At 69.9% G+C, this 53,668-nt stretch carries 58 protein-coding genes and 2 pseudogenes (2 of these 60 only partly in view); 37 read left to right on the top strand and 23 right to left on the bottom strand.

The genetic code is table 11. The features are described from left to right. The 12 genes from C1I89_RS08090 to C1I89_RS08035 all read left to right on the top strand — a co-directional run. Positions 1–299 carry the 3' portion of an OsmC family protein gene (locus tag C1I89_RS08090; RefSeq protein ID WP_102772261.1) on the top strand. Its footprint begins 175 nt before the window's first position, so 299 of the gene's 474 nt are visible here — the last part of the coding sequence; its start codon lies off the left edge, out of view; its stop codon occupies positions 297–299. Positions 300–411: 112 nt separating this feature from the next. Then, a complete protein-coding gene (locus C1I89_RS08085; protein ID WP_102772260.1) occupies positions 412–858 on the top strand; it encodes a carboxymuconolactone decarboxylase family protein in 447 nt (148 codons plus the stop codon). Positions 859–870: 12 nt separating this feature from the next. Beyond that, positions 871–1,800, top strand: a complete 930-nt coding sequence (locus C1I89_RS08080) for a sigma-70 family RNA polymerase sigma factor (RefSeq protein ID WP_102772259.1) — start codon at positions 871–873, stop codon at positions 1,798–1,800. A 72-nt stretch (positions 1,801–1,872) separates the two neighbouring features. Further along, on the top strand, positions 1,873–2,109 hold the full coding sequence (locus tag C1I89_RS08075) for a DUF3820 family protein (RefSeq protein WP_102772258.1): 237 nt from the start codon (positions 1,873–1,875) through the stop codon (positions 2,107–2,109). A gap of 139 nt (positions 2,110–2,248) precedes the next feature. Beyond that, positions 2,249–2,581: a hypothetical protein gene (locus tag C1I89_RS08070; RefSeq protein WP_102772257.1), complete on the top strand. Its 333-nt coding sequence runs from the start codon at positions 2,249–2,251 to the stop codon at positions 2,579–2,581. A 110-nt stretch (positions 2,582–2,691) separates the two neighbouring features. Next, on the top strand, positions 2,692–3,555 hold the full coding sequence (locus C1I89_RS08065; protein ID WP_258231366.1) for a helix-turn-helix transcriptional regulator: 864 nt from the start codon (positions 2,692–2,694) through the stop codon (positions 3,553–3,555). A gap of 74 nt (positions 3,556–3,629) precedes the next feature. After that, positions 3,630–5,777: a TonB-dependent siderophore receptor gene (locus tag C1I89_RS08060; protein ID WP_102772256.1), complete on the top strand. Its 2,148-nt coding sequence runs from the start codon at positions 3,630–3,632 to the stop codon at positions 5,775–5,777. A 35-nt stretch (positions 5,778–5,812) separates the two neighbouring features. Continuing rightward, complete coding sequence (locus C1I89_RS08055; protein WP_102772255.1) at positions 5,813–6,232, top strand: cupin domain-containing protein; 420 nt, start codon at positions 5,813–5,815, stop codon at positions 6,230–6,232. Between the two features lie 2 nt (positions 6,233–6,234). Continuing rightward, the gene (locus tag C1I89_RS08050) at positions 6,235–7,440 is read left to right on the top strand and encodes a RhtX/FptX family siderophore transporter (RefSeq protein ID WP_102772254.1); all 1,206 of its coding nucleotides are present in this window, start codon (positions 6,235–6,237) and stop codon (positions 7,438–7,440) included. Positions 7,441–7,490: 50 nt separating this feature from the next. Beyond that, entirely contained in the window at positions 7,491–8,744 is a 1,254-nt protein-coding gene (locus C1I89_RS08045; protein ID WP_102772253.1) for an Hsp70 family protein, read from the top strand. A gap of 80 nt (positions 8,745–8,824) precedes the next feature. Further along, complete coding sequence (locus C1I89_RS08040; protein WP_102772252.1) at positions 8,825–9,409, top strand: NUDIX domain-containing protein; 585 nt, start codon at positions 8,825–8,827, stop codon at positions 9,407–9,409. Positions 9,410–9,421: 12 nt separating this feature from the next. Continuing rightward, the gene (locus tag C1I89_RS08035; RefSeq protein WP_102772251.1) at positions 9,422–9,760 is read left to right on the top strand and encodes a 2Fe-2S iron-sulfur cluster-binding protein; all 339 of its coding nucleotides are present in this window, start codon (positions 9,422–9,424) and stop codon (positions 9,758–9,760) included. Here the strand turns inward: C1I89_RS08035 and C1I89_RS08030 are convergent. From C1I89_RS08030 to C1I89_RS08015, 4 genes are read right to left on the bottom strand one after another with little or no spacing between them, the layout of a single operon-like run. Then, positions 9,757–10,188: a hypothetical protein gene (locus C1I89_RS08030; protein WP_258231365.1), complete on the bottom strand. Its 432-nt coding sequence runs from the start codon at positions 10,186–10,188 to the stop codon at positions 9,757–9,759. The two genes, C1I89_RS08035 and C1I89_RS08030, sit on opposite strands and share 4 nt — an antisense overlap. Beyond that, positions 10,142–10,840, bottom strand: a complete 699-nt coding sequence (locus C1I89_RS08025; RefSeq protein WP_102772249.1) for a DUF899 domain-containing protein — start codon at positions 10,838–10,840, stop codon at positions 10,142–10,144. Before C1I89_RS08025 ends, C1I89_RS08030 begins: the two co-directional genes overlap by 47 nt. A 32-nt stretch (positions 10,841–10,872) precedes the next feature. After that, positions 10,873–11,337 carry an SRPBCC family protein gene (locus C1I89_RS08020; protein WP_146196879.1) on the bottom strand — a complete coding sequence of 155 codons (465 nt, stop codon included), beginning with the start codon at positions 11,335–11,337 and terminating at the stop codon, positions 10,873–10,875. Beyond that, complete coding sequence (locus C1I89_RS08015; protein WP_102772248.1) at positions 11,223–11,675, bottom strand: ArsR/SmtB family transcription factor; 453 nt, start codon at positions 11,673–11,675, stop codon at positions 11,223–11,225. Before C1I89_RS08015 ends, C1I89_RS08020 begins: the two co-directional genes overlap by 115 nt. 205 nt (positions 11,676–11,880) lie before the next feature. Here C1I89_RS08015 and C1I89_RS08010 point away from each other — a divergent pair, with 205 nt between their 5' ends. From C1I89_RS08010 to C1I89_RS07960, 11 genes and pseudogenes are all read left to right on the top strand, one after another. Next, entirely contained in the window at positions 11,881–12,759 is an 879-nt protein-coding gene (locus tag C1I89_RS08010) for a polysaccharide deacetylase family protein (protein ID WP_102772247.1), read from the top strand. A gap of 49 nt (positions 12,760–12,808) precedes the next feature. After that, positions 12,809–14,221, top strand: a complete 1,413-nt coding sequence (locus C1I89_RS08005; protein ID WP_102772246.1) for an MFS transporter — start codon at positions 12,809–12,811, stop codon at positions 14,219–14,221. A 9-nt stretch (positions 14,222–14,230) separates the two neighbouring features. After that, positions 14,231–15,007 carry an SDR family NAD(P)-dependent oxidoreductase gene (locus C1I89_RS08000; RefSeq protein ID WP_102772245.1) on the top strand — a complete coding sequence of 259 codons (777 nt, stop codon included), beginning with the start codon at positions 14,231–14,233 and terminating at the stop codon, positions 15,005–15,007. A gap of 11 nt (positions 15,008–15,018) precedes the next feature. After that, a pseudogene (locus C1I89_RS35840) lies at positions 15,019–15,842 on the top strand (SDR family NAD(P)-dependent oxidoreductase). Positions 15,843–15,854: 12 nt separating this feature from the next. Beyond that, on the top strand, positions 15,855–16,166 hold the full coding sequence (locus C1I89_RS07990; RefSeq protein ID WP_102772242.1) for a hypothetical protein: 312 nt from the start codon (positions 15,855–15,857) through the stop codon (positions 16,164–16,166). A gap of 24 nt (positions 16,167–16,190) precedes the next feature. Then, positions 16,191–16,829 (top strand): annotated as a pseudogene (locus C1I89_RS07985) (SDR family NAD(P)-dependent oxidoreductase); the annotation flags it as partial. 11 nt (positions 16,830–16,840) lie between these two features. After that, positions 16,841–17,599, top strand: coding sequence for an SDR family NAD(P)-dependent oxidoreductase (locus tag C1I89_RS07980; RefSeq protein WP_102772243.1), 759 nt, complete (start codon positions 16,841–16,843; stop codon positions 17,597–17,599). A 12-nt stretch (positions 17,600–17,611) separates the two neighbouring features. Continuing rightward, a complete protein-coding gene (locus tag C1I89_RS07975) occupies positions 17,612–17,923 on the top strand; it encodes a hypothetical protein (RefSeq protein ID WP_102772242.1) in 312 nt (103 codons plus the stop codon). Continuing rightward, positions 17,910–18,959 carry a CobW family GTP-binding protein gene (locus C1I89_RS07970; RefSeq protein ID WP_102772241.1) on the top strand — a complete coding sequence of 350 codons (1,050 nt, stop codon included), beginning with the start codon at positions 17,910–17,912 and terminating at the stop codon, positions 18,957–18,959. The genes C1I89_RS07975 and C1I89_RS07970 overlap by 14 nt, the downstream gene beginning before the upstream one ends. A gap of 7 nt (positions 18,960–18,966) precedes the next feature. Beyond that, positions 18,967–20,175, top strand: a complete 1,209-nt coding sequence (locus tag C1I89_RS07965; protein ID WP_102772240.1) for an ABC transporter substrate-binding protein — start codon at positions 18,967–18,969, stop codon at positions 20,173–20,175. Between the two features lie 36 nt (positions 20,176–20,211). Next, on the top strand, positions 20,212–21,252 hold the full coding sequence (locus tag C1I89_RS07960; RefSeq protein WP_102772239.1) for a GntR family transcriptional regulator: 1,041 nt from the start codon (positions 20,212–20,214) through the stop codon (positions 21,250–21,252). 16 nt (positions 21,253–21,268) lie between these two features. Here the strand turns inward: C1I89_RS07960 and C1I89_RS07955 are convergent, their stop codons facing one another. From C1I89_RS07955 to C1I89_RS07940, 4 genes are all read right to left on the bottom strand, one after another. Beyond that, entirely contained in the window at positions 21,269–22,573 is a 1,305-nt protein-coding gene (locus C1I89_RS07955; RefSeq protein ID WP_102772238.1) for an MFS transporter, read from the bottom strand. Positions 22,574–22,716: 143 nt separating this feature from the next. Further along, entirely contained in the window at positions 22,717–23,817 is a 1,101-nt protein-coding gene (locus C1I89_RS07950) for a hypothetical protein (RefSeq protein WP_247747683.1), read from the bottom strand. Positions 23,818–23,933: 116 nt separating this feature from the next. Continuing rightward, a complete protein-coding gene (locus C1I89_RS07945; protein ID WP_102772236.1) occupies positions 23,934–24,662 on the bottom strand; it encodes a helix-turn-helix domain-containing protein in 729 nt (242 codons plus the stop codon). An 88-nt stretch (positions 24,663–24,750) separates the two neighbouring features. Then, a complete protein-coding gene (locus C1I89_RS07940) occupies positions 24,751–25,194 on the bottom strand; it encodes a gamma-glutamylcyclotransferase family protein (protein WP_102772832.1) in 444 nt (147 codons plus the stop codon). 137 nt (positions 25,195–25,331) lie between these two features. Here C1I89_RS07940 and clpB point away from each other — a divergent pair, with 137 nt between their 5' ends. After that, positions 25,332–27,938, top strand: coding sequence for an ATP-dependent chaperone ClpB (gene clpB, locus C1I89_RS07935; RefSeq protein WP_102772235.1), 2,607 nt, complete (start codon positions 25,332–25,334; stop codon positions 27,936–27,938). A gap of 179 nt (positions 27,939–28,117) precedes the next feature. Here the strand turns inward: clpB and C1I89_RS07930 are convergent, their stop codons facing one another. From C1I89_RS07930 to C1I89_RS07900, 7 genes are read right to left on the bottom strand one after another with little or no spacing between them, the layout of a single operon-like run. Next, complete coding sequence (locus tag C1I89_RS07930) at positions 28,118–28,465, bottom strand: Rieske (2Fe-2S) protein (RefSeq protein ID WP_102772234.1); 348 nt, start codon at positions 28,463–28,465, stop codon at positions 28,118–28,120. Next, on the bottom strand, positions 28,440–29,312 hold the full coding sequence (locus C1I89_RS07925; protein WP_102772233.1) for an intradiol ring-cleavage dioxygenase: 873 nt from the start codon (positions 29,310–29,312) through the stop codon (positions 28,440–28,442). The genes C1I89_RS07930 and C1I89_RS07925 overlap by 26 nt, the downstream gene beginning before the upstream one ends. 20 nt (positions 29,313–29,332) lie before the next feature. Next, a complete protein-coding gene (locus tag C1I89_RS07920; RefSeq protein ID WP_102772232.1) occupies positions 29,333–30,793 on the bottom strand; it encodes an aldehyde dehydrogenase family protein in 1,461 nt (486 codons plus the stop codon). Between the two features lie 33 nt (positions 30,794–30,826). Then, a complete protein-coding gene (locus C1I89_RS07915; protein ID WP_102772231.1) occupies positions 30,827–31,846 on the bottom strand; it encodes a hydroxyquinol 1,2-dioxygenase in 1,020 nt (339 codons plus the stop codon). A gap of 43 nt (positions 31,847–31,889) precedes the next feature. Beyond that, a complete protein-coding gene (locus tag C1I89_RS07910; RefSeq protein WP_102772230.1) occupies positions 31,890–32,384 on the bottom strand; it encodes a hydroxyquinol 1,2-dioxygenase in 495 nt (164 codons plus the stop codon). A gap of 23 nt (positions 32,385–32,407) precedes the next feature. Continuing rightward, entirely contained in the window at positions 32,408–33,376 is a 969-nt protein-coding gene (locus C1I89_RS07905) for a Bug family tripartite tricarboxylate transporter substrate binding protein (RefSeq protein ID WP_102772229.1), read from the bottom strand. A 52-nt stretch (positions 33,377–33,428) separates the two neighbouring features. Beyond that, positions 33,429–35,006: an alkaline phosphatase family protein gene (locus tag C1I89_RS07900; RefSeq protein ID WP_102772228.1), complete on the bottom strand. Its 1,578-nt coding sequence runs from the start codon at positions 35,004–35,006 to the stop codon at positions 33,429–33,431. Between the two features lie 140 nt (positions 35,007–35,146). Here C1I89_RS07900 and C1I89_RS07895 point away from each other — a divergent pair, with 140 nt between their 5' ends. From C1I89_RS07895 to C1I89_RS07870, 6 genes are all read left to right on the top strand, one after another. Continuing rightward, complete coding sequence (locus tag C1I89_RS07895; protein ID WP_108627526.1) at positions 35,147–35,965, top strand: IclR family transcriptional regulator domain-containing protein; 819 nt, start codon at positions 35,147–35,149, stop codon at positions 35,963–35,965. A gap of 107 nt (positions 35,966–36,072) precedes the next feature. Next, on the top strand, positions 36,073–36,948 hold the full coding sequence (locus C1I89_RS07890) for an NAD(P)-dependent oxidoreductase (protein WP_102772227.1): 876 nt from the start codon (positions 36,073–36,075) through the stop codon (positions 36,946–36,948). Positions 36,949–37,001: 53 nt separating this feature from the next. Beyond that, a complete protein-coding gene (locus C1I89_RS07885) occupies positions 37,002–37,967 on the top strand; it encodes a Bug family tripartite tricarboxylate transporter substrate binding protein (protein ID WP_102772226.1) in 966 nt (321 codons plus the stop codon). A gap of 36 nt (positions 37,968–38,003) precedes the next feature. Next, positions 38,004–38,681, top strand: a complete 678-nt coding sequence (locus C1I89_RS07880) for an RraA family protein (protein WP_102772225.1) — start codon at positions 38,004–38,006, stop codon at positions 38,679–38,681. Then, complete coding sequence (locus tag C1I89_RS07875; RefSeq protein WP_102772224.1) at positions 38,678–39,742, top strand: NAD(P)-dependent oxidoreductase; 1,065 nt, start codon at positions 38,678–38,680, stop codon at positions 39,740–39,742. Before C1I89_RS07880 ends, C1I89_RS07875 begins: the two co-directional genes overlap by 4 nt. A 33-nt stretch (positions 39,743–39,775) precedes the next feature. Then, positions 39,776–40,426, top strand: a complete 651-nt coding sequence (locus C1I89_RS07870; RefSeq protein ID WP_102772223.1) for a GntR family transcriptional regulator — start codon at positions 39,776–39,778, stop codon at positions 40,424–40,426. Between the two features lie 5 nt (positions 40,427–40,431). On the opposite strand, the gene C1I89_RS07865 is transcribed toward C1I89_RS07870, so the two are convergent. Then, on the bottom strand, positions 40,432–41,079 hold the full coding sequence (locus tag C1I89_RS07865; RefSeq protein ID WP_102772830.1) for a TetR/AcrR family transcriptional regulator: 648 nt from the start codon (positions 41,077–41,079) through the stop codon (positions 40,432–40,434). 162 nt (positions 41,080–41,241) lie between these two features. On the opposite strand from C1I89_RS07865, the gene C1I89_RS07860 reads away from it, so the two are divergent. Genes C1I89_RS07860 through C1I89_RS07850 form a run of 3 tightly spaced genes read left to right on the top strand, consistent with a single transcriptional unit; the run spans position 41,242 to position 43,782 of the window. Beyond that, positions 41,242–42,453: a Tm-1-like ATP-binding domain-containing protein gene (locus C1I89_RS07860; protein ID WP_102772222.1), complete on the top strand. Its 1,212-nt coding sequence runs from the start codon at positions 41,242–41,244 to the stop codon at positions 42,451–42,453. A gap of 11 nt (positions 42,454–42,464) precedes the next feature. Continuing rightward, on the top strand, positions 42,465–43,295 hold the full coding sequence (locus C1I89_RS07855; protein WP_102772221.1) for a phosphoenolpyruvate hydrolase family protein: 831 nt from the start codon (positions 42,465–42,467) through the stop codon (positions 43,293–43,295). Between the two features lie 40 nt (positions 43,296–43,335). Next, complete coding sequence (locus tag C1I89_RS07850; RefSeq protein WP_102772220.1) at positions 43,336–43,782, top strand: SRPBCC family protein; 447 nt, start codon at positions 43,336–43,338, stop codon at positions 43,780–43,782. A 13-nt stretch (positions 43,783–43,795) separates the two neighbouring features. On the opposite strand, the gene C1I89_RS07845 is transcribed toward C1I89_RS07850, so the two are convergent. Further along, positions 43,796–44,743 (bottom strand): LysR family transcriptional regulator, encoded by a 948-nt coding sequence (locus tag C1I89_RS07845; protein WP_102772219.1) that lies wholly within the window; start codon positions 44,741–44,743, stop codon positions 43,796–43,798. A gap of 93 nt (positions 44,744–44,836) precedes the next feature. Between C1I89_RS07845 and C1I89_RS07840 the strand changes: the two genes are divergently transcribed. Continuing rightward, positions 44,837–46,306: an N-acyl-D-amino-acid deacylase family protein gene (locus tag C1I89_RS07840; RefSeq protein ID WP_102772218.1), complete on the top strand. Its 1,470-nt coding sequence runs from the start codon at positions 44,837–44,839 to the stop codon at positions 46,304–46,306. 34 nt (positions 46,307–46,340) lie between these two features. After that, the gene (locus tag C1I89_RS07835) at positions 46,341–47,300 is read left to right on the top strand and encodes a tripartite tricarboxylate transporter substrate binding protein BugE (RefSeq protein WP_168202099.1); all 960 of its coding nucleotides are present in this window, start codon (positions 46,341–46,343) and stop codon (positions 47,298–47,300) included. A 10-nt stretch (positions 47,301–47,310) separates the two neighbouring features. Here the strand turns inward: C1I89_RS07835 and C1I89_RS07830 are convergent, their stop codons facing one another. Genes C1I89_RS07830 through C1I89_RS07810 form a run of 5 tightly spaced genes read right to left on the bottom strand, consistent with a single transcriptional unit; the run spans position 47,311 to position 51,696 of the window. Continuing rightward, entirely contained in the window at positions 47,311–48,681 is a 1,371-nt protein-coding gene (locus C1I89_RS07830) for a sulfite reductase subunit alpha (RefSeq protein ID WP_102772217.1), read from the bottom strand. A gap of 4 nt (positions 48,682–48,685) precedes the next feature. Then, a complete protein-coding gene (locus C1I89_RS07825) occupies positions 48,686–49,699 on the bottom strand; it encodes an FAD:protein FMN transferase (protein WP_102772216.1) in 1,014 nt (337 codons plus the stop codon). A 14-nt stretch (positions 49,700–49,713) separates the two neighbouring features. After that, complete coding sequence (locus C1I89_RS07820; RefSeq protein WP_102772215.1) at positions 49,714–50,514, bottom strand: DUF4198 domain-containing protein; 801 nt, start codon at positions 50,512–50,514, stop codon at positions 49,714–49,716. A gap of 14 nt (positions 50,515–50,528) precedes the next feature. Next, entirely contained in the window at positions 50,529–51,044 is a 516-nt protein-coding gene (locus C1I89_RS07815) for a DUF2271 domain-containing protein (protein ID WP_102772214.1), read from the bottom strand. A gap of 19 nt (positions 51,045–51,063) precedes the next feature. After that, a complete protein-coding gene (locus C1I89_RS07810) occupies positions 51,064–51,696 on the bottom strand; it encodes a PepSY-associated TM helix domain-containing protein (RefSeq protein ID WP_102772213.1) in 633 nt (210 codons plus the stop codon). Between the two features lie 166 nt (positions 51,697–51,862). On the opposite strand from C1I89_RS07810, the gene C1I89_RS07805 reads away from it, so the two are divergent. Further along, a complete protein-coding gene (locus tag C1I89_RS07805; protein WP_102772212.1) occupies positions 51,863–52,417 on the top strand; it encodes an HdeD family acid-resistance protein in 555 nt (184 codons plus the stop codon). A 4-nt stretch (positions 52,418–52,421) separates the two neighbouring features. Beyond that, positions 52,422–52,814 carry a fluoride efflux transporter CrcB gene (gene crcB, locus C1I89_RS07800; RefSeq protein WP_102772211.1) on the top strand — a complete coding sequence of 131 codons (393 nt, stop codon included), beginning with the start codon at positions 52,422–52,424 and terminating at the stop codon, positions 52,812–52,814. On the opposite strand, the gene hpnE is transcribed toward crcB, so the two are convergent. Then, positions 52,811–53,668: the 3' portion of a hydroxysqualene dehydroxylase HpnE gene (gene hpnE / locus C1I89_RS07795; RefSeq protein WP_102772210.1), read on the bottom strand. Its footprint extends 477 nt past the window's final position; 858 of the gene's 1,335 nt are visible here — the last part of the coding sequence; its start codon lies off the right edge, out of view; it ends in the stop codon at positions 52,811–52,813. The two genes, crcB and hpnE, sit on opposite strands and share 4 nt — an antisense overlap.

Below are 53,668 nucleotides of genomic sequence, written 5' to 3'. Positions count from 1 at the left end.
AGGACCTGCTGGTGGCCTCGCTGTCGGCCTGTCACAAGCTCTGGTATCTGCATTTCTGCGCCGTCGAAGGCGTGACCGTGCTGGCCTACCGCGACGAGGCCGAGGGCGTGATGGTGGAGGACCGCGAGCGCGGCGGGGCGTTCGCCAGCGTCACGCTGCGTCCCGAGGTGACCATCCGCGCCGGCGACGATGCGGCGCTGGCCGCGGAACTGCACGATCGCGCACACCATTTCTGCTTCATCGCCAATTCGGTGAAGTTCCCGGTGCGTTGCGAGCCCCGCATCGTCCACGCAGCCTGAGTCCGCCGGTCTTACAATTTTTTCCGTCGGCGATGTCACGTCGCCCCGAGCTGCCTCGTCTTGTGGATGACGGCGCCGCATCCCGCGGCGCGAACCTGCCGGAGAGCTATCCATGGCCACCGCCCGACTCAATGCTTATACCGCCGCACCCCAGGCCATGAAGGCCATGGTCGCCCTGAACGATTTCGTCGAGGGCTGCGGCCTGGAACACAGCCTGCTGGAGCTGGTGAAGATGCGCGCCTCCCAGATCAACGGCTGCGCCTATTGCCTGCACATGCACGCCAGCGACGCGCGCAGGCAGGGCGAAACCGAAATGCGCCTGTACCTGCTGGACGCCTGGCGCGAATCGTCGCTCTACAGCGAACGCGAACGCGCCGCGCTGGCCTGGACCGAAGCCTTGACCAGGCTGTCCGAAACCCATGCGCCGGATGCCGACTACGAAGCCATGGCCCGGCATTTCAGCGCGGAAGAACAGGTGAACCTGACGGTGGCCATCAATATGATCAACAGCTGGAACCGCATCGCCGTCGGGTTCCGCTCGCAGCATCCCAAGGGCTGAGGTCCGGGCGCCATGGACACTTCCGCCGCGGCCGATGCCGTCGCCGACTTCGAGCCCCATCGCCGCTATCTGCAGGGCCTGGCCTACCGGATGCTGGGCTCGTGGGCGGAGGCCGAGGACATGGTGCAGGACGCCTGGCTGCGCTGGCGCGACGTCGACCGCAGCCAGGTCGCGACGCCGCGCGCCTTTCTGTCGCGCACCGTCACGCGGCTGTGCCTGGACCACCTGAAGTCGGCGCGCGCGCGGCGCGAGGAATACGTGGGCCCCTGGCTGCCGGAACCCTTGCCCGATGCCGCCAGCTACCAGGCGCCGGGGGCGGGCGAGATCGCGCACGACCTGTCCGTGGCGCTGATGCTGGCGCTGGAACGCCTGTCCGCGCTGGAGCGCGCCGCGTTCCTGCTGCATGACGTGTTCGACATGCCGTTTTCCGAGATCGCGCTCACGCTGGACCGCAACGAGGCCGCGTGCCGGCAGCTGGCCGCGCGTGCGCGCAGCCGCGTGCGCGAGGCGCGGCCGCGGTACGCAGTGACCGAACAGGACGGCGAGCGCATCGCCGCCGCGTTCTGGCAGGCCTGCCGCGCCGGCGACGTGGACGCGCTGCGCGGGCTGCTGGCGCAGGACGCGGTGCTGCACGCCGACGGCGGCGGCAAGAAGCTGGCCGTGTTCAAGCCCATCCTGGGCAGCGACCGGATCGCGCGTTTCTTCGCCGGCCTGTCGTCCAAGCGCGGCGGCCAATTCCTGGACGCGGTGGTGACCCGGTTGAACGGCATGCCGGGCGTGCTGGCGACCGAAATCGACGGCCTGCCGCGCTCCACCACGCTGGAGGTGCGCGACGGCAGGATCACGGCCATCTACATCGTGCGCAACCCTGATAAGCTGCGCCATGTCGCGGCCCTGGCGGCGCCGCCGAGCGCTCCCAGGGATGATGCCGAACCTCGTTGACGATCCGCAGGAGCTGGCTTCGACGAAACCATGATGTTTATTTTCGACACCGCATCCGCACGCTGACTGCCCATGGACCCCGAACTCCTCTCCCTGCTGGTCACCCGGACCATGCCTTTCGGCAAGTACCAGGGCCGGCTGATCGCCGACCTGCCGGGGCCGTATCTGGCGTGGTTCGCGCGCAAGGGCTTTCCGCCCGGCGAGCTGGGCCGGTTGCTGGCCTTGATGCACGAACTGGACCACAACGGCCTGTCGTCGCTGCTGGCGCCGCTGCGCCAGTCTGCGGGCAAGCCGGCGGGCAGGTCCTGAGCCTTCCGGCGCGAAACGACAAGAAACAACTCCGGCGTCCGGTGTAGCGTCCCGGCGCGCCGCGCGAGGATACGATAGTGCGGCGCGGCGGATCGCAATGCCCGTGCGCCGCGCGCCAGTTCATCGTAGAGAGGTAGCCATGAAAAAACTCCGAATTTCCGCGTTCCTGCTCGCCGCCCTGTGCGCGGCCGGCGTGGCGCAGGCGCAGAACGCCGCGCCGGTCACGCAGGAGTACCAGTACCCCAGCGTGCGCTCCAAGGACGGCAGCCTCTCGCCGCCTTCGACGCTGCGGGTGACGGTCACGCCCGGAGCCGGCTCGACGCCGGCGGCGGTCAGCGATACGCCGGCAAGCCGCGCCGAGTACGAGCGCTGCCGCGAGGTGTCGGACCGCGCCGCGGTGTCGAACTCGCAGATGCAGGCCGGCGTGGCGCAATGCCTGAAAGAGCTGGAGCAGCGCCGCCAGCAGCAGTAGCGCAAGGCCCGCCGGGCCGCCGAGGGCGGCGGTCCGGCTTTCCGATATGGGTTGATGGTAATAATATTCAATCTCATCAACTGAGACGGCCCCGGCGCGGGGCCTTTACCGTGACCCTTATCCATCCCGAACCCGATTGGACCGTTACGGCCGCCATGCCGGCGATGTCGCTGGCCGGCGGCACGCTGCGTTTCGGCCGCGAGGCGCGCGTGCATGAACGCCTGGAGCCGGGGCTGAAGCTGGTGCTGGTGCTCGACGGCGAGCTGCGCTATAGCGTGCGCGGCGCGCCGGCCACGCGCGTGAGCGGGCCGCTGCTGCACCTGAGCCTGTGCCAGGACGAGATGGGGATGGAGCACGAATTCGGCGCGCACAAGGCGCTGCGTTTCGTGTCCTTGCGCACGGGCCTTTCGCAGTTGCAGGAAGCGTTTTCGATGGAGCCCGCCGAACTGGCGGCGCGGCTGCGCGCGCCCGGCGGCCAGCCTTATGCCGACGCCAACCTGCGCGTGGCGCCGGCGGTCCAGGCGCTGGGCAACCAGATGCTGGCCTGCCCGGTGCAGGGGGCCCTCAAGCGCATGTACCTGTCGGGCAAGGCGCTGGAGCTGGCGGCGCTGGCGTTCGGCGCGTTGCACGAGACGCCGGGCCACGGCCTGGCGCGCGGCGACGTCGAGCGCCTGCATCATGCGCGCGACCTGGCGGCGGCGAACCTGCAGGACCCGCCTTCGCTGCCGGAACTGGCGCGCCAGGCCGGCATCAACGTCAACAAGCTCACCACGGGTTTTCGCAAGCTGTTCGGCATGAGCGTCTACGCCTATGTGCGCGAATGCCGCATGCAGCAGGCGCATGCGCTGCTGGCGGCCGGCGCGCTCTCGGTGTCCGAGGCCGCCTATGCCTGCGGCTACACCGACTCGCATTTCACCAAGGCCTTCCTGCGCCGCTACGGCGTGCTGCCCAGCAGCGTGGCGGCGCGCGGCTGAAACTTCCGCAATCGCCAGCAAGACTTCCGCGATCGCCAGCGGGCGCTCGCCGTTCTCCCTAGAATTCGTTGCGAATGGTTCTCAATAGCAACTCAAAAGGAACGGCAGTGCGCAAGGCATCGAAGGCGGGGGCGGGCGGCAGGACGGCGCGGGTGTGGCAGTGGCCATTGTGGCTGGCGGTGGCGGCCGGGCCGGCGCAGGCGCAGGATGCGCAGGCGTTGCCGGCGGTGACGGTCAGCGGCGAAGGCGTCGCGTCGGACGCGGCGACGCTGGGCAAGCTGCCGCTGGCGCTGCGCGAGATCCCGCAATCGGTCACGGTGATCGGGCTGGAGCGCATGCAGGAGCAGAACCTGCAAAGCCTGGACGAGGTCATGCAGCACGCCACCGGCATCACGGTGCAGCCTTATCAGCTGCTGACCACGGCGTATTACTCGCGCGGCTTCAAGGTCGATTCTTTCGAGCAGGACGGCGTGCCGGTGCTGATGGGCAATATGGCGGCCGCGCCGCAGGACATGGCGGTGTACGAGCGCGTCGAGATCCTGCGCGGAGCCAACGGCCTGCTGCACGGGGCCGGCAATCCGGCGGCCACCGTGAACCTGGTGCGCAAGCGGCCGCAGCGGGCGTTCGAATTCAGCGGCACGGCCAGCGCGGGCAGCTGGGACCGCTACCGCGCCGAAGCCGACCTGGGCGGCCCCTTGAACGACAGCGGCAGCGTGCGCGGGCGCATCGTGGGCGCGTACGAGGACCGCGGCTATTTCTACGACGTCGCCGATCAGCAGTCTGCGCTGTTCTACGGCATAGGCGAGGTGGACCTGAGTCCGCGCACGGTGCTGTCGGCGGGCCTGCAGCACCAGCGCATCCGGTCCACCACCAATATGGCGGGCGTGCCGCGCTACAAGGACGGCGGCGATATCGGGCTGCCGCGTTCGACCTATCTGGATGCGGCATGGGACCGCTTCAACTGGAATACGACCCGGGTGTTCGCCGACCTGGAGCATGGTTTCGGCCAGGGCTGGACGGCCAAGATCAGCGCCAACTACCTGACGGCCGACAGCAATCTGAAGTACGCCGGCGCCTATGGCGCGATCGACCGCGAAACCGGCCTGGGTTCGCGGCTGATGGGCGGCGCCTACAAATTCGACAACACGCAGGCCAGCATCGACGCCTACGTGAGCGGGCCGGTGCAGTGGTTCGGGCGGCGCCACGAACTGCTGCTGGGCGGCAATGCGCAGCGCACCACGTCCGAGCAGTACACGGGCATGCTGATCCCGGCGCTGAACGTGCCGGTCGACGTGTTCGACTGGGACCCGCGCGGCGTGCCCGAACCCGGCGTGGGGCCGTACGCCTCGCCCGGCGAAACGCGCCTGAAGCAGCAGGGCATTTATGCGATGGGCCGGTTTTCGCTGGCCGATCCGCTGACCCTGGTGCTGGGCGGGCGCATGAGCTGGTGGAACCAGAGCGCGCCGTCCGCGCGCCAGCGGATCGATCCCGAGTTCACGCCCTATGGCGGGCTGATCGTCGACATGGACTCGCAATGGTCGCTCTACGGCAGCTATGCGCAGGTGTTCCAGCCGCAAAGCCAGCTGACGCGCGACGGCAAGCCGCTGGACCCGGTCACCGGCACCAACTACGAAGCCGGCGTGAAGGGCGCGCTGGCCGATGGCGCCCTGAACGTGTCGCTGGCCGTGTTCCAGATCCGGCAGAAGAACCGCGCGCAGCAGGACCCCGACTGGCCCTGCGTGGGCAACAACTGCTATTACATCTCGGGCGGGGAGGTCCGCAGCCGCGGCTTCGAGGCCGAGGCCAGCGGCCAGGTCGCGCCGCACTGGACGGTGGCCGCGGGCTACACCTTCAACACCAGCAAGTACGTCTCCGACTCCGTCTCCAACGGACAGCCGTACGCCAGCTTCACGCCCAAGCACATTTTCCGGCTGTGGACCAACTATGCGCTGCCGGTCATGGAACGCCGGCTGAGCGTGGGCGGCGGCGTGCAGATGCAGTCGGGCTTTTCGACGGTGTCCGGCCCGGTCACGCTGCGCCAGGGCGGCTACACGCTGGTGGACCTGCGCATGGCGTACCGGCTGGACAAGCACCTGACCGCCGCGCTGAACGTCAACAACCTGTTCGACCGCCGCTACTACCAGAGCCTGTCGGGCACGGCCTGGAACAACCGCTATGGCGAACCGCGCAACGTCATGCTGACGCTGCGCGCCCAGTATTGATTCCCATCCCGCCCGCTTTGCAGAGAGACATCACGATGAAGACAGAAACCGATTTCGCACCGCCGGTCTTCGACTGGCTCGATCACTTCATGGCGCTGGGCGGCGACGGCGCGCTGCGCGAGATCGGCGCGCGCCGCCGGCTGGCGGACGGCGAAGACTGGCTGGTCGGCGTCAAGGCCGTGGCCGACGACGCCGACGTGCACGGCGACGTGTGGGAACGCCATCCAGGCGGCGACGAAATGCTGTGCGTGCTGGAAGGCCGCGTGGTGTTGACGCTGGCCGCGGAAGACGGCGCCGAAACCGACGTGCTGCTCGACACCCGGCGCTGCACGGTGGTGCCGCGCGGCGTATGGCACCGGCTGCACGTCGCCTGTCCGGGAAAAATCCTGTTCGTCACGCCCGGCCGGGGCAGCGAACACCGCCGCGCGGCGGACCTGTCGCAAGGAAAGATCTGAAGATGAGACGCGAGAACAACGCACGCCTGTTCGTGATGGTGGCCGCCCTGTATTTTTCGCAGGGCATTCCGCTGGGCGTGGCGATGGAGGCCTTGCCCACGCTGCTGCGCCGCGACGGCGCGGACCTGGGCGCGCTGGCGTGGCTGCCGCTGGTGGGCCTGCCGTGGGTGCTGAAATTCCTGTGGGCGCCGGCGGTGGACAACCGCTGGAGCGTCGCGCTGGGGCGGCGGCGCAGCTGGATCGTGCCGATGCAGGCGGTGGTGCTGGCCTGCCTGGCGGGCGTGGCGCTGCTGGGCGTGTCGTCGGCCAGCGCCGCGTGGGTGGTGGCGCTGATGGCGGCGGCCTCGCTGGCCAGCGCCACGCAGGACATCGCCACCGACGGCCTGACGGCCGAACGCTTCGAGGGCCAGGCCCTGGCGCGCGCCAACGCCGCGCAGGTGGGCGGCACGATGATGGGCTTTTTCTTCGGCGGGCCGGGTTGCCTGATCCTGGCCGGCCACATCGGCCAGGCCGGCGCGCTGGCCGTGCTGGCGGGCGCGGCGGCGTTCAGCCTGATCCTGGCCGCGACCTGGCGCGAGGGCGAGGCGGATTGCGCGCCGCTGCGGCCGCGGGCCGCGCTTGCCGGTTTCGTGCGCCGGCCGGGGGCCTGGGCGCTGGCTGCGGCGGCGTTCCTGTCGGCGATGACGGCCGCGGCCGGCTACGGCCTGTCCAAGCTGTTCCTGGTGGACGCGGGCTGGCGCGTGGAGGAGATCGGCCGCCTCGGCATGGCGGGCGGCGTGGTGACCGTGCTGCTGGGCTGCGGCGGGGGCGCCTGGCTGATCGGCCGTCTGGGCGGGCGCGCGGCGCTGGGGCTGGGCCTGGCCGCCTGCGGCGCGGCGGCGGCGGGCTGGCTGGCGCAGGCCCAGGGCTGGGCCGCGCCGCATCCGGGCCTGGCCTATGCCTCGCAGGCGCTGGGCTCGTTCGGCGCGGGAGCCGCGTCGGTCGCGCTGATGACGCTGGCCATGCGCTTCGCGCGCGCCGGCGCGCAGGCCGGCACCGACATGACGGCGGTGCAGAGCGCGCGCGACCTGGGCGAGATCCTGACTTCGTCGCTGATGACCGGACTGGCCGCGTATGCGGGTTATGGCGCGGGTTTCGCCGCCGGCCTGGCGCTGGCGGCCGCGACCCTGGTCTTCACCGCCAGGGCGCTGGCGCGCCCGGCGGGCTAGTGTGCAGCGGGTACACTAGCCCGCCGTTTTGCTTTCGGTCCCGAGTTTCCATGATTTCCACCGCATGCGGCGTCGACTTCGGCACGTCCAATTCCACCGTCGGCTGGAGCCGCGCCGGCCAGCCCGCACTCCTCGCGCTCGAGGATGGCAAGACCACCTTGCCCTCGGCCATTTTCTTCCACGACGAGGACACCGAGGTCAGCTATGGCCGCGCAGCCATCTCCGATTACCTGGCGGGCTACGACGGACGCCTGATGCGCTCCATGAAAAGCCTGCTGGGCAGTTCGCTCATGGAGGGCTCCACCGAGGTCCAGGGCCGCTCGATTCCGTTTCGCGTGCTGTTGACGCGCTTCATCGCCGAGTTGAAGCGCCGCGCCGAAGCGGCGGCCGGGCGCGATTTCACCCGTGCGGTGCTGGGCCGGCCGGTGTACTTCGTGGACGACAACCGCGCCGCCGACCAGACGGCGGAGGACACGCTGGGCGAGATCGCGCGCAGCGTGGGCTTTACCGAGATCGAGTTCCAGTTCGAGCCGCTGGCCGCGGCCTTCGACTATGAATCGCAGATCGCGCGCGAAGAGCTGGTGCTGGTGATCGACATCGGCGGCGGCACCTCGGATTTTTCGTTGATCCGGCTGGGGCCGGGCCGCGCGGCCAAGGCCGACCGGCGCGAGGACATCCTGGCCTATGGCGGCGTGCACATCGGCGGGGTCGATTTCGACAAGCAGCTCAGCCTGGCGCACGTGATGCCGCTGCTGGGGCTGGGCAGCCAGCTGCGCAGCGGCAAGGACGTGCCCTCCACGCAATACGGCAACCTGGCGTGCTGGCACACCATCAACCAGGCCTACACGCGCAAGGCGGCCGAGCACTTCGCGTTCATCCGCGCCGAGGCCGGCGACCGCGCAAAAATCGACCTGCTGCTGGAGCTGGTGAAGCAGCGCGCCGGCCACTGGGTGGCGGTGCAGGTGGAAGAGGCCAAGATCGCGCTGTCCGAATCCGAGGCCGCGCGCATCGACCTGTCGCGCATCGCGCCGCAACTGGGCGTGGAGGTCACGCGGCCCTCGTTCGACGCCTGCGTGGAGCGGCTGATCGGCAAGGTCCAGACCACCGTGGGCGCGCTGCTGCGCGATGCCGGCGTGGCGACGGCGGACGTGGACACGGTGTTCTTCACCGGCGGCTCCAGCCGCGTGCCGCGCCTGCGCGAGGCGGTGTCGGCGCTGGCGCCGCAGGCGCGCAGCGTGGAGGGCGACCTGTTCGGCAGCATCGGCGCCGGCCTGGCGCTGGACGCGCGGCGCAAATTCGGCTGAGCGGAGCGGGGCGTCGGGGCGGCGATGGTAAGCTGCATTCCTCCGATACCGCCCACGCTCAGCCGGCCCAGGAACCCGTCATGACCAAACCCGATTCCCATCTCGTCGAAAGCCTGGTCGCAAGCGAAGCGCCCTACGAGGGCAGCTTCCTGAAGATCCGCCGCGACACCGTCAGCCTGCCCAACGGCAACACCGGCATACGCGAGTACGTGGTGCACCCGGGCGCCGTGGTGGTGATTCCGCTGCTCGACGACGGCCGCGTGCTGCTGGAGCGCCAGTACCGCTATCCCATCGGGCGCGTCATGACCGAGTTTCCGGCCGGCAAGCTCGACCCGGGCGAAGACCCGCTGGTCTGCGGCAAGCGCGAGCTGCTGGAAGAAACCGGTTACACGGCCAGCCAGTGGGCGCATGCCGGCGCCCTGCACCTGGCCATCGCGTATTCCACGGAAATCATCCACATCTTCTTCGCGCGCGGCCTGCGCGCCGGCGACCGCCAACTGGACCAGGACGAGTTCCTGGACGTGGTCAGCGCCCGCCCCGAGGAACTGGTGCAAGCCTGCCGCAAGGGCGAGGTCACGGACGCCAAGACCCTGACCTGCGTGCTGTGGATGCAGAACGTGCTGTCCGGCGCCTGGCAGCTGGACTGGCAGGACAACGCCGGCTGAGCCGGGGCCGCCATGCCTGCTTCGTTTCCGGTTCTGGTGCAGCCCGCGGGGCTGCGTTTCGATGCGCCCGCCGGCACGCCGCTGCTGCTGGCGGCGCAGGCGGCGGGCGTCAAGCTGCCCAGTTCGTGCCGCAACGGCACCTGCCGCGCGTGCATGTGCCTGATGCTGGAAGGCGAGGTGATGTACGGCATCGAATGGCCGGGCCTGTCGCGCGACGAAAAGGAAGAGGGCTGGATACTGCCCTGCGTGGCGCAGGCCGTGTCGGCGCTGGAAATCCAGTCGCCGCAGGCCGCGCCCATCGAGGACGCGCCGCCGCCACCGCCGCGCCCGCTGACCGGGGCGCGCCGCTAAGGCGCGCCCACCGCCAGCAGGGCGGCGGCCATGCCGCCCGCCATGCCTACGGCCATCGCCGCGAACGGCGCCGCGCCCAGCGGCAAGGCCAGGGCCATGCCCAGCTGCGCGCCGGCCACCATGCCCACGACCATCGGCAGCATGCAGGCCAGCCGCGCCGCGAACGCCGGCGCGCCCGGCCAGGGCGCCAGCGCCGCGGCCGCCATGGCCAGCGTGCTGGCCGGCATCAGCGCGGCGTGGCGCCACGCCATTTCCGCCAGGTTGCCGGGGACCGCGCAGGCGCTGGCCAGCGCGGCGGCCGGCGTGCGCAGCGTGTCCAGCCACAGGCCGGCGGCCATGGCCGCCGTGCAGGCCAGCCATGCCAGGGCCGGCGCGCCGCCTTCAGCCGCAGGCGTGGCAGGCCTGCGCGGCGTCGTCGTAGCGGTCATGGTGGCGCACCCAGTCGCCCAGGTTGAAGTGCGGCCCGTTTTCGTTGCGTCCCAGCGGCGCCAGCTCCAGGTAGTTGTAGGCGCCCGCCAGCCGTTCCACGCCGCGGTCGAAGGCCGAGTAGGTGTGGAAGATCTCGCCGTCCGGGTCGAGGAAGAAGGCGCTGGCGCCGGGACGGTCCTCGATCGCGCCGTCGGGGGGGCGCAGCGAGGCGCCCAGGTCGAGATTGAAGTCGTCGCCCTGCGACGAATACCAGTCGAAACGCCAGCCCATGCGCCGCTTGAACGCGGCCAGGCTGGCGTAGGGCGCGCGCGACACGGCGGCCACCGTGACGTCGTGCTGGCGCAGGTGCATCAGCGCGCCTTCCATGTGATCGGCCAGGAACGAACAGCCCACGCAGCCTTCCTCCCATTCGGGGGCGTACATGAAGTGGTAGACGATGAGCTGGCTTCTGCCCTGGAACAGCCCGGCCAGGTCCAGCACGCCGTCCGGACCCTCGAAGCGGTACGGCTTGCTTACGCGGACCCAGGGCAGGGCCAGGCGCTCGCGCGCCAGCGCGTCCTGCGCCCGGGTCAGTTCTTTCTCGCGGCGCAGCAGCGCTTCGCGCGCGGCGTTCCATTGCGCCTGGGATACGACAGGATGATCGGTTTGCATCTGTGGCTCCTCTGGGGTGGGGCGGACGGCGCTCAGGCCGCGTCCGCCAGGTGGCCCGCCAGCCGGTCCATGGCGCCGGACCAGCCATGCTCGTGGCTGTCGCGGGTGGCCGGGTCGACGAACGGGGTCTGCAGGAAGGCGAGTTCGGTGCCGCCGCCTGCGGGCGTGAATTCCAGCGTGATGAGCGAGACCTCGGCCGGCGTGTCGCGCCAGGCCCAGGTGAAGACCAGCCGGCGCTGCGGCTCCACGACACGGTAGCTGCCGCTGGCGTGGTGCTCCAGCCCGTCTTCGGTGGCGAACCCGACCAGGTAGGCGCCGCCTACCCGGACGTCGGTTTCGGCCACCAGCACCCGCCGGGTCTCGGCGGGGCCGAACCAGCGCATCAGCGCTTGCGGGTCCGTCCAGGCGCGCCAGACGCGCTCGACCGGGGCGTCGAAGCGCCGCCGGAGCCGGAGTTCGATGGGGGTGTCGGCTTGCGGGGTGTCTCGGTTTTGCATGGGTGGATTTCCTCCTCGTGATAGAGGTAGCGCGCCAGCGAATCGAGCTGTCCGCTCCAGAACTTCTCGTAGCGGGCCAGCCAGTCGCTTGCCGTGCGCATCGGCTCGGGCGACAGGGTGCAGTTCACCACGCGGCCGTCCTTGGCGCGCGCGATCAGGCCGGCGTCTTCCAGCACCCGCAGATGCTTCAGGAAAGCGGGCAGGGACATGGCGTGCGGCCGCGCCAGGTCGCTGACCGAGGCCGCGCCCTGCTGCAGATCGGCCAGCACGCGGCGCCGGGTGGAATCGGCCAAGGCGGCAAAGATGCCGTCCAGCGTGTCTTCGTAAAAGTTAACCATAAGGTTAAGTGTCTAGCCGCCGCCGTCCGGCTGTCAAGCGGAAATTCGCGCCGGCGGCCTCGCGCTAGGGATCACCCCAATGGCATGGCCTTCCAGACGCATTACCATTTGCCCAAATATGTACTTTGATGAAAATGTACATATTCAAGCTGCCGCCCGTGCTGCGGGCGGTCCAGGTTCTCTACCCAGGGCAGGAGGTGCAGGCATGGCAAAGCAGATATTCGTGGCGTTCGGCGTCGACGTGGACGCGGTGAGCGGCTGGCTGGGCTCGTACGGCGGCGAGGATTCCCCCGACGACATTTCGCGCGGCATGTTCGCGGGCGAGGTCGGCTCGCCGCGGCTGCTCAAGCTGTTCAAGAAATACGGGCTGACCACGACCTGGTTCATCCCCGGCCATTCGGCCGAAACCTTCCCCGACCAGATGAAGGCGGTGGTCGACGCCGGGCACGAGGTCGGCATACACGGCTACAGCCATGAGAATCCCATCGCCATGACGCCGGAGCAGGAAGAGGCGGTGCTGGACAAAAGCATCGAGGTCATCACCCGACTGGCGGGCAGGGCGCCCACCGGCTACGTCGCGCCGTGGTGGGAATTCAGCCCCATCACCAACGAGCTGCTGGTCAAGAAGGGCATCAAGTACGACCACAGCCTGATGCACAACGACTTCCATCCCTACTACGTGCGCGTGGGCGACGCCTGGACCAAGATCGACTATTCCCGCCATCCCGACACCTGGATGAAGCCGCTGCAGCGGGGCCGCGAGACGTCGCTGGTCGAGATCCCGGCCAACTGGTACCTGGACGACCTGCCGCCGATGATGTTCATCAAAAAGGCGCCCAACAGCCACGGCTTCGTCAACCCGCGCGACATCGAGCAGATGTGGCGCGACCAGTTCGACTGGGTCTACCGCGAGCACGACTACGCGGTGTTTCCGATCACGCTGCATCCCGACGTGTCCGGCCGGCCCCAGGTGCTGCTGATGCTGGAACGGCTGATCGAACACTTCCAGAAGCACGACGGCGTGCGCTTCGCGACCTGCGACCAGATCGCCGACGACTTCCTGCGCCGCCAGCCGCGCAGCTGACCGATTCTTCCCGGGCCGTCCCGGCCCTTACTTTCCGCAGGCCGACCCCATGGATACCCTCGATTCCGCGCGCAGCGCCTCGGCGCTATGGACGCCGCCCGCCGTCACCAAGCAGCAAGTCAACTACGCCACCTGGGTGTGCTTTTTCGCCTGGGTTTTCGCTGTCTATGATTTCATCCTGTTCGGCACGCTGCTGCCGCAGCTGGGCGAGTATTTCCAATGGAGCGCCGAGCGCCTGGCCAGTCTCAACACCTGGGTCACCGTGGGCACGGCGCTGGTGGCGTTCGGCCTGGGACCGGTCACCGACCGTCTCGGCCGGCGCAAGGGCATCATCATCGCGGTGGCCGGCGCCGCCATCTGCTCGGGCCTGACGGCGCTGGCGGGCTGGATCATCGGTCTGTCGGCGGGGCTGGGCTTTCTGCTGTTGATCCTGGTGCGTTCGCTGGCGGGGCTGGGCTATGCCGAGCAGAGCATCAACGCCACCTACCTGACCGAGCTGTTCGCGGTGGCGCACGCCGATCCCGCGGCCCGCAAGCGGCGCGGCTTCATCTATTCGCTGGTGCAGGGTGGCTGGCCGATAGGCGCGGTGCTGACGGCGGCGCTGGTGGCCGTGCTGTATCCGCTGGGCGAGCGCTGGTTCGGACAGGGCGGCGGCTGGGGCCTGTCCTTCGTGTTCGCGACTTTTCCCGCGGTGGTCATCGTGATCCTGGGCCGCAGGCTGGTCGAGACCCCGCAGTTCCTCACGGCCCGGCGCATCGCCGAACTGCGCGCCCGGGGCGAGGGGGAACAGGCGCAAGCCCTGGCCGCGGCCCATGGCCTGGACGCCGGCGGCGGGCACCAGCAGGGCGTGGCGGCGATCTTCAAAGGCGCGTCGCTGCGCCCGACGCTGACCCTGTCGCTGGGCTTTTTCCTGAACTGGTTCGCCATCGTGCTGTTCGCGGTGCTGGGCACGTCGGTGCTGGGCGGCTCGGGCGGCACGCCCGGCAAGGGCGTGGACTTCTCCAACGCGCTGCAAGTGCTGATCGTGTCCAACCTGGCGGGCTTCCTGGGTTATCTGTTCCACGGCTGGCTGGGCGACCGCATCGGTCGGCGCAACGCCGTGGCCATCGGCTGGATTCTGGGCGGGCTGGCGTTCTACGCCATGCTGCAGGCGCCGCAGGGCGATTTCTGGAGCATCGTGCCGCTGTACTCGCTGGGCCTGTTCTTTCTTATCGGCCCCTACGCGGCGGTGCTGTTCCTGATCGGCGAGAGCTTCCCCAACCAGATCCGGGCGACGGCCGGCTCCTTCGTCAACGCGCTCGGGCAGGTGGGGGCCATCGTGGCCGGCTTCGGCAGCACGTACACGCTGTCCAGCGGCGCGGACTGGATCGAGGCGGCGCTGTACTGGGGCGCCATCCCGTGCTTCCTGTCCGGCATCGTCATGGTGCTGGTCCCGCACGTGGACCCCAGCACCGTCAAATAGGAGGGTGCCATGTCCGGATACGACAAAGCGGCGCTGGTCACCGGCGCGGCCAGCGGCATCGGCCAGGCCCTGGCGCTGGCCTACGCGCAGGCCGGCGTGGCGGTGGCCGGCGGCTACCTGCCTGGCGACGTCCACGATCCCTCGGCGACGGCGGCCCTGGTGGAGGCGGCCGGCGGCCAGTGCCTGATGCTGCCGGTGGACGTGACCCAGACCGGCCAGGTCGAGGCGTTCGCCGCGCGCGCGGTCGGGCATTACGGGCGGCTGGATTACGCGGTGGCCAACGCCGGCCTGCTCAGGCAGGCCGCGCTCGCCGACATGAGCGACGCGCAATGGACCGAGATGATGGACGTGGACCTGGGCGGGGTGATGCGCGTGTTCCGGGCGGCGGCCCGGCACATGCGCGACGGCGGGGCGATGGTGGCGGTCTCGTCCATCGCCGGCGGCGTGTATGGCTGGCAGCAGCACGTGCATTACGCGGCGGCCAAGGCCGGCGTGCCCGGCCTGTGCCGCGCCGTGGCCATGGAGCTGGCGCCGCGCGGCATCCGCTGCAATGCGGTCATTCCGGGCCTGGTCGAGACGCCGCAGTCGCTGGACCCGGTCAATTCCCTGGGGCCGGAAGGCCTGGCGCGCGCGGCCGCCGGCATACCGCTGGGGCGCGTGGGCAGCGCCCGCGAGATCGCGCTGCTGATCCGCTTCCTGACCAGCGACGACGCTTCCTACATCACCGGGCAGTCCGTGATCGCCGACGGCGGGCTGACGGTGCGCTGGCCGGGTCTGCAAACCTGAAAGAGGCACTCATGATGCATACGAACGTTCTGGAGAACCGGCGCGCCGTGGTGACGGGCGCCGGCAGCGGCATCGGCGCGGCCATCGCGCTGGCCTATGCGCGGGCTGGCGCCGCGCTGCTGCTGGCCGACCTGGACGGCGCGCGGGCCGAGGCGGTCGCGGCGCGCTGCCGCGAGGCCGGCGCGCGCGCCGTGGCGCAGGCCGCCGACGTCAGCGACGAGCTGGCCGCCGCGCGCGCCATCGATGCCTGCGTGCACGCCTACGGCGGCATCGACGTGCTGGTGAACAACGCCGGCATCCTGACGCAGTCGCTGTGCGCCGACATGCCGGCGGCGATGTGGGACGAGATGATGCGCGTGGACCTGCGCAGCGTATTCCTGTGCTCGCGCCGGGCGCTGCCGCACATGACGGCGCAGCGCTGGGGGCGCATCGTCAACGTCGCTTCGCAGCTGGGCATCAAGGGCGGCGCGGAGCTGAGCCACTACGCGGCGGCCAAGGCGGGCGTCATTGGCTTCACCAAGTCGCTGGCGCTGGAAGCGGCGCCGGCCAACGTGCTGNNNAGGCGGGCGTCATTGGCTTCACCAAGTCGCTGGCGCTGGAAGCGGCGCCGGCCAACGTGCTGGTCAACGCCATCGCGCCCGGCCCGATCGAGACGCCGCTGGTCGACGGCATCAGCGAGAGCTGGAAAAAGCAGAAGGCCGCCGGCCTGCCGCTGGGTCGCTTCGGCCGCCCCGAGGAGGTCGCGCCCAGCGCGGTGCTGCTGGCGTCCGACCCCGGCGGCAATCTCTACGTCGGCCAGGTGCTGGGGCCGAACTCCGGCGACGTCATGCCCTGAAAGGAGGCGACCATGTGCGGCATCTGCGGTTTGCTGCAAGGCACGGCCCACTGGAGCCGCGCCGACGTCCCGCCCGAGCAGTCGCGGCGCGAACGCCTGCTTCAGGCGGCCCAGGCCAACCGGCTGCTGGCGCTGTTCCGCCTGGAGCTGCGCGACCTGCACGGGCAGTCCTATCTGCTGTCCGGCCCGACCGGCGCGAGCGTGCTGCTGCCCGACCTGGGCGGGCTGTGGGCGGCGGCCGAACTGCTGCTGGGCCGCCGCCTCGATCCGCTGGACATGCCCTGGCCGCAAGCCGTGCGGGAGGCCGATCATGGCGCGGGCTGACGCGGACACGCTGCCGGNTCGGCGACGGCGGCCCTGGTGGAGGCGGCCGGCGGCCAGTGCCTGATGCTGCCGGTGGACGTGACCCAGACCGGCCAGGTCGAGGCGTTCGCCGCGCGCGCGGTCGGGCATTACGGGCGGCTGGATTACGCGGTGGCCAACGCCGGCCTGCTCAGGCAGGCCGCGCTCGCCGACATGAGCGACGCGCAATGGACCGAGATGATGGACGTGGACCTGGGCGGGGTGATGCGCGTGTTCCGGGCGGCGGCCCGGCACATGCGCGACGGCGGGGCGATGGTGGCGGTCTCGTCCATCGCCGGCGGCGTGTATGGCTGGCAGCAGCACGTGCATTACGCGGCGGCCAAGGCCGGCGTGCCCGGCCTGTGCCGCGCCGTGGCCATGGAGCTGGCGCCGCGCGGCATCCGCTGCAATGCGGTCATTCCGGGCCTGGTCGAGACGCCGCAGTCGCTGGACCCGGTCAATTCCCTGGGGCCGGAAGGCCTGGCGCGCGCGGCCGCCGGCATACCGCTGGGGCGCGTGGGCAGCGCCCGCGAGATCGCGCTGCTGATCCGCTTCCTGACCAGCGACGACGCTTCCTACATCACCGGGCAGTCCGTGATCGCCGACGGCGGGCTGACGGTGCGCTGGCCGGGTCTGCAAACCTGAAAGAGGCACTCATGATGCATACGAACGTTCTGGAGAACCGGCGCGCCGTGGTGACGGGCGCCGGCAGCGGCATCGGCGCGGCCATCGCGCTGGCCTATGCGCGGGCTGGCGCCGCGCTGCTGCTGGCCGACCTGGACGGCGCGCGGGCCGAGGCGGTCGCGGCGCGCTGCCGCGAGGCCGGCGCGCGCGCCGTGGCGCAGGCCGCCGACGTCAGCGACGAGCTGGCCGCCGCGCGCGCCATCGATGCCTGCGTGCACGCCTACGGCGGCATCGACGTGCTGGTGAACAACGCCGGCATCCTGACGCAGTCGCTGTGCGCCGACATGCCGGCGGCGATGTGGGACGAGATGATGCGCGTGGACCTGCGCAGCGTATTCCTGTGCTCGCGCCGGGCGCTGCCGCACATGACGGCGCAGCGCTGGGGGCGCATCGTCAACGTCGCTTCGCAGCTGGGCATCAAGGGCGGCGCGGAGCTGAGCCACTACGCGGCGGCCAAGGCGGGCGTCATTGGCTTCACCAAGTCGCTGGCGCTGGAAGCGGCGCCGGCCAACGTGCTGGTCAACGCCATCGCGCCCGGCCCGATCGAGACGCCGCTGGTCGACGGCATCAGCGAGAGCTGGAAAAAGCAGAAGGCCGCCGGCCTGCCGCTGGGTCGCTTCGGCCGCCCCGAGGAGGTCGCGCCCAGCGCGGTGCTGCTGGCGTCCGACCCCGGCGGCAATCTCTACGTCGGCCAGGTGCTGGGGCCGAACTCCGGCGACGTCATGCCCTGAAAGGAGGCGACCATGTGCGGCATCTGCGGTTTGCTGCAAGGCACGGCCCACTGGAGCCGCGCCGACGTCCCGCCCGAGCAGTCGCGGCGCGAACGCCTGCTTCAGGCGGCCCAGGCCAACCGGCTGCTGGCGCTGTTCCGCCTGGAGCTGCGCGACCTGCACGGGCAGTCCTATCTGCTGTCCGGCCCGACCGGCGCGAGCGTGCTGCTGCCCGACCTGGGCGGGCTGTGGGCGGCGGCCGAACTGCTGCTGGGCCGCCGCCTCGATCCGCTGGACATGCCCTGGCCGCAAGCCGTGCGGGAGGCCGATCATGGCGCGGGCTGACGCGGACACGCTGCCGGCGGGCGTGCTGACCGGCTTTCTGGGCGCGGGCAAGACCACGCTGCTGCAACGCTGGCTGCGCGGCGGCGAACGCGGCGAGACCGCAGTGCTGATCAACGAATTCGGCGCCGTGGGCCTGGACCACCTGCTGGTCGGCGCCGTCGATTCCGACACCTTGCTGCTGGAGAACGGCTGTATCTGCTGCTCCATCCGCGGCGAGCTCGACAGCGCGCTGGTCCGGCTGCACCAGCGCCGCCTGCGCGGCGAACTGCCGCCGTTCAAGCGCGTGGTGATCGAAACCACCGGCCTGGCCGCGCCCGGGCCGGTGCTGGCCACGCTGCTGGCCAGCCGCCGCTTCCATCCCGCGTTCGTCGCCACCGTGGTCGACGCGATGAGCGCGGCGGACCAGTGCCGGCGCTACGCGGAATGGACGGCGCAGGTGGCGGCGGCCGACACGCTGTGGCTGAGCAAGACCGACCTGGCCGGCGCGGACGAGGTGGCCGCGCTGCACGCGCAGCTGGCGCGGCTCAACCCGATGGCGCGGCGCATCGACCTGGGCGCGCCCGCGGACGACGCGCCCGACGGCTGGCTGGCCGCCGGCGCCGACGGCCCGGCGGCGGACCCTGCGCAATGGCTGCGCCGGGTCGGCGCGGCAGGCCGCGGCCCGCGCGGCGGCGCGGCGGCGGCCGACGGCGCCAGCGCCTTCTGCCTGAGCTTCGACGGGCCCTTGCGCTGGGCCGTGCTGACGCTCTGGCTGACGCTCCTGATGCATCGCCACGCCGACCGCATCCTGCGCCTGAAGGGCTTGCTGGAGGTGATTCCCGAAGGCGGCGGACCGGCGCGCGCCGTGGTCCTGCACGGCATGGGCCACCTGATGCACCCGCCGCGGCACCTGGACGCGTGGCCGGGCGCCGACCGCCGCTCGCGGCTGGTGTTCATCACCCGCGGCCTGGACGAGGGCGCCGTGACAAAGTCCTGGCGCGAGTTCGAGCATTTCTACACAATGGCCGGGCAGGATAGCCATTCATGTTCTCGATAGGTGCGCCATGGTCAGCCCGCAAGGCATATCGGTAAAGGCCCGTGAGCGGCGGGCACTGCGCGTGCTGGGCACGTCGGTGACGCTGCTGGAATCGCTGCGCCGCGGCGCCGAGGAGGATCTGGGCATTCCCATCGAATACCAGGTGCTCAACGGGTTCGACGCCCAGCGCCAGGCCGTGATCGAACCCGGCAGCTTCGACGTGTACGACCAGTGGTTCCACAGCATCGACTATCTGTGGCCGACCGGCGCGCTGCAGGCCATCGACACCGATCGCATCGCGCGCTGGGACGAGATCAACGCGCTGCCGCGCAGCGGCCGCCTGACGCCGGGCGCGCCCTACGGGCAGGGCTGCAATCCGGTGACGCGCCTGTACGTGCAGGCCGACAGCTCCCTGGCCGACACGCCCAGCCGCCGGATCAGCATGCTGCCGCTGACGCACAACGCCGACAGCTTCGCCTACCTGCCGGCCGAACTGTCCCGGCTGATCGGCGACGCCCCGGAAAGCTGGTCCTGGCTGGTTTCGCCGCGCTGCACCGGGCGCGTCGCGCTGCAGGCCGACGCCGCCATCGGCGCGCTCGACGCGGCGCTGGCGCTGCAGGCCAGCGGCGAAATGCGGTTCGGCGACATCGGCAATCTCAGCATCGAAGAGATCGACGGCATGATCGAGCTGCTGATCGCCAAGAAGAAGGCCGGCCTGTTCGCCGGCTTCTGGGACGATTGCGCCGAGGCCGCGAGCCTGATGGCGCACAGGCGCGTGGCCATACAGAGCCATTGGTCGCCGTCGGCCGGCGACTACGCCAGCGCGGGCCTGGCCTGCCGCATCGCCAGTCCGGCCGAGGGCTATCGCGCCTGGTATGGCGGGCTGGGCATTTCCAGCCGGCTGCAAGGGCCCAAGCTGGAGGACGCCTACCGCTACCTGAACTGGTGGCTGTCGGGCCGCGCGGGCGCGGTGATGGCGCGCCAGGGCTTCTACATCTCCAACCCCGACCGCGCCCGCGCCTATCTCAGCCAGGCCGAATGGGACTACTGGTACGGCGGCCTGCCGGCCCGCGAGGACCTGCCGGGCACGGGTGGTAATATCCTCGTGCGCCGCGGCAGCGTCCGCGACGGCGGTTCGTATGAGCAGCGCATGAGCCGTGTGGCGGTATGGAACACCGTCATGGACGAGCACAATTACCTGGTCCGCAAATGGGCCGACTTCATGCGTACAGATTGAATCCCGGCCCGCAAGCTGGCCGGCCGCGCCACGACGATGAAAAGAGCACCGCGCCAGTCGCCCGTCCAGGATTCCGGCCTGCCCGCCGAGGCCGCGCCGCCGCCCGAGCCGGGGCCGCGCGAGCTGCGCTATGACGTGATCCGCAACCGCCTGCGCCAGGCCATCCTCGATGGCCGCGTGGCCGCCGGTCTGGTGCTGCTGGAAGGGCCGGTCGCGAAGGTGTTCGGCACCAGCCGCGTGCCGGTGCGCAAGGCCTTCGAAATGCTGCACGAAGAGAACCTGCTGCGCAAATTCCAGGGCCGCGGCTATCTGGTCGCGCCGCCCGGCGAGCAGCCCGCGCCGCGGCGCCTGCCCATCGACGAGGCCGCGCTGGGGCTGGACACCCCCGACGCCACCATCCGCATTCCCTCCGAGAGCGAGCGCATCTACGGCCAGCTGGAGCAGGCCATTTCAACCTGTGTGGTGTTCGGCCATTTCCGCATCGACGAGGCCCGCGCCACCGAGCATTTCCGCGCCAACCGCGCCGCCGTGCGCGAGGCGCTGGGCCGGCTGGTGGATCGCGGGCTGGTCGAAAAAAGCGTGTATTCCTCGTGGCGCGCCGGCCCGCTGACCGCGCGCGCCATCTTCCAGGATTTCGAACTGCGGCTGCTGCTGGCGCCGCAGGCGCTGCGCCTGAGCGCGCCGCAGCTGGACCCGGCGCTGCCGGCGGCGCTGCGGCGCGAACTGGCCTCGCCGTCGTTGGACCTGGAAGGCCTGCTGCGGGTCGAGCGCGCCATACACGTGGACTGCCTGGCGCATCACCAGAACACCAAGCTGCTGCGCATTCTGACGCGCTGCGAACTGCCGCTGATCGTGAACCAGCTCTTCTGCCGCATGTTCCGCCAGCCCGTCAATCCGGCGGTGGCGGCCGAGTACGCGCGCATCGTCGATTGCCTGTGCGAGGCGCGCTTCGACCAGGCGGCCGAGGCGCTGGCGGACCATCTGCGCGCGGCCAGCAAGCGCGCGCCCTCGCAGCTGAAGGCGTTGGCCGTGCTGCCCGAACCGCCCCTGCCGGACTACGTGGTGCGCATTACCTGAGGCGGCGCGCCGGCGCTCAGGCGTGCCGGTGCATGGCCGACGCGTGCTTGGTGTCGCGCATGCTCGCATACACCAGCAGGGACAGCAGGATGATGCCCGCCAGGTAGTAGTAGAACCATTCCTCGTGCCCCTGCTGCTTGAAGAAGAGCGCGATGGCCGGCGCCGTGCCGCCGAAGATGGACACCGTTATCGCGTACGGCACGGCCACGCCGGTGGCGCGCACGTTGGTGGGGAACAGCTCGGCCTTGACCACGGCGTTGATGGACGTATAGCCCGCCGTGAAAATCCAGGCGCCGCAGATCAGCAGGAAGGCGATGAACGGCGAGCTGGTATGCGACAGCGTCATCAGGATGGGCACGGTGAGCGCCGCGCCGGCCACGCCGAAGAAGATCAGCAGCGGCTTGCGCCCGATGCGGTCGGACAGGGCGCCGTACAGCGGCTGCAGGAACAGCGCGAAGATCAGCGAGCCGGCGATGATGTAGGTGGTGACGATGTCGCTGAACCCCGAGGTCTGGCGCACGAAGGTCTGCATGTAGGTGGTGAAGGTATAGAAGGCCGCGGTGCCGCCGGCGGTCAGGCCCACCACGATCGCCACCTCGCGCGGGTACTGCAGCAGGCCGCGCAGCGAACTGGTCTGCGGTTTCGGGGCCTTGCTGGCTTCCTTGTACGAATCGGTCTCGGGCATGTCGCGCCGCATGACCGCGGTGATGATGGCGAGCATGGCGCCGATCACGAAGGGAATGCGCCAGCCCCATTCCAGCAGCTGTTCGTGCGTGAGGAACACGTTCTGCAAGAGCAGCAGCACCAGGATCGCGCAGAGCTGGCCGCCGATCAGCGTGACGTACTGGAAGCTGGAATAGAAGCCGCGGTGCTCGGGGTCCGCGATCTCGGTCAGGTAGGTGGCGCTGGCGCCGTACTCGCCGCCCAGGCTCAGGCCCTCGACCACGCGCGCCAGCGCCAGCAGGGCCGGCGCGGCCAGGCCGATGGTGGCGTAGGTGGGCGTGACCGCGATGATCAGCGAGCCCACGCACATCATCCCCACCGAGACCATGAGCGACAGCCGCCGCCCGTGGCGGTCGGCCAGATGGCCGAACAGCCAGCCGCCCAGCGGGCGCACGATGAAGCCCGCCGCGAACAGCGTGGCGGCGTTCAGCTGCTGGACCACCGGGTCGTGGGAAGGGAAGAAGGCGGGGGCGAAGTACAGGGCGAAGGCGGTGTAGGCGTAGAAGTCGTACCACTCCACCAGATTGCCCATGGAGCCGACGAAAATGGCCTTGATGCGGCGCCGGGCGTCGGGCATGTCGAGATATGCGTGCGTCATATCCGTTCTCCTGCTGGCTGTCGGAAGCGCCGGCCATGCGAGCGCGGCCCGGGCCTGCGCCGCCGCCGATGGATCGCTCCAAGGCCTTATGTTGCGCTCGTCGGCGCGGAAATGCACCCCCTGCGATGGTTTTCAGTTTTCCGTCAGCGGACGTGCGGCTTGACGGCTTCGCAGGTGGCGGCGCCGTCGGCGCTGCGGGTGTCCTGGCCCAGCAGGGCGCGCGCGCCGCATTCCGAGCCGAACATGCCGGCGTGGTCGTGGCCGACGCCGGCGACCTGGTAGGCGCGCCGGTGCAGCGTGACGGGCCGGGCGCCGCGGGCGGCCAGCTGGTATTCGTACTGGACGTAGCCCATGCCGCGCGCGAGGCGGGTCGCGCCCTGGGCCTCGGCGCCGCAGGTTTTGTCGAGCAGGCGGTCTTCGGGATTGTTGTCCGCCGCGCCCAGCAGGTAGGTCACATCGCGCGCCGCGTAGCGCACGAACAGCCGCGATTCGTCGGTTTCGCGGGCATAGGGCGGCAGCCGGTCCGGGCCGTACTTGTACTGGTTGTAGGTCGGGCAGATGCCGCGCTCGTACGGCGCATAGCCCTTGCCGTCGGGGCGCGGGCGCTCGTTGGTCAGGTACAGGTAGGACGAGGGATTGGCGATCACGTAGCGCAGCGCCACGCCGCCGCGGCGCAGCGGGCCGTCGACGTTGTTCAGCACCGCGTAGCGCTGCACCAGCTGCGCGCCGGCCGAATGGCCGGCCAGCACGATGCCCGCCAGGGCCGGCAGGCGCTCGTCGTCGTCCAGGCTGCGCAGCAGGTCGTCGAGCACCTGGAACGCGCTGACCGGCGCGGGCCGGCCGGCGGCCTGCACGCTGTCGGCGCCTTCCTCCCAGCTCGCCTTGCGCCAGGCCGCCATGCCGGCGTATCCCGAATCGATCGCGCCCGTGTAGCGCGGCGCCAGGATCAGCGTGTCGCGCGCCCGCGCCGGATTGCGCGCGAGCAGCTGCTCCACGGTTTGGTAGTAATGGTCGGCGTCGCGCTTGACGCCGTGGACCACGATGACGACCTGCTTGATATCGCGCAGGTCGTCGCGGTCGAGCCGGCGGTTGGCGTAGACCGGCATCCTGTACCGCTGCCCGGGCTTGCCCAGCTCCAGCGGCTGCCAGCGCAAGGGCGCCGCGCGCTTGGGCACGGGCACGGGTTCGTCGTAGTCGTAGGGGGGCGGCAGCGGCGTCTGGGCATGGGCCGCCAGGGGCGCCAGACAGGCCGTCAGCGCTAGCAGCGCGGCCAGGCCTTGCGCCGCGCCGAAGGCGGCGCGGCCCGGCGGCGCCGGACGGATGTGGGAAGCGGGTGCGCGGCGCACGGCGCAGCGGGCGTTCAGCAGCCTTCTTGGCCCAGGAGCTGCTTGAGCGCCGGCAGGTCCAGGATGCGTACTTCGCGCTGGTTGATCTTGATGAGGCCGTCGCGCGCGAAGCGCGAGAACAGCCGGCTGACCGTCTCCAGGGTCAAGCCGAGATAATTGCCGATTTCTTCGCGGCTCATGCGCAGCACGAACTCGGTGGACGAATAGCCCAGCGAGGCGTAGCGCTGCGACAGGTTGAGCAGGAACGCGGCCAGGCGCTGCTCGGAGCGCATCGAGCCCAGCGAGGCCAGCATCTGGTGGGAGCGGTTGATTTCGCGGCTCATCAGGCGGCGGAACTGCTGCTGCAGCGAGGGCAGGTGCGCCGCGACGCGGTCGATGTCGGCCAGACGGATGACGCAGACCTCGGAGTCTTCCAGCGCCACCGCGGTCGAGACGTGCTTGCCGTCGAGCATGCCGTCCATGCCGACGATTTCGCCGGGCAGGTGAAAACCGGTGACCTGGATCTGGCCGGTGGCGTCTTCCAGCTGCGTCTTGAGGCTGCCGAAGCGCACGCTGTAGACGGCGTCCAGCGGATGGTTCAGCGAATAAAGCGATTTGCCCTTTTCAAGGCGCACGCGCTCCTTGACCAGTTCGTCCAGCTTTTCCACTTCGGCGGCTGCCATGCCGACCGGCACGCACACGTGCCCCAGCATGCAAGTGGAACAGTGGGCGGCATCAGGGGCAACGGGGACCCGTTTTTGCATATGATGACCTTTGTAGTGCCCATAGATCGGGTTACGACCAGAATGGGAGGTGAAGCGCGAAGATGCTTGCTATTGTAGTCCGTTGTTACTACGACGTCTTATCGATGTGGCGCGCCTGCCTCACCATTCGGTAACGAATCCAGTCATCGGCCGCGATGTCCACCGCCGCGCCGCGTAACGCCGGGTCTATGGGGTAGTACTGGCAAGCCAGGCTGCGCACCGGCGACGGGGGCTCCAGGCGCGCGCGGACCTCGCGCCGCACGAAGCAGCCCGGCAGGGCGGGATCGTATTCCTCGATTTCGTCCATCAGGGCGAGCAGGGGCGGTTCCACCAGGAAGACGTCGCCGCGCACCCGGCGGCCGTCCTCCACGGGGATCAGGCCCGGCCAGTCGCCGAAATCCACCAGGCGGCCCGGCACGCTGGCCGGACCGACGTAGCGGGCCGCGGGCAGGCCGCGGCCGGCGGCCGCCAGCGCCAGGTCGTTGATTTCGCCGGCGCGTAGCGTGCCGTAGACAAAAACGTATATGCTCATGAACGACATTATGGCTGCAGGTCGAAGAAACCATGGCGCGCGCACGGTGTTGAAATTCGGGCACCCGGCCGCATATTCAGCTTATCGAGCCCGCCGGCATGTATCGGTCAGGCTCCCCCACAAGCCAATAGACCATTATGCGATTCGACAAACTCACCACCAAGTTCCAGCAAGCCCTGGCCGACGCCCAGAGTCTGGCCGCGCGCAATGACCACCCCTACATCGAGCCCATTCACGTGCTCTCGGCCCTGCTGTCGGATGCCGACAGCGGCGCCGGCAGCCTGCTGGCGCGGGCCGGCGTGGCGGTGAACCGGCTGCAGCCGGCCATCGACAGCGCCCTGAAGTCCCTGCCGCAGGTGCAGGGCGAAGACAACGTCCAGGTCGGCCGCGACCTGCAGGGCGTGCTCACCCGCACCGACAAGGAAGCCGCGCGCCGCGGCGACACCTACATCGCCAGCGAGCTGTTCCTGCTGGCCCTGGCCGACGACAAGGGCGAGGCCGGCCGCATCCTGCGCGAGGCGGGCCTGCAGAAAAAGGCCCTGGAAGCCGCGATCGAGGCCGTGCGCGGCGGCGAGAACGTGTCCGCCGCCGAAGGCGAATCCAACCGCGAAGCCCTGTCCAAGTACACCATGGATCTGACCGAGCGCGCCCGCCAGGGCAAGCTCGACCCGGTCATCGGCCGCGACGACGAAATCCGCCGCACCATCCAGATCCTGCAGCGCCGCACCAAGAACAACCCGGTGCTGATCGGCGAACCCGGCGTGGGCAAGACCGCCATCGTCGAAGGCCTGGCGCAGCGCATCGTCAACGACGAGGTGCCGGAAACCCTGCGCGGCAAGCGCGTGCTGTCGCTGGACCTGGCCGCGCTGCTGGCCGGCGCCAAGTTCCGCGGCGAATTCGAAGAGCGCCTGAAGGCCGTGCTCAAGGAGCTGGCCCAGGACGACGGCAGCAACATCGTCTTCATCGACGAGCTGCACACCATGGTGGGCGCGGGCAAGGCCGAGGGCGCGATGGACGCCGGCAACATGCTCAAGCCGGCGCTGGCGCGCGGCGAGCTGCACTGCATCGGCGCGACCACGCTGGACGAATACCGCAAGTACATCGAAAAGGACGCGGCGCTGGAGCGGCGCTTCCAGAAGGTGCTGGTCGACGAACCGGACGTGGAGTCCACCATCGCCATCCTGCGCGGGCTGCAGGAGCGCTATGAAATCCACCACGGCGTCGAGATCACCGACCCGGCCATCGTGGCCGCGGCCGAGCTGTCGCACCGCTACATCACCGACCGCTTCCTGCCCGACAAGGCCATCGACCTGATCGATGAGGCCGGCGCGCGCATCCGCATGGAAATCGATTCCAAGCCGGAAGTGATGGACAAGCTGGACCGCCGCATCATCCAGCTCAAGATCGAGCGCGAGGCCGTCAAGAAGGAAACCGACGACGCTTCCAAGCGCCGCCTGGGCGCGATCGAGGACGAGCTCGAAAAGCTGCAGCGCGAATACAACGACTTCGAGGAAATCTGGAAGGCCGAGAAGGCCGCCGTGCAGGGCACGCAGGCCATCAAGGAAGAGATCGACAGCGTGCGCGCCGAGATGGCGGAACTGCAGCGCAAGGGCCAGTTCGACAAGCTGGCCGAGCTGCAGTACGGCAAGCTGCCCGACCTTGAGGCGCGACTGAAGGCGGCGGAAGTGGGCGCGGCCGAAGCCGCCGAGGAAGCCGAGGGCGGCGAAGGGCGTCCGCGCCTGCTGCGCACCCGCGTCGGCGCCGAGGAAATCGCCGAGGTCGTGTCGCGCGCCACCGGCATCCCGGTGTCCAAGATGATGCAGGGCGAACGCGAGAAGCTGCTGCACATGGAGGAATACCTGCACAAGCGCGTGGTCGGCCAGGACGAGGCCGTGCGCCTGGTGTCCGACGCGATCCGGCGTTCGCGCGCCGGCCTGGCGGACCCGTCGCGCCCCTACGGCTCGTTCCTGTTCCTGGGCCCCACCGGCGTGGGCAAGACCGAGCTGACGCGCGCGTTGGCGGAATTCCTGTTCGACTCCGAAGAGCACATGATCCGCATCGACATGAGCGAATTCATGGAGAAGCACTCGGTGGCGCGGCTGATCGGCGCGCCGCCGGGATACGTGGGCTACGAAGAGGGCGGCTACCTGACCGAGGCCGTGCGCCGCAAGCCGTACAGCGTGGTGCTGCTGGACGAAGTGGAAAAGGCGCACCCGGACGTCTTCAACGTGCTGCTGCAGGTGCTGGACGACGGCCGCCTGACCGACGGCCAGGGCCGCACCGTGGACTTCCGCAACACCGTCATCGTGATGACTTCCAACCTGGGCTCGCACCATATCCAGAGCCTGGCGGGCAAGCCCTACGAAGTGGTCAAGGAAGTGGTGTGGGACGAACTCAAGCAGACCCTGCGTCCGGAGTTCCTCAACCGCATCGACGAGGTGGTCGTGTTCCATGGCCTGGAAGCGCAGCACATCGAATCGATCGCCCGCATCCAGCTGCGCCGCCTCGGCGAGCGCCTGGAGCGCCAGGAAATGCGCCTGGAGGTCAGCGAACCCGCGCTGGCCGAACTGGCCCGCTCCGGCTTCGATCCGGTGTTCGGCGCGCGCCCCTTGAAGCGCGCGATCCAGCAGCAGATCGAAAACCCGGTCGCGAAGCTGATCCTCGAAGGCCGCTTCGGCCCGCGCGACGTGGTGCCGGTGGACTGGCAGGACGGTCAGTTCGTCTTCACGCGCACCCTGCAGTAGGATGGGTGCAGCGCGAGAGTTCCCGTAGAAGAACTCTCGCGCCGAACGCGCGAAACCCATCAGCCGGCGTAAGCCGGCTTTTTTTTCTTGCCACGAAAGGCGGCGGCTTTCGCCGCCTGATGGGTTTCGCGCGCTGGAAGATTGGGTTCCTGCTCAAGGATTCTCGCGCTGCACCCATCCTACGCCGGGTACACCACCCCCGCCGCAATGCGCACCGGGTACGGGTCCAGCGCCGCGCCCTGGCACGGGCCTTCTATGCACTGGCCGTCCTCGAAGCGGAACAGGGCCGAATGGTGGGCGCACATCATCACCTGGCCTTCGTAGGTCAGCACGCCGCCATGCGCCGCGCCCAGCGTGATGGAGAAGTGCGGGCAGCGGTTCAGGTAGCCCCATACCGCCTCCCCCCGCCGCACCAGGATCACGGACTGCGCGCCCGCGCTGACCGTGCGCGATCCGCCGTCGGGCACGTCTTCGACCCGGCATAGCGCCCCGGCGCGTTGTTCAGGCTCGCGGCAGCACGAAGTCATATTGCCCCTCGTGGAACCCCGACCGGAATCCGTAGCGCGCCGCCAGTGGCGAGTCCGCGCCGCGCGGCTCGTACTGCACCACCAGCGACGGCTTGACGCCGAACACGGCGTCGGAGGCGAGGTAGGGATCGCCGGCATTGAACAGGTGCGTGACCAGCGTCTGGTGGCCCGGCGCCTCGATCATGAAATGCAGGTGGGCGGGCCGGAAGATGTGCCGGTCGGTGGCCGCCATCATGCGGCCCACGGGTCCGTCTCCCGGAATGGGATAGGACACCGGCAGGATGGTGCGTATCGCGTAGTAGCCGGTGTCGTCCGCGCGATAGCGGCCGCGCAGGTTGCCTTCGGGCTGGGCCGTGTCCTGGCCGGAGTACATGCCGTTGGCGGCCGTCTGCCACACATCGAGCACGGCGCCGGCCAGCGGCCGGCCCTCGGTGTCGCGGACGTACCCATGAACCAGCGCCGGCTCGCCGGGCGTCTGCGCCATGTCCTCGCCCGCGGCCCGGTCCGGCATGCCGGCGATGTAGAAGGGGCCGAACACGGTGCTTTCGGTGGCGTGGCCCGGCTTGCGGTGGTTGATGGCGTCGACCAGCATGGAGACGCCCAGCGTGTCGGACAGCAGGATGAACTCCTGCCGCACCACGCCGTCACAGATCTGCCCCGTTTCGGTCAGAAACCGGATGGCCGCCATCCATTCGGCTTCGGTCGGTTCCACGTCCGAGACGAAGGCATGCAGGTGGCGCACCAGCGACTGCATCAGCTGGCGCAGCCGCGGGTCCGGCGTCCGGGCGAAGGTGTCGAGGACGGTTTCGGTGAGGACGGCTTCCGGGTCTCGGGTGGCGGTGTTCATGGGGGACTCCTGTCGATGGCTCAACGCTTGAAGTAGGGCGGCACCGCGGCGTCCACATTCACCCAGACGGATTTGGCCTCGGTGTAGTCGTGCATGGCCTCGAAGCCCATCTCGCGGCCATAGCCGGACTGGCCCATGCCGCCGAAGGGACTGCCCGGATTCACCCGTTTGTAGCAGTTTATCCAGCACATGCCGGCGCGGATGGCGTCCGCGACCTTGTGCGCGCGCGCCAGGTCGCGCGTCCACAGCCCGCTGCCCAGCCCGTAGTCGGTCGCATTGGCGATGGCGACGGCTTCTTCGTCGCTGCCGAAGCGCAGCACGGTGACGAAGGGGCCGAAGACTTCTTCCTGCGCGACGCGGTCCTGCGGTTTGGCCTCCACCACCGTCGGGGCCACGAAATAGCCCGCGGACAGCGCCCCGTCGGGCGCCTTGCCGCCGGCCAGCACGCGCCCGCCCTGTTCGGTGGCGATCTGCACGTAGGACAGCACTTTGTCGCGATGCTGCGCCGAGGTCAGCGGGCCCATTTCCGTGTCGGGCGAGCGCGGATCGCCCAGGCGGATGGAGTTCGCCAGCCGGGTGAAGCGTTCGAGGAATTCGTCGGCGATCCTGTCGTGCAGCATCAGCCGCGAGCCGGCGATGCAGGCCTGGCCCTGGTTGTGGAAGATGGCCCAGGCTGCACCGTTGACCGCGGCGTCGAGGTTGGCGTCCTCGAAGACGATGTTGGCGCCCTTGCCGCCCAGTTCGAGCTGCACGCGCTTGAGGTTGCCCTTGGACGCCTCGACGATGCGCCGGCCGGTGGCGGTCGAGCCGGTGAAGGCGATCTTGCCCACGTCCGGATGCTCGGCCAGGCGCTGGCCGGCGGTATGGCCATAGCCCGGGACCACGTTGACGACGCCATCGGGAAAGCCGACCTCGGCCATGAGTTCGGCGATGCGCAGCGTCGACAGCGGCGTGAGCTCCGACGGCTTGATCACGACGGTGTTGCCGGCGGCCAGGGCCGGGCCCATTTTCCAGCTGGTGAACATCAGCGGGAAGTTCCACGGCACGATCTGGCCCACCACGCCGATCGGCGCGCGCTGCACGTAGTTCAGAAAGCCCGCTTCCACCGGGATGACGCTGCCCAGCAGCTTGTCGGCCATGCCGCCGAAGTAGCGGAAGCAGGCGGCGGTGCGCGGCACGTCCAGGCCGCGCGTATCGCGGATGGGATGGCCGGTGTCCAGGGTTTCCAGCTGCGCCAGCTCTTCGGCGTTGGCTTCGATCCTGTCGGCGAGCTTGAGCAGCAGGTGTCCGCGGTCGGCCGCCGCCATCCGCGACCAGGCGGGAAACGCGCGCTGCGCCGCTGCGACGGCGCGGTCCACGTCGGCCGCCTCGGCGGCGGCGATGGCGGTGATGAGGGCGCCGTCGTAAGGATTCAGCACTTCGATGGTGCCGCCGGCAGCCGCGTCCACGAACTTGCCGTCGATGAAGAGTTTGTTCTGCATGGTTGATGATTCGCTGAAGAGTGTGGGTAAGGCTCAGAAGGCGACCGGATACGGCGGGAGTTCGCCGCTTTCGTAGCGCTGGGGCAGGTCGGGCGTGGCGTTCTCCCAGACCAGCAGCATGGAGCGCTTGGTCGAATAGCCCTGGTGGCGGATGTCGGCCGGCATGGCGCAGACGTCGCCGGCGCGCATCGTGACCCGCGCGCGCGGCGCGCCGGTTTCCTTGTCGCCGATGTCCCAGACGATCTCGTCGGACAGCTGCAGGAACCATTCCACCCGGTCGTTGCCGTGGAACACCGGCAGGATGAACTCCTCGGTCGTGGGGCAGAACAGGCTGGCGCCGCACACCGAGGTGACCGAGGGGTTCCAGGTCACGTCCGAGCGCGACAGGTACTTGAACAGGTTGAAGGCGTGCAGCTGGCCTTCGAAGCCGGGTTCGACGTGGACCTCCGGCTCTTCCTGGGTCACGTCCGCGAACGCGCGGTTGACCGGCAGGTCGTCGCGCAGGGGCGAATCCCCGGGCAGGCCGGGCATGCGCCGGGTGGCGATCCGCGAACGTTCGATGGCGTCCGCGTTGTCGCCGCGCTTGCGGCCGAAGGCGGTGCCGGTTTCTTCCGGCGCGGCGAAGGGATCGAAGCCTTCGTTGGTCCAGTCGTGCAGCATGGCCTTGAACGTGGCCATGATGAGCGGGGTGTCGAAGGTCTCGGTGTAGTCCACGCCGGCCGCCTTCATGACGCCGTTGAACGAGCCGGCGTAGACGTCGACCTTGCCGTAGTGGTTGCGGGTGCCGAATACGTGGTCGAAGTTCACCCAGCCGTAGAAGAAGCCCCAGGCCACGTCCCGCATCAGGGCGCGCAGGAACGCGTCGGCGGGCATGGCGTGGGTGCGCGTCTGGCCGTTGGCCGGCCAGTGAATCTTGGCGAAGTATTCGTCGCGGGTGAAGGTGAAGGCGCCGAGATCGAAGCGCTTGTAGCCGGTCGCGGCGTCGGCGGCGCTGGCCTGGACCTTGTCGGCGGCGAAAGCGGGGGCGGGGGTATCGGTGGCGAGCTGGGCCATGTCGGTTCTCCAGATGGAAAGAATCGTGGGGGAGGGCGGAGGGCTACTGCAGGCAGATGTCCGCCCACTTCTCGACGGACAGTTCGCCCAGGCGGGTGTGCAGCAGCAGGACGCCCGGCAGCGCGGCGGTGAAGCGGTAGGCGCAGCCCGCGGGCAGCAGGCACTGGTGTCCGCGGCCCAGCTTCACGTGTCCCATCGGCCGGCCGGCGGGGTTTTCGCCCGCGAGCACGGCGCCTTCGCCCGCGGCCGGCGGCTGGTCCAGGGCCAGGAATTCGACCTGCGCCACGCCGTCCATGAGGATGGCGAACTCGTCGTGGCTGCAGACGTACCAGGGCGACACGCCTTCGGCCCGCACGGTCTCGATGACGTACTCCAGGTTCTTACCCACGACGATCTTCTCGTAGGGCGCGGCGCCGTCGGCCACTTCGAATATGTTGGAAAACACATAGTGGCGGGGCGATCCGGTGGTGATCTCGATAGAGCCTTTCCGGTAGTTCTTCAGCGAGCCGAAGACGGTGGGCGTTGCGGTCGTGTTCATGGGGTCTCCAATATCGTTCAGGTTCAGTTCACCTGCAGGTGAATCTTCTGGATGACGGCGTTCCATTTGGCGGTGTCGTCGCGCAACCGGCTGGCCGTCTGCTCGGGCGATTCCGGACGCGGGTCCAGGTCGTTGGCCTGCAGCTTCTGCTTGACGTCCGGCCGGGCCAGGGCCTGCGCCACCGCTTCGTTCATGCGGTCGACGATGGCCGCCGGCGTGCCCTTGGGCGCGAACAGCATTTCTCGGAAAGTGGCGTCGTAGCCCGCGACGCCGGCCTGCTGCATGGTGGGCACGTCCGGCGCCTGCACCGAGCGCGTGTCGCCCGATACCGCCAGCCCGTTCAGCTTGCCGGCGGACACGTAGGACGCGACCACGGGCGAGGCGAGGTAGCCGCAGGGCACCTGGCCGGCCAGCACGTCCTGGGTGGCCGGCGACGGCCCTTTGTACGGGACGTGCATGACGTTGAGGCCCGCGCCGGACAGGTACAGCTCCATCGCCAGATGGCCGGGCACGCCCTGGCCGCCGGACGCGTAGCTGAGCGCGCCGGGCGCCTTTCTGGCCTCGGCGTCGAGCTGGGCCAGCGTGCGCAGGCCGGATGAGGGGCCGCACACCAGCATCTGGTTGAAGTTGGCCAGCGCCACGACCGGCGTCAGGTCCTCGGCCTTGAAATTGAGCTTGCGATAGATGGCCGGGTTGATGGTGACCACCGTATCGGGCGCCTGCAGAAAGGTGTAGCCGTCGGCGGCCGCCCGGGCCACCGCTTCCGCGCCGATATTGCCGCCCGCGCCGGGGCGGTTTTCCACGACGAGGGGCTGCTTGAGCGTCTGTCCGACCGCCTCGGCCACGATGCGCGCGGCCGTGTCGCCGGGCGAGCCCGCCGGAAACGCCACCACCACGCGGATGGGGCGCGCCGGCCAGTCGTCCTGCGCATGGGCGTACGGTCCTGTGCCGGCGGCGATGCAGGCCGCCAGCGCAAGTAGCTGCGATTTCATGTTGTCTCCTTCCGTATGTTTTTTTCAGGCGCCCTGGTGCGGGCGCGCTGTGTCACCACCTGCCGATATGGATGCCTGTCGACTCCTCCTTGCGCGTCCATGCCGCCATCGTCTCGCCGCTGACCGTGGGGTGTATCCGGCGGTTGCGCAGCCATTCGAACAGCAGGGCCTGGTAACGCTCGCGAACGGCGGCGTAAGCGGGGTCCGCGCCCAGGTCGTCGAATTCGTCGGGGTCGGCGCGCAGGTCGAAGAGCTGCGGACGCAAGCCCTCGAAATGCACGTACTTCCAGTCGTGGTCGCGCACCATGTAGGCGTGGCAGCCGTCGGTGGGCCGGTTCAGCGGTTCGCGCACGCAGTCGCGGAACGCATAGTCGTTTTCCGAGTACACGGCGTTGCGCCACTCGGCCGGGGCATCGCCCTGCAATAGCGGCAGCAGCGAACGTCCTTCCAAAATGTGGCCGGGGATGTCCGCCTTGTAGGCGTCCAGGATCGTGGGGACCAGGTCGATGGCTTCCACCAGCCGCGATTCCACGACGCCGCGCGGCACGCCGTCGCCCGGCAGGCGGATGATGAGCGGCACCTTGGCCACGCAATCGTGGAAGAGCTCCTTCTCGCCCATGTAGTGGTCGCCCAGGTAGTCGCCGTGGTCGCTGCTGAAAATGATCATGGTGTCCCGGTCGCGCCCGCTGCGCCGCAGGTAGTCGAACAGCACGCCCAATTGGTCGTCCACCTGCTTGATGAGTCCCATGTAGGTGGGGATGACGGTCTCGCGCACTTCGTCGCGGGAGAAGCTCTGGCTCACCTCCGTGCGGCGGTAGCCCTGCAGCACGGGGTGCGCATGCTCCAGTTCGCGGGGGCTGCGCTTGACGGCCTGCACGTCGTCTTTCGAGTACATGGCGTGATAGGGCGCCGGCGCGACGTAGGGCCAGTGCGGTTTGATGTAGGACAGGTGCAGCACCCAGGGCCGGTCGCCGCTTTCTTCGATGAACTCGATCGCGCGCCGCGTCATGTAGGGCGTTTCGGAGTCCTCTTCGCGCACGCGGGCGGGCAGGGCGGCGTGGCGCATGTTCCAGCCCGACAGAATCTCGCCGTTTTGGCCCAGCGCCGAGTTGGCGTGATCGTGCCAGGGATTGGCGCCGTCGTAGCCGCGCTGGCGCAGGTATTGGCCGTAGCGGTGCGCCTCGGTCCTGAAGCCGTCGGGCCAGATGCCGTCGTCGCGGTCGTAGGGTTCGAATCCGCCTTCCATCGCCAGCGTGCCGATGGCGCTGGCGGGGTCGATCCCCAGGCGGCGCAGGCCGGCCATGTCCGGTTCCATGTGCGTCTTGCCGGCCACCGCCACGCGCACGCCCAGCGGGTTCAGGTAATCGCCCAGCGTCAGTTCGCTGACCGGCATGGGCACGAAGTTCCATACCGCGCCGTGGCTGGTGACGTAGCGGCCGGTGTAGTAGGACATGCGCGACGGGCCGCAGACCGGGCCCTGCACGAAGGCGTTGTCGAAACGCACGCCCTCGGCGGCCAGCCGGTCGATGTTGGGGGTGCGCAGGCGCGGGTGTCCATAGCAGGACAGATAGTCCCAGCGCAGTTGGTCGCACATGATCCACAGCACATTGCGTACAGCCTGTCCGCCCATTCCAGCCTCTCGTCCCGGTTCGCCAGCCACATCGGCCTGCGATAGACGCCACGATATTTGGAGCGGGCTGGGCGGCTCAAGCAGGTTTTGCTAGAGTTTCACCGAGTGAAATCCGCGGATGCGCGGAAAAGGGAGACGCAATGACCCGCTGGGCCCCGAAGGTGAAGACGATAGACGCGCTGGAGCGCGGCCTGATCGTGCTGGACGAGGTGCGCGCCTCGCAGGGCGCGAGCCTGCAGGAATTGCACGTGCGCACCGGCTACGCCAAGGCCACGCTGCTGCGCATCCTGGCGACGCTGCAATTGCGCGGCCTGATCTGGCGGCGGATCGCCGACGACTATTTCTGTCCGGCCAGCTCGCTCAACGAACCCAGCCGGCGCGCGCGCGTGCTGGACCTGCTGGGCCAGTGCGCGGCGCCCGAACTGGACCGCCTGCAGGCCAAGGTGCTGTGGCCGTCGGACCTGACGGTGCGCCGCGGCAGCGCGATGATCGTGCGCGAGACCAACCGCAGCCAGTCGTACTTCACGATACGCAGGGACAACATCGGCTTCCAGATCAACATGCTGCGCTCCGCCGTGGGCCGCGCCTATCTGGCCTTCTGCGCCGACAAGGAGCGCGAGTCGATCCTGGCGGCGCTGCGCCGCAGCCGCCGCGAGGGCGACGCGCTGGCGCACGATAGCGCCGCCGTGGACAGGATGCTGGAGCAGACTCGCCGCCAGGGCTACGGGCTGCGCGAGCAGCGCTTCGGCGGCGACTACGACAAGCCGCGCAGGGACCAGAACGACAGGCTGGAGGCCATCGCCGTTCCCATCATGGCCGCGCCGGGGCGGCTCTACGGTTGCGTGAACATCGTGTGGATACAGGGCGTGCGCACCGCCGACCAGATGGTCGAGCAGTGCCTGGAGCCGCTGTGCCGCACGGCCCGCGCCATCTCGGCCGGCATGACTCGCCGCGCTTGAGGCAAAATTGTTTTTTTAATGTATTAAAACTACGGGTTATTACCGATAAGTTTCCGCGTATTTTCGTTCTATAAACGCATCATTGTATTTTTTATGTATTTATAGAAATGAAAATCGCCTTGCTGGGTTGCGGTGAAGTGGGGTCCTGCTACGCGCAGGCGTGGACCAATGCCGGCCATCGAATGGCCGGCATCTGCGATCTGCGCCAGGACGAGGAAATGACCGCGCGCGCGCGCCGCTATGGCGCCGGACTGCACGCGGCGCCCGGACCCTGGCTGCGCGAGGCCGACATCGTGGTGTCGGCCGTGTACGGCCACGCCGCGCGCGAGGTGGCGCAGCAGAGCTTCCCCCACATGCGCGCCGACGCCGTCTACGCCGACTTCACCACGGCCGGCGCGGCCGACATGCAGGCCGCCGCGGCGGCCGCCGCCGCGCAGGGCATCGATTTCACCGACGTGGCGATCATGGGCGCCATCGCCTTGCTGGCCGAGCGCACGCCCTTGCTGTGCGCCGGCACGGGCGCCGACGCCGTGCTGCGCCTGGCCGAGAGCGGCGGGGCGCCGGCGCGCGCCATCGCCGGCGCGGCGGGCGACGCCGTGCGGCTGAAGCTGCTGCGCAGCATCATGACCAAGGGCATGGAAAGCCTGGCGGTGGAATGCCTGGTAGCGGCCGAATCCATGGGGCTGCGCGCCTCGCTCTACGAAGTGCTGGCGGACATCGACCGCACGCCGCTGACCGCCTTCATGGATTCCTTCATCCGTTCGCACGTGCTGCACGCCGGCCGCCGGCATGCCGAAGTCCGCGAGGCGCGCGAGCAACTGGTCGAGGCCGGGCTGGAACCGCTGGTGCTCGACGGCGTGGAGCGGCTGTTCGCGCGCACCAGCCGCGGCATAGACGCGGCCCGGGCCCAGGGCGATTTCGACGTGCCGGATTCGGTGGACGCGCGCCTGGCCTGGCTGGCGCCGTTGGCGCAGCGGCGTTGAGCGCGCCGCGTGGAACTGCCAGTCAAAAAAAATCAAACCGTGTGAGGAAGACGATGAAACGCTTGAAGAACCTGTTGGCCGCCACGCTCGTGCTGGGCTGCGCCGCCGTGAACGCCGCCGACATGGGCGCGGCGCCCATTACCCTGATCTCCCCGTTTCCGCCCGGCGGCGGCACCGACACGCTGACGCGCATGATGGCCAGCGCGATCGGCCAGGACCGCGGCTGGAACATGGTGGTGGAGAACAAGCCCGGCGCCGGCGGCAACCTGGCGCTGGACGCCACCGCCCGCGCCCGCCCCGACGGCCACACGCTGGTGATGGCCCAGACCGACAACATCGTGCTGAACCCCTGGCTCTACAACAAGCTCAGCTACGACACCTTCAAGGATTTCAGGCCGGTCGGGCCGGTGGCGACTTCGCCCAGCGTGTTCGTGGTGCTGCCCGACTCGCCGTTCAAGACGGTGGCCGACGTGGTCAAGGCGGCGCAGGCCCGCCCCGGCCAGGTTTCGCTGGGCATTCCCGGCATCGGCGGCACCGGCGACCTGACCGGCTATCTGTGGCGCAAGGCCGCGAACATCGAATTGATGCACGTGCCGTACCGCGGCTGGGGCCAGGCGTTCCCGGACCTGGCCAGCGGCCGGATCGACATGTACGTGGGCTCGGTGGCTTCGCTGCTTCCGCAGATCCGCGGCGGCAAGGTGCGCGCGCTGGCCGTGGTCGCCAAGGACCGCGCGCCGGCCTTGCCCGACGTGCCGACGTTCGCGGAGAACGGATTCAAGGGCCTGGACCAGTCGATCTGGTGGGGCCTGATGGCGCCGGCCAAGACGCCGGACGACGTGGTCGCCACGCTGAACCAGGCCCTGCAGGCCGTGCAGTCCAACCCCGAACTGGTGAAGAAGCTGGAAGACGCCGGCTACAGCATCCTCAAGGGCACGCCCGACGACCTGGCGCGCCAGCACCGCGCCGACCACGAGATCTTCGGCAAGGTCGTGCAGGACGCCGGCATTCCCAAGCAGTGACCGCGAGCCATCGCAATTTTCCAGACAGGAGCAAAGATGATCGGTTTTGAGATCCATGCCCGCAAGCGCGCGGTGAGCAGGCAGACCGTGGAGAAGTTCAGCGGCATTCCGGTGGCCAACATCAGCGATTGCATGTCGCGCATGGCGGCGGGCGGCGCGCGCCTGCGGCCCATGCACGACGGCCGTCCGATGGCCGGCCCGGCCCTGACCGTGCGCACCCGGCCCGGCGACAATCTGCTGGTGCACAAGGCGCTGGAGCTGGCCCAGCCGGGCGACGTGATCGTGGTGGACGCGGGCGGCGACCTGACCAACGCGATCATCGGCGAAATCATGACCAGCTATGCGCAGGCGCGCGGCCTCGCCGGCATCGTGATCAACGGCGCCATCCGCGACTGCGGCGCGATACGGCGCGGCTCGTTCCCGGTCTACGCGGCCGGCGTGACGCACCGCGGGCCCTACAAGGACGGGCCGGGCGAGATCAATGGCGTCATCGCGCTGGACGGCATGACGATCGCGCCGGGCGACCTGATCGTCGGAGACGACGACGGCCTGCTGTCGATCCCGTACGAGCAGACCGAGGCGCTTTATCGGGCGGCCTCGTCCAAGCACGAAGTGGAAACCAAGATGCTGGCGGACATCGCCGCCGGCAGGCTGGATACCTCGTGGATCGACGCCAGGCTCAAAGCCCTGGGCTGCACGGAGCGGCAGGCATGAGCGCAGCGCCGCGGCCGAAGGACACGATGCGCGTGGCCCGGCTGGATCTGTGGATCGACCCGGCGTTCGACGCGGACATCGGGCGCGAGCCGGGCCTCGCCCTGCAGGTGCTGCCCGCGCATGGCGACGCCGTCACGGCGGCCGGCTTGGCCGGCGCGCACGCCTACCACGTCAGCGCGGCCAAGGACGAGGTGCCCGCGCGCTGGCAGGTGTCGGAAAGCCTGCTGGCCGCATGCCCGCAGTTGCTGTGCGTGTCCTCCGGCGGCGCCGGCTACGACACGGTGGACGTGGCGGCCTGCACGCGGGCCGGCGTGGCCGTGGTCAACCAGGCCGGCGCGAATGCGGCCTCGGTGGCGGAAATGACCTACGCCTTGCTGCTGGCGCTGGTCAAGCGCCTGCGCGCCTCCCAGGCCGCGCTGCTGGCGGGAACCGCCGCCACGCGCGAGGCGCTGATGGGGCATGAAATCGAAGGCCGGGTGCTGGGCCTGGTGGGCATCGGTGAAATCGGCGCCAGAGTGGCGCGCGCCGCCGCCGGTTTCGGCATGCGCGTCCTCGCTTACGATCCGCTGCTGCCGGCCGGGGAAATCCGACGCCGCGGCGCCGAACCGGCGGACCTGGCGGCGCTGCTCGACGCGGCCGACGTCGTCAGCCTGCACTGTCCGTTGAACGGAGAGACGCGCGGCATGTTCGGGGCCGAGCAGTTCGGGCGGATGAAGCCAGGCGCGCTTTTCATTTCCACCGCGCGCGGCGGCATCCACGACGAAGACGCGCTGCTGGCGGCGCTGCGGGACGGACGGCTGGCGGGCGCCGGCCTGGACGTCTGGAGCCAGGAGCCGCCGCCGCCGGACCACCCGCTGCTGCTGCGTCCCGACGTGGTGGCGACCTATCACACGGGCGGCGTGACGCACGAAGGCCGGCGCAAGGTGGCGCAAGGGTCCGCGGCCCAGATCGCCGCGATGCTGGCGGGCCGCCGCCCGGCGCGGCTGTTGAATCCGGAGGTCTGGCCCAGGTTCCTGGAGCGGCTGGCGCAGCGCCATGCCCCGCATGGCCTTCCGGTATAGTTCGACTACCTTGTTCCGGAGCCTCGCGCCACCATGTCCAGCGCCCGCGATTACGTCTATGGAGAGCTGCGCCGCCGCTTGATGGCGGGCGCTTTCATGCCGGGCGAGCGGCTGCGCGAAGAGCATATCGCGGCCGAGCTTTCCGTCAGCCGCACGCCGGTGCGCAGCGCCATCGAGCGCCTGGTGGCCGACGGCCTGGTCAAGCACGAAGGCCGGCGCGGCGCGGTGGTGCTGGGCTGGCAGGACCGCGACATCGACGAAGCGTTCGAACTACGCATGCTGCTGGAACCGTATTCGGCCAAGGCGGCGGCCGAACGCGCGACCCCTGAACAGATCCTCGAACTGGAGCGCATCAACCAGTGCATGCTGGACGCGGTCAATTCCAACGACCCCGACAGCGTGGCGCGCGTGCAGCACTACAACAACCAGTTCCATCACGCGCTGCTGAACGCCGCGCAATCGGCCCGGGTGCGCTCCATGGTGGAAAGCCTGCTCGATATGCCGATCATCATCGGCTCGTTCTACTTCTACACCAGGGACGACATGCTGCGCAGCGTGGAGCATCACCGCCAGATCATCGCCGCGCTGCGCGCGCGCGACGCGGAGTGCGCCCAGATCGCGGTGCGCTTCCATCTGGCTTCCACGCACCTGCTGTTTCGCAGCCACCGCAAGTCGCGCGCGTAGCCGGGCTACTTCCCGCGCCCATCCGCTTCGGCCAGCGCCTGCTCGATGATGGCGCGGGCCGTCCAGCGCGCGACTTCGGTGACCTCGGGCAGCTCCAGTTTCCAGATGTCCTTCAGCACCAGGAATACCTCGGTGCCGTACACCAGCGACAGCGCCTGGGCCACGCGGTCCTGCTGCGCCGGCGTGAGCCGGCCGGCCAGCGGCGCGATGGCGCGCTTCAGGATGTCGACACGATGGCCGCGCACCAGCCGGGGTTCCGCGCCGGCGCGTCCGGCGCTGGCCTCGGCGTGCTGCTGCAGGGACACCATGATGGCGGCGCGCAGCGGCGCCTCGTGCGATTCCAGCCGCGGATAGGCGAAGCGCAGCAGCTCGTCCACGCGCGTGGACGCGTCGGGCGCGGCCGAGTCCCAGGCCAGGATGGGCCCCAGGCTTTCGTCCACCACCGCGGCGATCAGCGCGCTCTGGCTGGGGAAATAGCGGTAGGCGGTGGCGCGCGAGACCTGGGCGTGCCCGGCCAGTTCGGCCACCGAAGGCGTGATGCCCTGCGCCATTAGGCGCTGGGCCGTGTCCAGCAGGGTTTTGCGCATGCGCGCGCGCGGGCCGTGCGGAGGCTCGCCGCTGGCCGCGGCCTGGGGGCTGGCGGGGGCGATCAGGCGGGCCGCCGCGGCCCCGGCGGGCGCTTTGCGGGCGGGGGATCGGGTTTGACGTGAGACAGGTGTCTCAGTATGATTCTTTCGTCTCATTTCTAGATTCTACAGGCCTCGCGGCCCCACATATCGAGGCGCGCACCGAGTGTAGCCGCCCGCGGAGGAGTCATGACGCATTCGAACCGGCGGGTCTACGTGGCCGCCACTTACGACACCAAGGGCCAGGAAGCCGACTACGTGGTGGCGCTGCTCAAGGGGCAGGGGCTGGACGTGGTGTCGGTGGACGTGTCCACCTCGGGCGCGGCCAGCGCCGCCCAGGTGCAGGCCCAGGAGGTCGCCGCCAGCCACCCGCAGGGGACGGCGGCGGTGTTCACCGGCGACCGCGGCACCGCCATCGCCGCCATGGCGCAGGCCTTCGAACGCTACGCCGCCGGGCGCGCCGATATCGGCGCGATGCTGGGGCTGGGCGGATCGGGCGGCACCGCGCTGATCACGCCGGCCATGCGCGCGCTGCCCATCGGCACCCCCAAGCTGATGGTCTCGACCATGGCGTCGGGCAATGTGGCGCCCTATGTGGGGCCGTCGGACATCGCCATGATGTATTCGGTGACCGACGTCGCGGGGCTGAACCGCATTTCGCGGCGGGTGCTGGGCAATGCCGCAGGCGCCATCGGCGGCGCGTTCCGGCAGGCGGCCAGCGCCGCGCCGGACGATGGCCGGCCCGCGCTGGGCATCACGATGTTCGGCGTGACCACGCCCTGCGTGCAGCAGGTGGTGCCGCTGCTGGAATCGCGCTACGACTGCCTGGTGTTCCATGCCACCGGCACCGGCGGGCAGTCGATGGAAAAGCTGCTCGACAGCCACCTGCTGGCCGGCGTGCTGGACCTGACCACCACCGAAGTCTGCGACCTGCTGTTCGGCGGCGTGCTGGCCTGCACCGAGGACCGCTTCGGCGCCGTGGCCCGCACGGGCGCGCCTTACGTGGGTTCCTGCGGCGCGCTCGACATGGTGAACTTCGGCGCGATGGAGACGGTTCCGGAACGCTACCGGGGACGCAAGTTCTATCCCCACAACCCGCAGGTGACGCTGATGCGCACCACCGTCGAGGAAAACGCGCGCCAGGGCGAGTGGATCGCGGCCAGACTGAACCAGTGCCAGGGGCCGGTGCGCTTCCTGATCCCGGAGGGCGGGGTATCCGCGCTGGACGCGCCGGGGCAGGCGTTCTGGGACCCGCAGGCCGACGCCGCGCTGTTCGGGGCGCTGGAGGCCAATCTCAAGCAGACCGGGCAGCGCCGGCTGGTGCGCGTGCCTTGCCACATCAACGATCCGCTGTTCGCCAAGACGGCGGTCGAACACTATCTTGAAATCGCTACACACTGAGGATTGCCGCCATGCCGCGTTTTGACCGCAACGAGCTACTGGACAAGTTCCGCGCCATGGTGCGCGCGCGCACGCCCATCGTGGGCGGCGGCGCGGGCACCGGCCTGTCGGCCAAGTGCGAGGAAGCGGGCGGCATCGACCTGATCGTGATCTACAACTCGGGCCGCTACCGCATGGCGGGCCGCGGCTCGCTGGCCGGCCTGCTGGCCTACGGCAACGCCAACGAGATCGTGGTGGAGATGGGGCGCGAAGTCCTGCCGGTGGTCAAAAAGACGCCGGTGCTGGCCGGCGTGAACGGCACCGATCCGTTCTGCGATTTCGACCTGTTCCTCGACGACCTCAAGCGCCAGGGCTTCGCCGGCGTGCAGAATTTTCCCACCGTGGGCCTGATCGACGGCAATTTCCGCGCCAACCTGGAAGAGACCGGCATGGGCTACGCGCTGGAAGTGGACATGATTCGCCTGGCGCACAAGAAGGGCATGCTGACCACGCCCTATGTGTTCAATGAAGACGACGCCGTGGCGATGACGCGCGCGGGGGCCGACATCATCGTGGCCCACATGGGCCTGACCACCGGCGGCTCGATCGGCGCGGAAACGGCCCTGACGCTGGACGACTGCGTGGCGGCCATCGACCGCATCGCCGCCGCCGCGCTGGCCGTGCGCCCGGACGTCATCGTGCTGTGCCATGGCGGCCCCATCGCCACGCCCGCCGACGCCCTGCACGTGCTGCGCGCCTGCAAGCACTGCCACGGCTTCTACGGCGCCAGTTCCATGGAGCGCCTGCCCACCGAACAGGCCCTGACCGCCGCCACGCGCGAGTTCAAGAACCTGACTTTCTGATCCCGTCACCACACAGGGCCGCGCGCCCGCAGGAGTCCGTATGCCGCACACCGTGCACGTCAGCGCCATCATCCATGCGCCGCTTCAGAAGGTCTGGGCCAGCTTCCGCGACTTCAACGGCCTGGCCGCCTGGCATCCCGGCATCGCCGAAAGCCGCCTGGAAGAGGGCGGCCGCCACGACGCCGTGGGCAGCGTGCGGTACCTGACGCTCAAGCCCTCGGGTTTCGTGCGCGAGCAATTGCTGATGCTGGACGATCCCGGCACGGCGCTGCGCTATTCCATCATCGAGACCGACCTGCCCATGCGCGACTACGTCGCCGGCGTGTCGCTGCATCCCGTCACCGAAGGCGGCCAGACGCTGGTGCAGTGGTGGGCCGATTTCCGCGTCGAAGGCGCGGAACTGAGCGACGTGGCCAAGGCCGTGGGCCAGGGCGTGTTCGCCGCGGGCCTGGCGGCCCTGGACGAGAAGCTGCGCGCGGCCAAGTAAGGAGTGCGGGCGGTCACCCCACCCGCCTGCACCCCGCCGGCAGCTCCGCCGTGCGCAGATAATCCCGGATCGCCCCGATCAATCCCTCGGCGGCCGGGCTCAACGGATATTCCTTGGGCCGGATGATGCAGACCGTGCGCATCACCGTGGGCCGCGCCAGCAGCGCGTAGGCCAGCCCCGGCTCCAGCACGCGCTGGGCGGCCAGCGCGGGCAATAGCGCCACGCCCAGCCCGGCCTTGACCAGCGCGGCCTGCGAAGTGGTGCTGGACGCCTCGTAGAACGGCGCGGCCGCTTCGATCGGCAGGTCGGCGCGGGCGCGCAGCAAGGCCATGATGCCGGTCTCGTCGACCACGCCCACCAGCTTGCGCGGCGCCAGGTCGGACCAGCGCATCGTGCCGCCGCGGCCGGGGCGCAGCGCCGGGTCGTCCTCGCGGTACAGCACGCCGAAACGGTCTTCCAGCACGGCGTCGAAATGCAGCCCGGGCGCGTCGGCCCAGCGGCTGGTCAGGCCGAAATCGACTTCGCGCGCCGCGACCTTGCGCTGGATGCGGCCGGAGTTGTCGTCGCTCAGGTACAGGCGCACGCCGGGATGCCGGGCGCAGAACGCGGCGGACGCCGGCGCGATGATCTGAGTAATGGCCGACGGCGCGGCCGCCACGCCCACGCGTCCGCGCTCCAGCGCGCCGAAGCGCACCACGTCCTCGATCACCCCGTCGAAATCCGCCAGCAGCCGCATCACGCCGGGCAGGAAGGCCTCGCCCGCCGCCGTGAGCAGCACGCGCCGGCTGGTGCGCGCGAACAGCTGCGTGGCGAGCGCTTCCTCCAGCTGCTGCACCAGGCCGGTGACCGAGGACTGGGTCTGGAACAGGCGCTTGGCGGCATGCGTGAAGCTGGATTCCTGCGCCACCGCGACGAAGGCGGTCAGGTGCTTGAGCGTGACGTGCTTGGGCAGGCGATTCATTTCAAATCACGATAGATGGATCAATAAAAACAATTTTCCCAGATTGATCCGTGCGCCGATACTAGGCCTTTTCACCTCCCGGCAGGATAGGCAATGCGGCAGCACACTCTGGACCTCATCATCGAAGGCGGCTGGGTCATCGACGGGCTGGGCGGCCCGCGGCGCCGGGCCGACGTGGGCGTGTCGGGCGACCGCATCGCCGCGATCGGAGACCTGGCGCAGGCCGCCGCGGCGCGGCGCGTGGACGCCCGCGGCAAGATCGTGGCGCCCGGATTCATCGATGTGCACGGCCATGACGACCTGATGTTCGTGGAGCGGCCCGGCCTGGAATGGAAGACCAGCCAGGGCATCACCACGGTGGTGGTGGGCAATTGCGGCGTCAGCGGCGCGCCCGCGCCGCTGCCCGGCAATACCGCGGCGGCGCTGGCGCTGCTGGGCGAGACGCCGCTGTTCGCCGACATGGACGCCTATTTCGGCGAACTGCGCGCGCAGCAGCCCATGATCAACGTGGCGGCCCTGGTGGGGCACGCCAACCTGCGCCTGGCCGCCATGCGCGATCCGGCGGCCCAGCCGACGGCCGAGGAACAGCAGGCCATGGAGCGCATGCTGGAGGCCGCCCTGGAAGCGGGCGCGGTGGGATTCAGCACCGGGCTGGCGTACCAGCCGGGCGGCGCCGCGCAGCCGCCGGAGCTGGAAGGGCTGGCCCGGGTGGCGGCCGCGCGCGGCGCCATGCACACCAGCCATATCCGCAACGAGGGCGACGAGGTCGAGGCCGCGGTCGAAGAGGTGCTGTCAGTGGGCCGCAGCACCGGCTGCGCCACCGTGCTCTCGCACCACAAGTGCATGCTGCCGCGCAACTGGGGCAAGAGCCGCGCGACGCTGGCCAATATCGACCGCGCGCGCGCCGAGGGCGTGGACGTGGCGCTGGACATCTACCCGTATCCGGGCAGCTCCACCATCCTGATTCCGGAGCGCGCCGACCTCATCGACGACATCCGCATTACCTGGTCGACCCCGCATCCCGAATGCGGCGGGCGCTACCTGAGCGACATCGCGGCGCAATGGGGCTGCGACAAGACCACGGCGGCGCGCCGCCTGTGCCCGGCTGGCGCGATCTACTTCGCCATGGACGAAGCCGAGGTGCAGCGCATTTTCCGGCACGAGCGCTGCATGGTCGGCTCCGACGGCCTGCCCAACGACGCGCATCCGCACCCGCGCCTGTGGGGCAGCTTCACGCGGGTGCTGGGCCGCTACGTGCGCGAGGCCCGGCTGCTGACGCTGGAGGAGGCGGTCGCCAAGATGACCGCCTTGCCGGCGCGCGTGTTCGGCCTGACCGGGCGCGGCCAGCTCACGGAGGGCGCCTGGGCCGACATCGTGGTGTTCGACGCCGACACCGTCGAGGACCGCGCCACCTGGGAGGCGCCGACGCTGGCCTCGGCCGGCGTCGAGCAGGTGCTGGTCAACGGCCGCCAGGTCCATCCGCCGCTGGCCGGGCAGCCGCGCCCCGGCCGCATCCTGCGGCGCGAGGCGATGGCGCAGCCCGCGGCCGATTCCCACCGATAACGACATCCACCATCCTTCACAGGAGACAAGCATCATGTTGCGCAAGACCTGCATCGCCCTGGCGCTGGCCGCCGTGCTGCCCGCCGCCCAGGCGGCCTTTCCCGACCGTCCCATCACCCTGATCGTGCCGTTCCCGGCGGGCGGGCCCACCGATATCGTCGGCCGGCTGGCGGCGGCCAAGGCGGGCGAGATCCTCGGCCAGCAGGTCGTGGTCGAGAACCGCACGGGCGCCTCCGGCACCATAGGCATGACGGCCACGGCGCGCGCCAAACCCGACGGCTACACCGTGGGGCTTGCCACCGTCAGCACGCACGGCACCGCGCCGCACCTGTTTCCCAAGCTGGCCTACGACCCGGTCAAGGATTTCACGCCCATCAGCAACCTGGTCACCAGCCCCAATATCCTCAGCGTGAACCCGGAATATCCGGCCCGCACACTGGCCGACTTCGTGGCGCACGTGCGCGCCAATCCCGGCAAGGACGGCTACGCCAACGCGGGCGCCGGCGGGGTCAACGACCTGGGCATGATCTGGTTCCTGCAGCTCATCGGCGGCAAGATGAACAGCATCTCGTACCGCGGCTCGGCGCCGGCGCTGACCGACACCGTGGGCGGCGTGGTGCCGGTGATCTTCGACAATTTCCCGTCCTCGCTGCCGTACCTGAAGAGCAACCACCTGCGCGCGCTGGCCATCACGGGCACGCAGCGCAATCCGCGCCTGCCGGACGTGCCGACTTTCGCGGAGCAGGGCTACAAGGACTACGACGTGACCGCCTGGTACGGCGTGGTGGGGCCGGCCGGCATGCCCGACGAGGTGCGCGACAAGCTGGCGCAGGCGTTCGCCCAGGCGGTGCGCGATCCGGCGACGGCGGCCAAGATGGAAGAGACCGGCGCGTTCCCGCTGGGCAACACGCCGGCCGAGTTCGGCGCGCAGATCCGCACCGAGCGCGACCGCTGGAAGACGGTGATCGAGCGCGCGCAGATCAAGCTGCAGTAAGCCCGGCCGTTCAGTACACGTCGCGGCGGTAGCGGCCGTCGTGCTGCATGGCCTGCAGGCGCGCCGCGCCCAGGATGTCCTGCAAGGCGGCGTCCACGCCGCCGGCCATGCCCTGCAGGCTGCCGCAGACGTAGACCGCCGCGCCGGCATCGATCCAGGCGCGCACCGCGTCGGCCTGTTCGCGCAGCAGGTGCTGCACGTAGCGGCGCTGCGGCTGGTCGCGCGAGAACACCGCGTCCACGCGCTCCAGCGTGCCGTCTCCGCGCCAGGCGTCGATCTCTACGCGGCAGAACCAGTCGTGCGCGGCGTTGCGCTCTCCGAACACCAGCCAGTTGCGCCGCCGGCCCGCGGCGCGGCGCGCCTTGATCAGCGCGCGCAGCCCGGCCAGACCGGTGCCGTTGCCCACCAGCAGCAGCGGGCGGTCGTCGGCCGGCGCATGGAAATTGCGGTTGGCGCGCACGCGCAGATCGATGGCATCGCCCGGCTGGGCGATGTGGGTCAGCCAGCCGCTGCCCAGGCCCAGCGCGCCATCGGCGCCGCGCATCTGGCGCACCAGCAGCTGGATCGAGCCGTCCTCGGGCAGCGAGGCGATCGAGTATTCGCGGTGCGCCAGCAGCGGGCCGCCGGTTTCGCGGCGCGGGCCGATCTCGGCGATGTCGCCCGCCTGCCAGTCGGGCGCGACGCCGGGCGGCGGGGTCAGCGTCAGCAGATAGCAGGGGCCGCCCTGGCTGCCTGGATTGAGGTGGCGGCGCTCGGCCAGGCGCCAGGATTCGTAGACCGGCGCCTGCCAGTCGGGCAGGTCGCTGCGGCCGGCCAGCAGGCCCAGGTGGTGCTGCCAGTGCCGCAGGGCGGCCGGATCGCCGTTGTCGACTTCGACCAGGTCGAACAGCGGCGTCGCGCCCTGCGCGTGCAGCCACTCGTCCAGGCGATGGCCGAAGCCGCAGAAGTGCGCGTACTCGCTGTCGCCCAGCGCCAGCACCGCGTACTGCGAGCCGGCCAGCGCCGGCGCGGCCTGCTGCATGCGCTGGGCGAAGGCCGCGGCGGCGTCGGGCGGATCGCCTTCGCCATAGGTGCTGGCCACGAACAGCATGCGGCGATATTCGGCCAGACGCCTGCCGTCCAGCTGTTCCAGCGCGGCCACGCGCACCGCCAGGCCGCCGGCGCGCAGCGATTGCGCGGTCTGTTCGGCCAGGATCTCGGCGTAGCCGGTCTGCGTCGCGTAGGCGACCAGCAAGGTGTCGTCGGGGACCGGCGCGTCCAGGGCCTGTCGGGCCAGCGCCTGCTGCACGCGGTGGAGGCGGGCGCGGCGCCAGGCCCAGGCGCACAAGAGCAGCCAGGCCCCCACCACGCACGCCGCCGCGATCAACCGGGTTGCTGCCATGGCGTCAACGCAGACCGGCCAGCGCCTGGAACGCGGGGGTGGCCACGACGCGCCAGGCGTCGCGCGCGCGCAGGATGAACAGGGCCGCCAGGTCGTGGTGGCGGGCGTAGGCCAGGCCGTCGGCCTCGCCCAGCACGGTCAGCGCCGTGGCGTAGGCGTCGGCCTGCATGCAGCCGGCATGCAGCACCGTGACCGAGGCCAGGTTGTTGCGCACCGGCTGGCCGCTGCGCGGATCGATGGTGTGGGCGTAGCGCTGGTCGCCGCTGCCGGCGTGGCGGCGGTAGTCGCCCGAGGTGGCGATGCTGCGGTCCGTGAGCGGCAGCGCCAGCGCATGGCCGTCGCTGGCGTCGGGCACTTCGATGGCGACGCGCCAGGGCTGGCCGTCGGGCCGCGCGCCCCGGGCGCGCAGTTCGCCGCCGACTTCGACCAGGTATTGGGTGACGCCCAGGGCGTCGAGCGCGAGCGCGGCGCGGTCCACGCCGTAGCCCTTGGCGATGGAGGACAGGTCCAGGTAGGCGCCGCCCGGCTGCAGCGCCGCGCGGCGTTCGGCGTCGAGCTGCACGCGGCGCCAGCCGCAGCGGGCGCGCGCGGCCTCGATGGCGCCGGGCGAGGGCGGTTCGAAGGCGCGCTGGTGCGGCCCAAAACCCCAGGCGTTGACCAGCGGCCCGACGGTGGGATCGTAGGCGCCGCCGCTGTCCTCGGCCAGCGCCAGCGCGTGGCTCAGCACATGGAAGAACCCGGCCGGCAGCGCCTGCCAGCCCGGCTGCGCCCGGTTGTAGCGCGTGATGTCGGTGTCGGCTTCCCAGGTGCTCATCTGGGCCACCACGTCGTCCAGCGCGCCCTGGATGGCCTGGCGCGCGGCCGCTTCGGTGCGCCCGGCCGGCAGCGCCATGCGCGCCGACCAGGTCGTGCCCATGGTGGCGCCGGCCAGCGCCGCCGGGCGCGCCGGCATGGCGCCGTAGGCGACGCTTACGGCCGCGGCCGGCGCGCCGCGCGGGGCGTAGGAAGAAGAGGCCATGCGCCGGCTGACCGTCAGGGTTGCAGCACTTCGACCGTGCCGGCGTAGGACAGGCGGCGCTTCTTGGCCTGCTCCACGGTGACCTTGGCGTCTTCCATGCCGGCTTCGATCCAGTACAGGCCGGGCTGCGGCCACTTCACCGTGAACTTGCCGTCCTTGTCGGTCTTGAGCTCGATTTCGCCGACCTTGTCGCGATAGCGGCTGCCGCCGGGCACGACATTGACTTGCAGTTCCGCCGCGGGCTTGCCGTCGAGCAGCATCTGGAAGGTGGCGGGCTCGTCGGTGAACAGGTCGTTCGGGTGCGTCACGGGCGCCAGTTCCAGGCCGCGGCCGACCGGCTTGACGGCCGACGGCTTGCCGGCGGTGACGAAGGTTTCGACGCGGCCCACGCTCTGGGAGATCTCCAGGCCGTCGGCCTTGGCCGGCACCGCCTGCGCCAGGCCTTCCGGCTTGCCGAAGTAGCGCTTGTTCTTGCCGTCTTCCTTCCAGCGCGCGAACACGCCGTCGTTGACCACGGCCACGCGGTAGGTGCCGCTTTGCTTGAGCTGCAGGTCGAAGGTGCTGCGCAGCTTGCCGCGGTTGAGGTTCTCGGCCTCGGCCGGCTTGCCGTCGGGCGCGGTCACGGCCAGGCCGTCCAGGCGCAGCGGCGCGTGGTTGAAATAGAACTTGTCGTTGCCGACGGCGGCGTCGACCGTGACCCAGCTGTCGGTGCCCGACAGCACCGTCGAGGACGGCACCATCCAGACGTCATGGGCCTGGGCGGCGAAGGGCAGGCACAGGGCCAGGGCGGCGGCCAGTTTGGCGGTGGATTTCATCGTTGCGCTCCTAATCAGGGTTTCAGGTCGAGCGCGACGGCGCCCAGTTCGTGTTCGCCGCGGGCGGTCAGCTGCTCGGCCTTCTGCGGCGGCCATTGGAAGGGGATGCGCAGCAGCTCGCGGCCGCCGACTTCGCGCGCTGCCTCGACCACCACGGCGTACTGGCCGGGCTTGAGCTGCGCCAGCGGCTTGCTGGCGGCGTCGAAGCTGAGCGCGTGCTTGCCGACGGGCTTGGTCGCGCCGCTCACGCCGTCCACCGGAAACTGCTGGTTGCGGCCGCTGCGGCGCCACCACTGGCGCATGTCCTTGAGCCATTCGGTGCCTTCGTTGTTCTTCTTGGCCACGTCGTACCAGACGGCCAGGTCGGTGGCCACGCTCTGGTCGGGATTCTCGATCCAGATCGCCACGTAGGGGCGGTGGTATTCGGCGACGTCGAGGCGCGGCACCTCGATGGACAGGCCGATGTCGGCCGCTTGGGCCGTTCGGGCGATCAGGCCGGCCAGCAGGGCCGACAGCAACAGCTTGCGCATGGAAGTCTCCAGGGGCGGATCAATGGATGAATAGCAGGGCCAGCACGACCGGGATCACCACGCCCAGCCCTACCATCGGCCAGGTCGCGCTGCGGTTGCCGGCGTGCATCTTCAGCAGCACCAGCCCGGTCAGCGAAAACACCAGACAGGCCACGGCGAAGATGTCGAGGAACCAGCTCCAGGCCAGGCCGGTGTTGCGGCCCTTGTGCAAATCGTTCAGGTAGGAGATCCAGCCGCGGTCGGTGCGTTCGTACTCGACCTCGCCGCTGGCCAGGTCGATGGACAGCCAGGCGTCGCCGCCGGCGCGCGGCAGCGACAGATAGATTTCATCGGCGGACCACTCGGCCTGGCGGCCCGCCGCGCCGGCGTCGAGCGTGTCGTCCAGCCAGCGCGCCACGGCGGCCGGCAGCGGCGCCTTGTTGCGGTCCAGCGCGGGGGGAGGGGACAGTTGCGCCAGTTCGGCGGGAGGAAGCTGGACGTGGCGGCTGGTGACGACCGGCTTGGCCTCGATGTGCGAGGCGTTGTTCAGCGTGAGGCCGGTGATGGCGAACAGCAGCATTCCGAGCAGACACAGCGCCGAGCTGATCCAGTGCCATTGGTGCAGGGTCTTGAGCCAGTAGGCGCGGCGGCGGGGAGTGGTTGGGCTGTCCATGGGGTTTCGGATGAAAGCCCGCGGATTCTAACACTTAATGAGAATGACTCTTATAAGTGCCACGCGCGCGACCGCAAGAGGATTTCAATCGGTTTCGCCGCCGCGTGGCGCCCGGAGGGCTGCGGCGATAAGATAGGCCACCCTTGGCAAACCCCCGGAGGTCGTCATGCTCGAACGGCAAGTCGCAGATCACATCGGTCGTCATTGGGGATGGGTGGCGCTGCGCGGAGTCGTCGCCATCCTGTTCGGCCTCATGGCCATGTTCATGCCCGCCATCACGCTGTCGGCCCTGGTGCTGGTGTGGGGCGCCTTCGCGCTGGCCGACGGCGTGCTGGCGCTGGTGGCCGGCGTGCGCATCCGGGACAACGGCAAGCCGCTGTGGGCGCTCATCGTGGTGGGCCTGCTGGGCGTGGCGGCCGGCATCGTCACGTTCCTGTGGCCGGGCCTGACGGCGCTGGTCCTGCTCTACATCATTGCGCTGTGGGCGCTGGTGTCGGGCGTGTTCCAGCTGGTCGCGGCGGTCCGGTTCCGCAAGGAGATCCGCAACGAATGGCTGCTCGGCCTGTCCGGCCTGGTGTCGGTGCTGTTCGGCGCCATGCTGGTCATGCAGCCCGGCGCGGGCGCGCTGGCGCTGGTGTGGGTGATCGGCATCTACGCCGTGTTTTTCGGCATACTGCTGCTGGTTTTTTCCCTGCGCCTGCGACAGCACAAGGCGCCCTGATCCGATGTCCGCATACCAGACCCTGATTCCCCTCAATTTCCTGGCAGTGGGCCTGGGCGCCATGTTCGGCGCCTGGGCGCGCTGGCTGATCGGCCTGTGGCTGAACGTCGAGTCCTGGCCCTGGGGAACCATGGCGGTGAACCTGGCGGGCGGCTACCTGGTGGGGCTGGCGCTGGCGCTGGTGGCCGCGCATCCCGAATGGCCGGCCTGGATACGCCTGGGCGCGATCACGGGTTTCATGGGCGGGCTGACCACGTTTTCCACGTTCTCGGCCGAAACCGTGGCCATGCTGGAACGCGGCGCCTACGGCGGCGCGCTGGGCTACGCCGGGGCCAGCCTGGCCGGTTCGCTGCTGCTGACCGCGGCCGGGCTGGCCAGCGCCAGCCTGTTCCGCTAGGCGGCCGCTTCGGCGCTTGCGCGGGCCAGCACGCTGGCGGCCTGCAGGCCGCTGCGCACCGCGCCTTCCAGCACGCCGGGATAGCCGGTGTCGGTCCAGTCGCCGGCCAGCGCCAGCGTGGGCCAGGGTGTGGTGTTCAGCGGACGGGTCAGGCCCGGCACGGCCGCGAAGGTCGCGCGTTTTTCGATGAACAGTTCCGCCGCCGTCACTTCGGGCATGGCGGACATGCGCGCCGGATGGCTGGCGGCCTGCTCGGCCACCTGGTCGATCAGCGCCTCGATGGCCTGGCGCCGGTTGCGCTCGGCGATGCCGACCGCATTGCTGGCCACCACGGCCAGCTCGCCCGCGCGGGTGTCGCCGGCCAGTTGCGCGCGGTCGAACAGCCATTGCCCGACGTGGCCGCGGGCGGCTTCCTCGCGCAGCATCATCATGGGCTCGGGCAGGCGCCAGGGCTCGGCGAGCCGGAGGTTGAGCGTGGCGATGGGCAGGTAGTCGAAAGCCTTGAGCGCGTTCAACAGGCCGGCGGCGCCGGCCTCGCGCAGCGGCGCGTCCAGCAGGCGGGCCGCGAACGTGGGCGGCACGGCCAGCACCGCGGCGTCGAAGCGTTCCTGGTTGACGTCGATGCCGTCGTCCGACGGGCGCAGCTGGCGCACCGTGCTGCCGTAGCGCATGGTCACCTGGCGCGCGGCGGCGTCGGGCCACAGCGCCGACAGGTCGGTGCAGGGCATCAGCATGTCGCTGTCTTCGCGGCGGCCGGCCAGGCTGTCGCGCAGCACCCGCGCGAACAGCGCGGCGCTGGCCGCGGCCGGCGGCGTGTTGAGCGCGGCCAGGCACAGCGGCTCCCAGAGCTGGCC

The sequence above is a fragment of the Achromobacter pulmonis genome (genome assembly GCF_002885955.2).
Taxonomy (GTDB): Bacteria; Pseudomonadota; Gammaproteobacteria; order Burkholderiales; family Burkholderiaceae_B; genus Achromobacter; species Achromobacter pulmonis_A.
Note: the sequence above shows the minus strand (reverse complement) of the source record. Positions and strands in the feature narration are given on the sequence as shown.

Bases quoted from the DNA above. Each gene is read 5' to 3' on its own strand.
- C1I89_RS08085 (WP_102772260.1), top strand. From the start codon at position 412: ATGGCCACCGCCCGACTCAATGCTTATACCGCCGCACCCCAGGCCATG.
- C1I89_RS08080 (WP_102772259.1), top strand. From the start codon at position 871: ATGGACACTTCCGCCGCGGCCGATGCCGTCGCCGACTTCGAGCCCCAT.
- C1I89_RS08075 (WP_102772258.1), top strand. From the start codon at position 1,873: ATGGACCCCGAACTCCTCTCCCTGCTGGTCACCCGGACCATGCCTTTC.
- C1I89_RS08070 (WP_102772257.1), top strand. From the start codon at position 2,249: ATGAAAAAACTCCGAATTTCCGCGTTCCTGCTCGCCGCCCTGTGCGCG.
- C1I89_RS08060 (WP_102772256.1), top strand. From the start codon at position 3,630: ATGGTTCTCAATAGCAACTCAAAAGGAACGGCAGTGCGCAAGGCATCG.
- C1I89_RS08055 (WP_102772255.1), top strand. From the start codon at position 5,813: ATGAAGACAGAAACCGATTTCGCACCGCCGGTCTTCGACTGGCTCGAT.
- C1I89_RS08050 (WP_102772254.1), top strand. From the start codon at position 6,235: ATGAGACGCGAGAACAACGCACGCCTGTTCGTGATGGTGGCCGCCCTG.
- C1I89_RS08045 (WP_102772253.1), top strand. From the start codon at position 7,491: ATGATTTCCACCGCATGCGGCGTCGACTTCGGCACGTCCAATTCCACC.
- C1I89_RS08040 (WP_102772252.1), top strand. From the start codon at position 8,825: ATGACCAAACCCGATTCCCATCTCGTCGAAAGCCTGGTCGCAAGCGAA.
- C1I89_RS08035 (WP_102772251.1), top strand. From the start codon at position 9,422: ATGCCTGCTTCGTTTCCGGTTCTGGTGCAGCCCGCGGGGCTGCGTTTC.
- C1I89_RS08030 (WP_258231365.1), bottom strand. From the start codon at position 10,188: ATGACCGCTACGACGACGCCGCGCAGGCCTGCCACGCCTGCGGCTGAA.
- C1I89_RS08025 (WP_102772249.1), bottom strand. From the start codon at position 10,840: ATGCAAACCGATCATCCTGTCGTATCCCAGGCGCAATGGAACGCCGCG.
- C1I89_RS08020 (WP_146196879.1), bottom strand. From the start codon at position 11,337: ATGCAAAACCGAGACACCCCGCAAGCCGACACCCCCATCGAACTCCGG.
- C1I89_RS08015 (WP_102772248.1), bottom strand. From the start codon at position 11,675: ATGGTTAACTTTTACGAAGACACGCTGGACGGCATCTTTGCCGCCTTG.
- C1I89_RS08010 (WP_102772247.1), top strand. From the start codon at position 11,881: ATGGCAAAGCAGATATTCGTGGCGTTCGGCGTCGACGTGGACGCGGTG.
- C1I89_RS08005 (WP_102772246.1), top strand. From the start codon at position 12,809: ATGGATACCCTCGATTCCGCGCGCAGCGCCTCGGCGCTATGGACGCCG.
- C1I89_RS08000 (WP_102772245.1), top strand. From the start codon at position 14,231: ATGTCCGGATACGACAAAGCGGCGCTGGTCACCGGCGCGGCCAGCGGC.
- C1I89_RS07990 (WP_102772242.1), top strand. From the start codon at position 15,855: ATGTGCGGCATCTGCGGTTTGCTGCAAGGCACGGCCCACTGGAGCCGC.
- C1I89_RS07980 (WP_102772243.1), top strand. From the start codon at position 16,841: ATGATGCATACGAACGTTCTGGAGAACCGGCGCGCCGTGGTGACGGGC.
- C1I89_RS07975 (WP_102772242.1), top strand. From the start codon at position 17,612: ATGTGCGGCATCTGCGGTTTGCTGCAAGGCACGGCCCACTGGAGCCGC.
- C1I89_RS07970 (WP_102772241.1), top strand. From the start codon at position 17,910: ATGGCGCGGGCTGACGCGGACACGCTGCCGGCGGGCGTGCTGACCGGC.
- C1I89_RS07965 (WP_102772240.1), top strand. From the start codon at position 18,967: ATGGTCAGCCCGCAAGGCATATCGGTAAAGGCCCGTGAGCGGCGGGCA.
- C1I89_RS07960 (WP_102772239.1), top strand. From the start codon at position 20,212: ATGAAAAGAGCACCGCGCCAGTCGCCCGTCCAGGATTCCGGCCTGCCC.
- C1I89_RS07955 (WP_102772238.1), bottom strand. From the start codon at position 22,573: ATGACGCACGCATATCTCGACATGCCCGACGCCCGGCGCCGCATCAAG.
- C1I89_RS07945 (WP_102772236.1), bottom strand. From the start codon at position 24,662: ATGCAAAAACGGGTCCCCGTTGCCCCTGATGCCGCCCACTGTTCCACT.
- C1I89_RS07940 (WP_102772832.1), bottom strand. From the start codon at position 25,194: ATGAGCATATACGTTTTTGTCTACGGCACGCTACGCGCCGGCGAAATC.
- clpB (WP_102772235.1), top strand. From the start codon at position 25,332: ATGCGATTCGACAAACTCACCACCAAGTTCCAGCAAGCCCTGGCCGAC.
- C1I89_RS07930 (WP_102772234.1), bottom strand. From the start codon at position 28,465: ATGACTTCGTGCTGCCGCGAGCCTGAACAACGCGCCGGGGCGCTATGC.
- C1I89_RS07925 (WP_102772233.1), bottom strand. From the start codon at position 29,312: ATGAACACCGCCACCCGAGACCCGGAAGCCGTCCTCACCGAAACCGTC.
- C1I89_RS07920 (WP_102772232.1), bottom strand. From the start codon at position 30,793: ATGCAGAACAAACTCTTCATCGACGGCAAGTTCGTGGACGCGGCTGCC.
- C1I89_RS07915 (WP_102772231.1), bottom strand. From the start codon at position 31,846: ATGGCCCAGCTCGCCACCGATACCCCCGCCCCCGCTTTCGCCGCCGAC.
- C1I89_RS07910 (WP_102772230.1), bottom strand. From the start codon at position 32,384: ATGAACACGACCGCAACGCCCACCGTCTTCGGCTCGCTGAAGAACTAC.
- C1I89_RS07905 (WP_102772229.1), bottom strand. From the start codon at position 33,376: ATGAAATCGCAGCTACTTGCGCTGGCGGCCTGCATCGCCGCCGGCACA.
- C1I89_RS07900 (WP_102772228.1), bottom strand. From the start codon at position 35,006: ATGGGCGGACAGGCTGTACGCAATGTGCTGTGGATCATGTGCGACCAA.
- C1I89_RS07895 (WP_108627526.1), top strand. From the start codon at position 35,147: ATGACCCGCTGGGCCCCGAAGGTGAAGACGATAGACGCGCTGGAGCGC.
- C1I89_RS07890 (WP_102772227.1), top strand. From the start codon at position 36,073: ATGAAAATCGCCTTGCTGGGTTGCGGTGAAGTGGGGTCCTGCTACGCG.
- C1I89_RS07885 (WP_102772226.1), top strand. From the start codon at position 37,002: ATGAAACGCTTGAAGAACCTGTTGGCCGCCACGCTCGTGCTGGGCTGC.
- C1I89_RS07880 (WP_102772225.1), top strand. From the start codon at position 38,004: ATGATCGGTTTTGAGATCCATGCCCGCAAGCGCGCGGTGAGCAGGCAG.
- C1I89_RS07875 (WP_102772224.1), top strand. From the start codon at position 38,678: ATGAGCGCAGCGCCGCGGCCGAAGGACACGATGCGCGTGGCCCGGCTG.
- C1I89_RS07870 (WP_102772223.1), top strand. From the start codon at position 39,776: ATGTCCAGCGCCCGCGATTACGTCTATGGAGAGCTGCGCCGCCGCTTG.
- C1I89_RS07860 (WP_102772222.1), top strand. From the start codon at position 41,242: ATGACGCATTCGAACCGGCGGGTCTACGTGGCCGCCACTTACGACACC.
- C1I89_RS07855 (WP_102772221.1), top strand. From the start codon at position 42,465: ATGCCGCGTTTTGACCGCAACGAGCTACTGGACAAGTTCCGCGCCATG.
- C1I89_RS07850 (WP_102772220.1), top strand. From the start codon at position 43,336: ATGCCGCACACCGTGCACGTCAGCGCCATCATCCATGCGCCGCTTCAG.
- C1I89_RS07845 (WP_102772219.1), bottom strand. From the start codon at position 44,743: ATGAATCGCCTGCCCAAGCACGTCACGCTCAAGCACCTGACCGCCTTC.
- C1I89_RS07840 (WP_102772218.1), top strand. From the start codon at position 44,837: ATGCGGCAGCACACTCTGGACCTCATCATCGAAGGCGGCTGGGTCATC.
- C1I89_RS07835 (WP_168202099.1), top strand. From the start codon at position 46,341: ATGTTGCGCAAGACCTGCATCGCCCTGGCGCTGGCCGCCGTGCTGCCC.
- C1I89_RS07830 (WP_102772217.1), bottom strand. From the start codon at position 48,681: ATGGCAGCAACCCGGTTGATCGCGGCGGCGTGCGTGGTGGGGGCCTGG.
- C1I89_RS07825 (WP_102772216.1), bottom strand. From the start codon at position 49,699: ATGGCCTCTTCTTCCTACGCCCCGCGCGGCGCGCCGGCCGCGGCCGTA.
- C1I89_RS07820 (WP_102772215.1), bottom strand. From the start codon at position 50,514: ATGAAATCCACCGCCAAACTGGCCGCCGCCCTGGCCCTGTGCCTGCCC.
- C1I89_RS07815 (WP_102772214.1), bottom strand. From the start codon at position 51,044: ATGCGCAAGCTGTTGCTGTCGGCCCTGCTGGCCGGCCTGATCGCCCGA.
- C1I89_RS07810 (WP_102772213.1), bottom strand. From the start codon at position 51,696: ATGGACAGCCCAACCACTCCCCGCCGCCGCGCCTACTGGCTCAAGACC.
- C1I89_RS07805 (WP_102772212.1), top strand. From the start codon at position 51,863: ATGCTCGAACGGCAAGTCGCAGATCACATCGGTCGTCATTGGGGATGG.
- crcB (WP_102772211.1), top strand. From the start codon at position 52,422: ATGTCCGCATACCAGACCCTGATTCCCCTCAATTTCCTGGCAGTGGGC.